Here is a 56438-nt window from a genome sequence, read left to right as displayed (position 1 = left end):
GTCTGCGCTTTATCCCACGATCCAGGACGGTCTGGACGGCGTTGCATTTGTCGATGCCTGCGCGCGGTCGTCACGCCGCAACGCAGCGTGGATCACGCTTTAGGCGAGGCGGGCAGGTGCAATCTGCACCCCGAAAGCCGCAGCAATATCGCCGATCTGGAATGGCTTTTCGACCAGTGTAAAGTCGCAGATTTCACCGATTTCGTCACGGTTGTAGCCCGACGCAAAGACAACCTTGACGCCCTTGCGGGACAGGTCGAGGCCCAGTTCGATACTGCGTTCGCCGTTGCCGAGGTTCATGTCGAGCAAGGCAAAGTCGAAAGTATGTGACCCGCATTTCGCATGGGCCGATGCGAGGTTGTGTGCGATCTGCACATCGAACCCGAGTTGGTTTTCCAATCCATCTGACACATCGAGGGCCACGATGACCTCGTCTTCGACATATAGGATTTTAGGACGTGTAGGTGTCGAAGACGCTGTCATTCGGAATCTCGATAAGTGAATCTTTCGGAATGGTAAAAACGCACCGCAGCCCCGATTGTTCCCAGAAAAATTCAACTTTTCCATCAAGGCTGCCCTCAATCGTCGATAGAATCAATTGGCTGCCGAAACCGGAGACCTCGCTCTGGTCTGCGGGCGGGCCTCCCTTTTCCTGCCAGCTGAAGATAAAGTCATCGGATTCACCATCATCCTGCCGCACCCATGACAATGAGACCTGACCGTCTTCTTTTGAAAAACTGCCGTATTTGGCGGCATTGGTCGCAAGTTCGTGGATCGCCATGCCAAGTGACAATGCGGCGCGGGCGTTGACGACGATGTCGGGGCCTTTCAGTCGGACGCGTTCGGCACCGTATACGTCCACCAGTTCGGGGCGCAGGATATCCTGCAGTTTCGCTGATGACCAGTTCGACTGGGTCAGCAGTTTGTGCGTCTGGGCAAGGGCCTGAATTCGCTGGGAAAGCGCCTCAAAGATCGCCTTGTCAGCGGTCGCATCGCGTTTGGCCCGCGACACTAGTGCCAGCACATTGGCCAGCATGTTTTTGACGCGATGCTGCAATTCCTGCATCACACGGCGCAGCTCGAACTGGATCTGAACCAATTCGGTGCTGTCGCGGACATTGATACCAATGCCGATCAACTTGTCGCCCTGACTGACGGGGTACCAATCTGTTTCAAACACCCGGTTGTCATCCGGGCGCGTCGGCACGGCCCCCCTCATCTGGTAGTTTTCGACCTTTTTGCCGGTTTCGATCACCTGTTGTGCCAGACGACGTGCGATTTCGGACATGCCGCCCGACATTTCACCCAGCGATCTGCCGATCATCTCTTCGACCGGAATACCAAGGATTTCGGACAGTCGCGTATTGGCTCTGATGTAATTGAGATCGGTGTCCAGCAAGGCCATCGCAAGCGGGCTTGCGGTGTACAGACCCTCGATTTCCTCTAACCGGTCGGCCGCGATCAGGCGCGCCTCTTCGGCGTCCCTGGCCAAACTGCGCAGTTCGGTGACGTCAAACAGGGACACAACGACTCCGCCCACTGAGTGGCCACTTTGGGCATAGGGAACGAAACGCGCCCGGAACGATTTTCCGCGACGTGTCTCGTATTCCTTTTCCAACAGCTCTTGGCTTTCCATCACCCTTTCGCAGTCAGTGACGATCTGCTCCATGTCCACATCGGACGCGATATCGTCGATCCGGCGACCGATATCGTTTTTCTGGAATCGGAACACCTCGCAGGCTTCGGGGGTAAAGCTGCGCAGCTTGAGGTCGGCGTCCAGAAAAACAGTCCCGATCTTGGTGCTGCGGATGAAATTCGCGAGGTCCGTGTTGGCATCCCGAACTTCTGTAATCTTGTTGTTCAATTCGTCGTTGGTGGTTGTCAGTTCCTCGTTCGCGGACTGCAACTCTTCGTTCATGGACATCATTTCTTCGTTCGAGCTTTTCAGCTCTTCGTTTGATGTCTCCAGCTCTTCGACGGTGGACCTGATCTGAAGCCTTGCCTCGTCCAACTCGCTTTCGAGGTCCTGCACATATTTGGCTGTCGCCTCTGACAGGTTTTCGGGACTGGGAAGCTTGGTCCCCTCGGGCAGGGTCAGGTCCTGGAACAGGATCAGGTCCTGACCGCCTGTCATGCGCTGCCGGGTAATACGGATGAATCGCGGATTGCCATCCAGAACGCCCGTGAAATCCCAATCGGCGGTCTCGCCGGTTCCAAGCTGGCGGTTCAACAGTCGACGCAGGTTGTTTTCCAGTTCCGGCCGGATCAGCTTCATCAGGTCCAGCTGCGGACGGCCGGCCTTCATTTTCAGATAGGCCGTCGCCGGATCAGATGCGTATTGCAGATCACGTGCGTTGCTGACGACGATATAAGCAGGAGACATCAGGTCGATGACCTGGTCGGCATAGGCCATTGCAGGCTTAGTTTGCCTGTTTCCTGCGCCATGCATCGCGTTCTGCGGTTCGTTTTCCGGCTCGGGGGCGGGTGTCTGGCTAAGGTCCAGGCGTGCCGCGGGGCCGGGCTGCCGACGGTAGATGCGGTTCTGTCGGGACAGGTCGGCAAAGGCCTCTGGACCGTTGATGGGCGATTCGGATGTGCCCAGCACCAGGATACCACCTTCGCGCAGGGCATAGTGAAACACCCGGATCGCTTTTTCTTGTAGTGATTTGTCGAAATAGATCAGGACGTTACGGCAGGTGACCATGTCGATCTGACTAAAGGGCGGGTCCTTCACAATGCTTTGGTTCGAAAACCGCACCATCGCACGCAGCCTGTCATTGACCGTGTAGCCGTCACTGCGCCATTTGAAATACTTGTGAAGGTATTCTGCCGGAACTTCGTCGGCGATGGTGTTCAGGTATTGACCACGCCGGGCCGTTTCCAGCGCGTCCTCGTCAATATCCGTGCCAAAGATCATCACACGGGGCCACACATCAAGACGTTCCATCGCTTCTGACAACAGCATCGCGATGCTGTAGGCCTCTTGTCCGGTGGAACAGCCCGGCACCCAGATCCGCAGTTCATCCGTGTTGCTGCGGCCTTCCATCAGTTCGGGGATGACCTTGTTGCGCAGATCGTCGAACACGGAATCGTCGCGGAAAAAGCTGGTGACGTTGATCAATACGTCCTTGAACAGGCGACTGACCTCTTCTGGATCGTTGATCAGAACCTTGAGGTATTCGTTCGGATGGCTCAGGCCCAGAACAGACATGCGCACTGCGATCCGCCGCAATAACGTGCCGGGTTTATAGCCGGAAAAGTCGTGACCCGTGCGATAGCGGACATGCCGCATGGCGCGGCTGATGAATTCGCGGTCGGTCAGGGCGTCCTCTGGGATGCCGCCGCGACAGTCAAAGTAATCGTTCAGGACCGCAAACATTTCCGCAACAGGCAGGACGATATCGGCCACCCCGGTTTCGATCGCACTGCGCGGCATGCCGTCGTATTTCGCCTCGGACAGGGCCTGCACGAACACCAGACCGCCGGCCTCCTTGATCGCGCGGGCACCCAGACTGCCGTCGCTGCCTGTGCCGGACAGGATGATGCCCACGGCGCGTTCGCCGGAATTTTGCGCCAGTGACACGAGAAACGCGTCGATCGGGCGCCTGCGGCCACGCGGAAGATCGTAATTTTCCGTATGAAGTTTTCCATCGATGATCGTCAGGGATTGGCCTGGTGCGATCAGGTAAATGTTCCCCGCTTCGACGGCCATGCCGTTGCCCGCTTCCTTGACCGGGGTTTTGGTCCGTTTGGTCAGCAATTCAACCAAGAGACTGTCGTGGTCAGGGTCGAGGTGTTGAACGATGACGATTGCCAGGCTGTGGCTGGGAGGCAGGTTGTCCAAAAATCCCTGAAGCGCCTCAAGCCCACCCGCAGAGGCCCCGATTCCGACGACCACAGGCCCTTTTGGGGGCGTGATAGGCAAAGAAAACGTGTCGATCATCAGGTCATCCGGTTCATGTTGTCATCGTCTCATGTCATGAGTAACGATCAAGTCAAATCTGTCGGGGGGTCCACATGCCGTATCTCAATCTGGAACAGGTCGCAAAACGATTCGACCCACTCCCTGTCGCTTTGACAATAGCTGACCCCGGTCAGACAGACTTGCCTTTGATCTATTCGAACTCTGCATTTAGTGCGCTGACCGGATATGCCCAGCACGAGGTTTTGAACAGGAATTGCAGGTTCTTGCAGGGCGATCTGGACAATACATCGGCGCGACGCACGGTCCGTGATGCCTTGGCGGCGGCCAAGCCTGCGCAGGCCACGTTCGACAACCTGCGCAAGGACGGATCGTCGCTGACAACGTTGTTGTATCTCGAGCCTCTGCACGATCGTGCCGGCAATCTTGTTTATGTGGTCGGGTCACAGTTCGAGCTGCACCCCAAGGTCAGCGCCGCCGAGGTGGATCGGCATTCCAACCAGTTCGTGGACGGGATCGGTGACCTGCTGGCATTGAACGAAAACCTGCGCGCCGTGACGCAACGTTCATTGGCGCGGTCGGCATTGGCGACGGTCAAGCTGTGGCTTGAGACCTAGAGGGTATAGTCCGGCAGTGACGAAAACGCCTCTTTGAGGGCCAGTGACCACCCTTCTGAAATGCGATGATACAGTTCATCGTCCGTTTCCACGCGTTTGCGGTGGGTCGGTTTGAAATCACCGGTTTCGTAGCAGAGAATGTCGAATGGCAGACCGACTGACAGGTTCGATTTCACCGTTGAATCGAAACTGACCATCAGCAGCTTGACTGCATCCGCAAACGACATTTTCGGATCAAACCCGCGCACAAGGATGGGTTTGCCGTATTTCGTCTCGCCAATCTGGAAAAACGGGGTTTCTTCGGTGACTTCGACGAAATTGCCTTCGGGGTAGACCATGAACAGTGTTGGCTCGCCACCCTTGATCTGGCCGCCGACAATGACGGTGGCGCGGAACTTTTCCTCGCCGCCTACGGAGTTGGAATAGGAAATGACCTCTTTCAACGTGGCACCGACCAGTCGCGCGACCTGGAACATGGTTGGTTCGCGCAGGATCGACGGGTCCCTGTCGGCCGCTGTCTTGGACCGTTCGTCCAGCAGCGAAATCAACGATTGCGTCGTGGCCAGATTGCCGGCTGTCATGAGCGTGATCAGGCGGTCGCCCTCGACCTCCCAAGTGAACAGTTTGCGGGTCGATGAAAAATTGTCGACGCCCGCATTCGTGCGGGTGTCTGACATGAAAACAAGGCCTTGGTTCAGTCGCAGGCCGACGCAGTAGGTCATTTGATCAGGTCCAGATTGGGTCTGGCTGTGCTTTTACTGCTGCACTTGCAAAGTCACAATCAGCGATTCGACGCCAGCACCGCGGCGCATGCCCTTGACGGGGGCCGCATCGCGTGCGTCCCGGCCGACTGCCAGCCGCGCATAGCGGTCATCCGGGCTGATCCGGTTGCTGACGTCGAAACCGACCCAACCCAGATCGGGCAGGTAAACCTCGGCCCAGGCGTGGCTGGCGGTCTGGTCATCCGTTTGGTTCAACTTGAGATAGCCGGACACATAGCGCGCCGGCAGGTCTGCTGCGCGGGCCACTGCAATCAGGATATGGGCATGGTCCTGACACACGCCGCAGCCACCTGCGAGGGCCTCGGTCGCGGTCGTATCCGTATAGGTCTGCCCTGTTTCGTAAGGCACGGCATCCAATATGTCAGCGCAGATGGCATGCAGCGCGGGGATCGAATTGTCCGCCGCCAGTCTGTCGGCCAAGGCACGGATTGCATCGTCGGCCTCGGTTGCGCGGGTGGTCGTTTTGAAATGCCACAGCGGTGCAGTGCCGTGCACGGGGCCAAGCACACCTGCGGTATCGTGGGTTTCGATCACGCCGCGCGCCGTTACGGCCAGTTCGGTCGCGCCGCGTGTCACATTCACCAGGTTCGTGTGGTTGCCGTAGTGATCGTCGTAGGTCAGCTCGATCTGGCCGCCCTCGACGATGATTCCCCAGGATTTCACGCGCTGCATCGCGTTATCCTGCGGACGCAGATGCAGGCGTTGCAGCGCATATGACACCGGACGATCATAGGTGTAGCGGGTCGTATGTGTGATGTGCAGGTCCAAGTGGCGATCCTATCCGTAGAACTTGTAGTCCTGCTCGATCATCTGACCCAACGCATTGTTGTCCCGGATGAATCCGGTGATGAATTCGTGCAAACCCTCTTCGAAGATGGATGCGATATCACGGTTTTTCAGTCCTTGCACCATTTGACTGGCATGGTCCTGACAGCTGTGGCGCTCACCGTATTCCGCGCAGAGGTGTTCGAGGTTGGCGCAAGTCTGTTCCAGACTGAAGATCAGGCTGCGCGGCAACCGCCGGTCAAGGATCAGGAAACGCGCCACCGATGTCGCCGTCATGTCGTCCTCGTCCAGCCAGCGAAAGGCACGATGCGCGCTGACGGACCGCAGGATCGTTTCCCACTGCACGTTGTCCAGCGACGATCCCACGAAACTGGTGCTGGGCAGCAGCGTGTAATATTTCACATCGATGATGCGGGCCGTGTTGTCGGCGCGTTCGATAAATGTGCCCAGCCGGGCAAAATCATAGATGTCGTTTCGCAGCATGGTTCCATGCAGCGCGCCGCGAACCAGTGCAGATTGCTGGCGGATGATATCCAGAACCTTTGGCAGTTCTGTTTCCACGACCGGTTCGGCCAGCAGGTCCTTCATTGTCATCCAGTTGTCGTTTACCGCGGACCATACTTCGGTGGTGAGTGCGGTGCGCACCAGTCTGGCGTTGTCCCGCGCGGATTTCACGACAGACAGGACCGATGATGCGTTGTCCGGGTCGCGCAACAGATAGTTGATGACGTCCGCGCTCTCGAATCCTTGGTATTTCTGGGAAAATGACCCGGCAGCACCGGCCGTCGTTGCCACCGATTTCCAGCCTGTGGCCTGGTCCTGGCTGCGGGTCAGCGCAATACGAAACCCGGCCTCGATCAGGCGGGCAGTATTTTCGGCGCGTTCAAGGTTGCGGAACATCCAGTACAGGCCGCCTGCGGTCTTGCCCAGCATATCAGTCCTCCAGAACCCAGGTATCTTTGGTCCCGCCGCCCTGCGAGGAATTGACGACCAGCGACCCTTCCTTGAGGGCGACACGGGTCAGGCCCCCGGGGGTGATGTCGATCCCCTTGGGGCTGACCAGCGCAAAGGGACGCAAATCGACATGACGCGGTGCCAACCCCTGATCGACAAAGATCGGCACCGTGGACAGCGACAGCGTCGGCTGCGCGATGTAGTTGCCGGGACGTGCGCGCAGTTTGGCGGCAAAGTCCTCCAGCTCTTGTTTGCTGGCGGCAGGGCCGACCAGCATCCCGTAGCCGCCCGAACCGTGCACTTCCTTGACGACGAGGTCCGCAAGGTTGTCCAGCACATAGGCCAGGCTGTCGGGTTCTGAACACCGCCAGGTATCGACGTTTTTCAAGATCGCCTTTTCGCCGGTATAGAATTCGACCAGTTCGGGCATGTAGCTGTAAATCGCCTTGTCGTCGGCAACACCGGTGCCGGGTGCGTTGGCAATCGTGATGTTGCCCGCACGGTAGACATCCATGATGCCGGGCACACCCAGCATCGAATCGGGGTTAAAGCTGAGAGGATCAAGATATTCATCGTCGACCCTGCGATACAATACGTCGATGCGTTCATAGCCGCGCGTCGTCCGCATTTTCAGAAAACCGTCAACCACCCGCAGGTCATGCCCTTCGACCAGTTGCGCCCCCATCTGGTCGGCGAGAAAGCTGTGTTCGAAATAGGCGGAATTGTAGATCCCCGGGGTCAGGACCGCGACACGCGGCTTGCCCACGCAGGACGGGGGTGCGCAGGCGGCAAGCGACCGGCGCAGGTTCTTGGGGTAGTCGCTGACGGGCTGAACCTTGATCTTGGCAAACAGCTCGGGGAACATTTGCAACATCGTTTCGCGGTTTTCCAGCATGTAGCTGACACCGGACGGCGTGCGGGCATTATCCTCGAGCACAAAGAAATCGTCTTCTCCGGTGCGTACGATATCCGTGCCGACGATATGGGTGTAGACGTTCCCGGGGGGCGACATGCCGATCATCTGGGGCAAGAACGCCTCGTTATTGGCAATCAGTTCGCGCGGCATGCGGCCAGAGCGCAGGATTTCCTGCCGGTTATAGATGTCATGCAGAAACGCATTGATCGCGGTGACGCGCTGCTCGATCCCGCGGGACAGTTTTTTCCACTCACGGCCGGAAATGATGCGTGGCACCAGATCGAACGGAATCAGCCGTTCCTGGGCTGCGTCCTCGCCATAAACATTGAACGTGATGCCGGTGCGCCGAAAAAACGCTTCTGCTTCTTCGTGTTTCGCCCGCAGACGTTCGGCGTCTTGCTGGTCGAACCAGGTGCGATAGCTGGCATAAGGCGCGCGCACGGTGTCGGCTGCGTCACGCATTTCATCGAAGTGGTGGTGTTCTTGTTCCATACACTGACGGTAGCGCAATGTCGGGCAGCCGCAATGGCTTGCGACACGGTTCAGACTTCTGACACCAAAACTGCCTGATGATTAAGCAACACATTCCCGAAACTTGTCAGAAAGGATACATCGGCTGCATCGCGGCCCACGCCTGTGACAACCATCCGGTCAGCTGTCGTCATTCCGCTAGGGTCCACGAGGTGCCATGCGCCGTCCAGAAATACCTCTGCGACAGCGTGAAAATCGGGAGGTGTCACATCGGGACTGTAGACGCTGGCGATCCGCGCAGGGATCGCGCTGCACCGGCACAGGGAAATCAGCAGATGCGCATGGTCACGACAGACCCCACGACGATCATCAAAGGTATCTTGCGCCGTCGTCTGTGCGGTGCTTGCGGAATTGTCGTAGGCAATGTTGGTACGGATCCAGTCCGCCATCGCGACCACGCGTGCCCCGCCGGTCAAGTGACCGAAGCTGTCCAGCAAATCCTCAAAGCCAGAGGCGGCGCAGTATCGCGATGCCATCAAATACTTGATATCCGGCGCGTTCAGTTGGAACAGCGGTGTGGCGGGCAGGGTGGCAAGATCGGCCACCGGACGAGATACCGTGACACTGGCTGCGTAATGCAGGACCAGTCGTTCGCCAATGTTCATCCAGACGCGGTTCCCGATACCTTCTTCGCCGGGCGTGTCGCGCCAGTTGCAATGGTCCGGGACTGAGAAATCCTCGGATGTCACGATCTGATAGGGGTCGGTCATGGCGCGCAGCTGCAACAGAAGTGTCATCTGTTCCGGCACGGCATAGTCGAGAGTTACGCGAATGTCGCAGTTCAAGATCGCACCTGATGGCGAAGGGGAAGGTAACAACTACCTACCCCGTTCGTGGCGATCAGCAAGGTTCAGATATACAGAACGTCGCGGAACACGTGTTGCACGATGCCGTCACGCTTGATTCCCAGTGCGGCGAGTTCGTCATCAGTCATCGCCTCGAGCGCGTTTACATGCGCCATCCGGCTGTTGCGTTCGGCATAGACCACCATGTGGTCAAGAACGGATGCAAAGATGGCTTTGACGCGTTCACCGACTGCGTGGGCGGCGCCGAAGGTCAGGTTTGTTGCGGTCATGTTGTGTCCTTTCGGGGGTTGCGACCATGACTGGCCGCGCATTTTCCTCCCTAAAGGTCAAATAAGCTGACCCTCTTTGCCGGGCAACGTACAGCGCTGCAACCCCGCTACCCGCAGGACGAATAGCGGATCAGCCCAGCTTCGGGCCACGCTTTGCCAGCCGTTTTGCATTTGCACGGGTTTTGCTGCGCAGCGGCTGAATGGCGGCTTTCATGATCTCGTGCGGCTGCTGACCGGTTATCATCGCAGTGCCGGCCCGAGTCATGGACTGGAACGCAGCCTCGGTTTTCTCGGACATCATCCTGTCGTTTTCACGGTCGGTGACCGACCAGAAACCGCCCCATCCCATGACGCGCATGGCCATCACAGCCTGCGATTCCGCCAGCATCATGCCAACCTCGGCGTTCAGCTGCATCAGGTCGAACAACGTGGTTTGACGTTTCATGGTACTCTCCGACGGCGGTCGCCACACCGACCTTATGCTGCGATGCAGCGTAATGCGAGGATGAACATGGTTATACCCGATGTGCGCAGTGTCATCATTATGATTGCAGGGGCAGACGCCATGTGAAACGGGTCTGGGCTGAAATCAGCTGGTTGCGGCGGTTTGCCTCTTTTGCCGCGATGCAGTGCTGGTTATCTGCGCATCATGCGAGGCCGAAGGGTCGCGCAGAATACAGGAGATCTACGACATGACACCACTGACCCGTCTGACGTTCGGCATGACCTTGGCGCTGTTGCCCGGTTTTGCATTTGGGCATGACTACCGCGTGGGCGATCTGCTGATCGAACATCCCTTTGCGCGCAGTGCACCTGCGACGGCGATGGCAAGTGCGGGCTACATGACCATTCTGAACACCGGCGCAGAAAGCGACACCCTGGTCGCCGTCGAGGGTCCGTTCCCGCGTGTCGAAATTCATAACGTCGTGACGGGGGATGACGGGATTGCACGCATGCAAGAGCAGGAGGCGGGAATCGAAATCGCCCCCGGTGATACGCTTGCGCTGGCACCCGGTGGTTATCACGTCATGTTCATGGGGCTGGAAGGCGACGCGCTGGAAGTCGGCGAAGAAGTCCCGGCAACCCTCGTGTTCGAGCGTGCGGGCAGGGTCGACGTGGTATTCAACGTCGAGGATATCGACGCCATGTCCGGAATGGATCATGGCAACATGGATCACGGGTCAATGGATCACGGGGCGATGGGCAACAACTGATCCTGTCTGCGGATCAGTCGCTGCTTTGCGCAATCAGGCCGAATTTGCGAAGTTTGACATAAAGTGACTGCCGCGACAGGCCCAGCATTTCTGCTGCGGCCACGCGGTTGTTGCCGGTCAGTTCGATGGCCGTTTCGATGCACATCTTTTCCACGACATTCGTGGTTTCGGCCACGATGTCGCGCAGCGTAGAGCTGCCGACCAATTCCACGACAGAGCTCAGTCCGCTGTCGTCGTCGGACCGGTGTGACCCATCTGCTTGCGGTGTTTCCCGTACAACGAAAGCAAAGACCGTCGCATCTGCGGCCTTGAGGGTCGTGACGCTCATCTCGACGTCGCGGGGGCTGCCATAGTCGCTGGCGATCCGCGTCGCATAGGACCGCAGGGTGCCCACACGCGCGGCGTTCTGTGACATGACGCTGAAATCGACCATGCCCCGCTGGAGAAAGTCCATGAATGGCTTGCCGCGCAAATTCAGGTCATGGGCTGCGCCGATCATGTTCAGGAAACCTTCGTTCGCCGACAGAATAGCACCGTCCTCGTTGGTGAAAACAACGCCGTCCTGGCCCTTGTCGTAGACCCCGCGCAGCATCTGCGCGGTCCGGTCCGTTTCGGCGTTCAGCGCGGTGCTGGACCGTATCCGGCACAACAGGATGCGTTCGCCGGCGGACCGGAACAAGGTGGGCCGCAGTGTCAGCATCTCGCCACGGGCGCCACGCACCTCGATCGTGCCATCGCCATCGGCCAGTGCCTGCGTTGTCAGACGGTCCATCAGGTTCGATTTCGCACGCTGTTCGAACAGATCGGCAAAGGACCTGCCGATCATCTCCTCGCGCTTTGATCCGATCAATGCCGACAGTTTGGAATTGGTATCACCGATCGTACCTGTCTGGACGGACACCATCGCCACGCCATCGGCCGAGCTGTCCATCATGACCCTGAACCGCGTTTCAAAATCACGCTGCGTTTCATAATCGCGCTCCAGCGCCAGCTGGGCGCTGACCAGCTGTTGCTGCATCTCTGCGACAGGGCGTAGGTCGTGGCCCAGAATCAGCACGATCCCGCCTTCGCCGATTCGGTGAAAGCTGTATTTGATCGGCAGGCCTGTGCGGTTGTCCGGAATCTTGTGGTTGACCTCGATCGGGCGAACGTGATCGTCGCCGTCGACAAAGGCCCCGAGCCGTTTGGTGAACTTGTCCTGACTGTCCAGCATCAGCAGGTCAGTCAGGTTGCGACCCTCGATATTCTGAAACAGCCCATCGTCCTCGAAATTGCGATTCAAGAGAACGGATACGATCGTGCCGCTTTCGGTCATGACCAGACCAACGTCCGAGACCGATGTCAGAATACCCCCAAGGATATCCGGCCCGATCATCGGAATATCGCCGCTGTTCCAGTATTTGATGCCGCCCGATGTCATGCCGGTCCGATCTGAAGGCGATTGCCGACCTAGGGGTTCACGAATTTTCTTGCTGTGAGAATCCTGAGATCGCATAGCGTTAGTGCCTTCTCGAGGTCGGAGGTCGCAAAGTCAGCACCGATCAGGCGCGCGATATCCGTTTCTGTGCAGAGGAGAGGGCCACCCACCACAATGGGAATCCCACTGTTAAAGACCCGAACCTCTTTTACCAGTTGCGCGAGGGTTTCAACCCCGTCGCAATGTGAGGCGGTCAAAAAGACAGCATCAGGTGCGGTTTTGCCAAAGATTTCGCAGACCGTCCCGGGCGTTGTTTCAAGCGACAGCGCAACGGAAATGCCTTGGCGTCGCATCTGGTGGGCCAACAGCATCGGACCGAATGTGTGCGCCATGTCGACGCCCGAAACCAGCATGACACGCGGCGCATCGGGTCGTTTCGCAAGCCCTGCGTCTATGCCCTTGTCCATTTGCCGCAAGAGAGATTGCAGGCGCGCGGTTCCGATCGTGACGTCCGTCCAGCTGATCCGGTCCTCTGCCCAGAGCGCGCCAAGTCGGCGGACCGCGTCGGCAATGAAATTGTCTGTCAGCGCAGCATGACCGATCCCGTGGGCCACGGCGTTCTGCAACACCTCTGCCGGATCCTCGATCCTCGTCGAGAGTGCGGCCGCGCAGAATGCTGCGACCAGGCCCGCCTCGGGCTTGTTCGGATCGACTTGACCCTCTTGCAAGAGCCGAGCTGAGGGTCGTCGCGACATCGGGGTCTACCGTCCTTGGCTGCCATGGTCCGAGTGGTGTCCGTGCATTGCAGCCATTGTCGAAATTCGAAAGAGAATTGTCAAAGAAAATTGACAGAATTGCTGCGCTGGCCGGAAAATTCTTTCCAAGTACCATAAAAAACTGGTTATAGGTCAGTTTTTGCGCTGTGTAACCCGGATGATGAATGCCGCTAAATGTGTAAGGCACGGTTGACACATGGCCAGAATCGCACCTAATCTAGATCCATGAAGTGTCAGGAGGGCATGACGTGTTGACGACCTTGCAGTCCCGCGATGGCCGCCTTGCACCACATGGGGTGGCGGTGCCGCTCTATTCCGCACAAGAGCGGGCCCGGCGTGATGCGACACGTTGGACGCTGGTGCAGGGCATTCTTGCACCCGTGCAATTCGTGGTTTTCCTGGTCTCTCTTGGTTTGGTCCTGCGCTATCTTGTGACCGGCGATGGTTACGCACTGGCGACCATGTCCATCATCATCAAAACCGGGGTTCTGGCCCTGATCATGGTCACCGGGGCGATCTGGGAAAAGGTTGTCTTTGGTCAGTACCTCTTTGCGCCGTCGTTCTTTTACGAGGATCTCGTCAGCTTTGGCGTGATCGCCCTGCACAGCGTCTATGTCTGGGGGCTGGTCACGGGCGCGCTGGACCCGGTGACACTGATGTGGGTCACCCTCGCAGCCTACGCTGCCTATGTCATCAATGCGGGCCAATTTGTCCTGAAACTGCGCCGCGCGCGACTGGATGTGTCCGCATGAACGATCTGACCCCGACACCCGGCGGTGGCTGCCGCAGCGCGCCCGTGCTGAAACAGCGCGGCCAGCGAGAGGTCTTTTGCGGGCTGACCGGGATCATCTGGTTGCACCGCAAGATGCAGGACGCCTTCTTCCTTGTCGTCGGTTCGCGCACCTGTGCGCACCTTTTGCAATCCGCCGCTGGCGTGATGATCTTTGCCGAGCCCCGTTTTGGCACCGCCATCCTCGAAGAACAGGACCTGGCGGGCATGAAGGACGCGCACACCGAACTTGATCGCGAGGTCGCCCGCCTGCTGGACCGCCGCCCCGACATCCGTCAACTCTTTCTTGTCGGGTCCTGCCCGTCAGAGGTCATCAAGATTGACCTCGCCCGCGCCGCAGAGCGCCTGACACAGGTCCACGCCCCGCACGTACGGGTGCTGAACTACTCTGGTTCTGGGATTGAGACGACATTCACCGAAGGCGAAGACGCCTGCCTCGCCTCCATGGTGCCGGTGCTCAAGGATACGCCCGCGCGCGAATTGCTGCTGGTTGGCGCATTGCCCGATGTGGTCGAGGATCAGATGCTGTCGCTGCTGGGTCAGATGGGCATCGACAACATCCGCCTGCTGCCCGCCCGCCGCATCGATGAAACGACAGCCGTCGGTGCCAACACCGTATTTGCGCTGACGCAGCCCTTCCTGGGCGAAACCCATGCCGCGCTGATGCGCCGTGGTGCCCGTCATATCCCCGCCCCGATGCCATTCGGTGAAGAGGGCACAACAGCCTGGTTGCGTGCTGTCGCTGCCGAATTTGGTGTCGATGACGCCACATTCGACGCTGTGACGGCTGCGCCCCGCGCCCGCGCCCGCAAGGCCATTGCCCAGGCGGCAGAACATCTGAACGGCAAGTCGATCTTCTTTTTCCCCGATAGCCAGCTGGAAATTCCGTTGGCCCGCTTTCTGACCCGCGAATGTGGCATGACCGCAGTCGAGGTCGGCAGCCCCTACATCCATGACGCGATCCACGGCCCCGACCTTGATCTGCTGCCCGCCGGGCCGCAAATCTCCGAAGGCCAGGACGTCGATCTGCAACTCGACCGTGTCCGCGCGGCACGTCCCGACCTGACGGTTTGCGGCCTTGGCCTCGCCAACCCGCTGGAGGCCGAGGGGCTTACGACCAAATGGGCCATCGAACTCGTCTTCACGCCGGTACATTTTTACGAACAGGCGGGCGATCTTGCCGGTTTGTTCAGCCGCCCGATCCGCCGCAAGTCTGTCCTCCGCGTGGAGGCTGCAGAATGACCTGGTTGATCGCTGTTTTCAAAATATCCTCGGGGGTCCGGGGGCAGACAGCCCCCGGCGGTCGGTCATGAAACTGACCGTCTGGACATACGAGGGCCCGCCGCACGTCGGTGCCATGCGCGTCGCCACCGCGATGAAGGGCCTGCACTACGTGCTGCACGCCCCGCAGGGCGACACCTATGCCGACCTGCTGTTCACGATGATCGAACGCCGCAATCATCGCCCGCCGGTCAGCTATACAACGTTTCAGGCGCGCGATCTGGGGTCCGATACGGCGACCCTGTTCAAGACCGCTTGTCAGGATGCCGTGGACCGTTTCGATCCGCAGGCCATCATCGTTGGGGCGTCGTGCACGGCGGAACTGATTCAAGACGATCCCGCCGGGTTGGCCGAAACGATGGATCTCAAAATCCCCGTCATCGCGCTGGAACTGCCCAGCTATTCGCGCAAGGAAAACTTTGGCGCGGACGAAACGTTCTATCAGATCGTGCGCGGCTTGGCTGCGCCGCAGGACCGCTCCGCGCGGATCACCTGCAACCTGCTTGGCCCCACGGCGCTGGGTTTTCGCAACCGCGACGATGTCGAGGAACTGACCGGCCTGCTGTCCGATCTGGGCGTCGATGTGAATGTCGTGGCCCCGCTGGGTGCGACACCCGCTGATATCGCCCGACTGCCCGCGGCGCATTTCAACGTGTTGATGTATCCCGAAACCGGCGAGGCTGCGGCCCGCTGGTTGGAAAAAACCTACGGCCAACCTTTTACGAAAACAGTCCCCATCGGCGTCGCCGCCACCCGCGATTTCATCGCAGAGGTGCAGGCGATCACTGGACTGACGGCAACGGCCGACGAATCCCGTCTGCGCCTGCCTTGGTGGTCTGCCTCGGTGGACAGTACCTACCTGACCGGCAAGCGCGTGTTCCTGTTCGGCGACGGCACCCATGTCTGCGCGATGGCCCGCATGGCCCGCGACGAGATGGGGTTCGAGGTTGCTGGACTGGGGTGCTACAACCGCGAACAGGCCCGCGCCGTGCGCGCCGTGGCCCGCGACATGGGCGTCGAGGCTCTGATTACCGATGATTACCTCGAGGTCGAACAGGCCATCGAGGCGCTTGCACCCGAAATGATCATGGGCACCCAGATGGAACGCCATATCGGCAAGCGGTTGGGTATCCCATGCGCCGTGATCTCTGCCCCGGTCCACGTGCAGGATTATCCCGCACGCTATTCCCCGGTGATGGGGTTCGAAGGTGCAAACGTGATTTTCGACACACTTGTGCATCCGCTGGTCATGGGCCTGGAGGAGCACCTGCTGACGATGTTCCGCGATGATTTCGAATTCCATGATGCAGCTGGTCCAAGCCATCACGGTGGCCATGCGCCTGTTGCGATGTCGGATGCCTCCGGCGGGAGTATTTCCGGCAAGATGATGCCGGATGAAGCACCCAGCGTTGCAGAGGGCAGCAACGTCATCTGGCTGTCGGACGCCGAACGTGAGCTGAAGAAAATTCCATTCTTTGTGCGGGGCAAGGCGCGGCGCAATACCGAGGCCTTTGCCGCGCAAAAGGGATTGCAGCAGATCAGCCTTGATACGCTCTATGAAGCAAAGGCGCATTATGCTCGATAGTGTCGTCCTGCCCGAATTTCGGTTTGTCATTCTGACGCTGGATAGCCATGCGGCGGGGCCGGCGCTGCGCGCGGCCCCGCGCCTGACGCGCGATTTTCCGGGGTTGAGCATCGAAATCCTTGCGGCAGGTGAATGGGGCGAAAACCCCGCCGCGCTGGACGCCGCACGCGCTGCGATTGCGACGGCCGATATTGTCGTGACCAACCTGCTGTTCCTCGAGGAACATACCCGTGCGATCCTGCCATCGCTGATCGCACGCCGCGACGGCTGTGCCGCCATGGTGAACATGATCGCCGATGGCGAGATCGTGCGGCTGACCAAGATGGGTGAGCTGGATATGCAGCGTCCAGCGACCGGTATGGCCGCGCTGATGAAGAAGCTGCGCCCGCAGGCCAAGGCGAACCGGTCCGGCGAAAGCCAGATGAAGACCCTGCGCCGCCTGCCCAAGATCCTGCGCCTGATCCCGGGCAAATCACAGGACCTGCGCAATTGGTTCTTGTCGATGCAGTATTGGCTGGGCGGGTCCGACGACAACATCGAACAGATGATCCGCATGCTGGTGTCGCGCTACGGTAATCACGCCGGCTGGTCGCGGATCAAGGCGCTGCCGCCTGTCGAATATCCCGAGGTCGGCGTCTATCACCCTGACCTGCCTGCCACGGGCATCAGCATTGACGCAACTGATCTGCCGCAACCCGCACAGCCGATCGCGACTGTCGGCATCCTGATGCTGCGGTCCTATATTCTGTCATCCGATTGCGCGCATTACGACGCGGTGATCCGGTCATTCCAGGCGCGCGGCATGGCTGTCGTTCCGGCCTTTGCAGGTGGTCTGGACGCAACGCCGGCAATCCAGCGGTATTTCCAGGGTAAGGTCGATGCGATGGTATCGCTGACCGGTTTCAGCCTTGTCGGTGGGCCAGCCTATAACGACAGCGATGCTGCTGTTGGCCTGCTGCGTGACCTCGACGTGCCCTATATCGCGGCGCAACCCTTGGAATTTCAGACGCTTGCGCAATGGGGTGCCAGCGCGCAGGGGCTTGGCGCTGTGGAAACCACGATGCTGGTGGCGCTGCCTGAAATCGATGGGGCGACCTCGCCAACGGTCTTTGGGGGGCGTCACGGGGCAGAGGCTTGTACTGGCTGCGCGCGTGCTTGCGCAGGCCAGCCCGGTGACAAATCCATGGCCCCCTGCCCGGAGCGGATCGCGGTCCTGACCGAGAAAACAGCGCGTCTGGCGACGCTGCGGCGCAAGCGGAATGCGGACAAAACCGTCGGGATCGTGCTGTTTGGTTTTCCGCCGAATGCAGGGGCTGTCGGCACGGCCGCCTATCTGAGCGTGTTCGAAAGCCTGTTCAACACGCTGACGCGGATGAAATCGGATGGCTACGATGTTGACGTGCCCGCCGACGTCGATGCCTTGCGTCACATCGTGCTCAAGGGGAATGCCGCGCAATATGGCCAAGATGCCAACGTCGCTGCCTATGTGGATGCCGATACGATTGTGGGACAAACGCCTTGGTTGGACGAGATTGAATCTGTCTGGGGCCCAGCCCCCGGCAAGGTGCAGTCAGACGGTCGCGGCGTTTTCATTCTGGGTCATCAGTTCGGCAAGGTGTTCGTCGGTGTGCAGCCTACGTTCGGTTACGAAGGCGACCCGATGCGCCTGTTGTTCGAACGCGGCTTTGCGCCCACCCATGCCTTTGCCCAGTTTTATCTGTGGATGCGCAATACGCTGCGCGCGGATGTGGTGCTGCATTTCGGAATGCACGGCGCGCTGGAATTCATGCCGGGCAAACAGAACGGCATGGGGGCCAGCGACTGGCCGGACCGTCTGATCGGCGAAATGCCGAATGTTTATCTCTATGCAGCGAACAACCCGTCGGAGGCATCGCTGGCCAAACGCCGCAGCAACGCTGTGATCGTGACGCATCTGACCCCGCCCATTGCGGCCGCTGGCCTGTACAAGGGCCTGCTCGACCTCAAGGACAGCCTGCAACGCTATCGTGCGATGGCGGTTGATGATAACCAGCGCGACGATCTGGCGTTGATGATCACGGAACAGGCGCAGGGCCTGGACCTGAACGCTGACGACCTTGATGGATTGTGGCTGACGGTCATGGAGGCCGAGGGGTCGCTTATCCCTGACGGTCTGCATGTCGTGGGCCAGGTCATGACGCCCGAGGCCCGCGCCGAGATGGCGCAGCTGCTGAGTGATCCTGCCGATGCTGCAAGGGCTGAGGCACTGCTGGCCGAGGATCACGAATTGCCCGCGCTGATGCGTGCGCTGTCCGCCTGCTATATTGCACCGGTGCCCGGCGGTGATCTGATGCGCAACCCGGCGATCCTGCCGACAGGGCGCAATATCCATGCCTTTGACCCGTTCCGCATGCCGACGGCCTTTGCCATGGCTGACGGGGCGAAGCAGGCGCAGGCACTGCTGGACACCTATGACGGTATGCCACGTTCGATCGCATTGGTCTTGTGGGGATCCGATAGTATCAAATCCGACGGCGGCCCCATTGCCCAGGCGCTGGCGCTGATCGGGGCCAAGCCACGGTTCGACAACTTTGGCCGGCTCGCAGGGGCGGACCTGATCCCGCTGGCAGAACTGGGCCGTGCGCGCATCGACGTCATCATGACGCTGTCGGGGATTTTTCGCGATCTGCTGCCGTTGCAGACCAAGCTGCTGGCACAGGCCGCACTTCTGGCCGCACAGGCAGACGAGCCGCTGGACCAGAACCATGTCCGTGCCCATGCACTGGCCCACATGGACAAGACAGGCTGCGACCTGAAACAGGCTGCATTGCGCGTGTTTTCCAATGCCGAAGGTGCCTATGGATCCAACGTCAACCAGCTGGTCGACAGCTCTGCCTTTGGCGACGAGGACGAGCTGGCCGACGCCTATGAGGCGCGCAAGAGTTTCGCCTATGGCACCGACGGCAAGGCCGCACAGCACGCCGATCTGTTGCAGGCGTCGCTGGCGCGCGTCGATCTGGCGTACCAGAACCTTGAATCAGTCGAGCTGGGCGTGACGTCAGTCGATCATTATTTCGACACGCTGGGCGGCATCGCCCGCGCCGTGAAACGCGCCAAGGGCGGTGTCGATACACCGGTGTACATCGGTGACCAGACGCGCGGTCTGAACACGGTGCGTACGCTGTCAGAACAGGTCGCACTGGAAACCCGCACCCGCAGCCTGAACCCGAAATTCTTTGAAGGCTTGCTCAAGCATGGGTCGGAGGGGGTGCGCCAGATCGAGGCGCATGTGACCAATACAATGGGCTGGTCTGCGACCACAGGCGCTGTCGACCCTTGGGTCTATCAGCGGCTGAGTGAGACCTTTGTCTTGGACGCCGACATGCGTGAACGTCTGGCCGCACTGAACCCGCAGGCCAGCGTGCGCATGGCCAACCGTCTGCTGGAAGCATCGGACCGGGCCTATTGGGCACCGGACGCCGCCACGCTGGACGCGCTGCAAAGTGCGGCCGACGCGCTGGAAGACCGCATGGAAGGGGTCGCTGCCGAATGATGATCCGTTTCGCATATGTCACGCTCGGACCGGGGCGCTGCCCCGGACCCCGGGATATTTTTGACCAGAAGAAGGGGACATGCGCCCCGACAGAAAGGAGGCTCTCATGAGCCCCAGAGACGAGATTCCGAACCTGCGTGGCCAAGACGGCGAAGGGTCTGTTCAGGTGCATCAGCCCGAGGACGCACAGATCGAGGGTGCAAAGGTTTTTGCCGTTTACGGCAAGGGCGGCATCGGCAAGTCGACGACATCCTCCAACCTGTCGGCGGCGTTTTCCAAGCTGGGCAAGCGGGTCCTGCAGATCGGGTGCGACCCCAAGCATGACAGCACGTTCACGCTGACCGGCACCTTGGTGCCGACGGTGATCGATATCCTCAAGGATGTGGATTTCCATGCCGAAGAGCTGCGGCCAGAGGATTTCGTGTTCGAAGGTTACAACGGTGTGAAATGCGTCGAGGCCGGCGGCCCGCCCGCCGGCACCGGCTGCGGTGGTTATGTCGTTGGCCAGACGGTGAAGCTGTTGAAACAGCATCACATGCTGGAAGACACCGACGTCGTGATTTTCGATGTGCTGGGCGATGTGGTCTGCGGTGGTTTCGCCGCCCCCTTGCAGCATGCCGACCGGGCGTTGATCGTCACGGCCAATGATTTCGACAGCATCTATGCGATGAACCGGATCATCGCCGCAGTGCAGGCGAAATCGACGAACTACAAGGTGCGTCTGGCCGGTTGCGTCGCCAACCGCAGCAAGGATACCGACGAGGTTGATCGCTATTGCGATGTCGTCGGGTTCAACCGGCTGGCGCACATGCCTGACATGGATGCCATTCGTCGGTCGCGGCTGAAGAAAAAGACGCTGTTCGAGATGCCCGATGACGAGGACGTCGTGCAGGTGCGCAAGGAATACATCCGGCTCGCGGAAACCTTGTGGAACGGCACGCTGCCAATGGCGCCGGAATGTCTGCCGGACCGTGAAATCTTTGAACTGCTGGGATTTGATTGATGGCCTACGTCCAGACCCGCGACCGCGTCGAAGATTACTTCGACCGCAGTGCCACCAAGGTGTGGGAACGCCTGACATCGGATGCACCGGTGTCGGGGATCCGTGCGACCGTGCGCGCAGGCCGCGACCGGATGCGCGATGTGCTGCTGTCGCAGTTCCCCGCTGATGTGACGGGTGCGCGGGTGCTGGATGCCGGTTGCGGGACGGGGGCCGCCGCGGTGGCCCTGGCCGAACGCGGTGCGCAGGTGACGGCGGTCGATATTTCGCCCGCGTTGATCGACATTGCGAAACGCCGCGCGCCTGACGCGGTGGCCGACCGGATTACCTGGATGGCAGGCGACCTGTCTGATGCCAAGGGACCGTTCGATTTCGCCGTCGCGATGGATTCGTTGATCTATTATTCCGCCGATGATGTGGCCCGTGTGTTGGAAACGCTGCCTGTCACACAGACCTTTGCCTTTACCCTCGCACCGCGCACACCGCTGCTGATGGCGATGTTCCGCATCGGCAAGCTGTTTCCGCGCGCCGACCGCAGCCCGACAATGGTTCCGCAACGTGCGCGCGATATCCGCGCGGCGTTGGGGTCCGGTACACTGAACGAGGTCGAGCGCGTCAATTCCGGGTTCTACATCTCGACTGCGTTCACATACCAAGGGGATGCCAAATGATCCTGAAATCCGCTGGTCTGAAATCCCTCACGCTGAAAATGCTGCCGTTTTCGGATGCCGCCAGCGAAGGGTTGCCGCTGGGCCAGTTGCTGCGCCTGTCGCTGTTCCAGATCAGCGTCGGCATGGCGAGTGTCATGCTGCTGGGGACGTTGAACCGGGTGATGATCGTGGAACTGGGCATCGGGTCGCTGCTGGTCGCGGCGATGATCGCCATTCCCGTGTTGGTCGCACCGTTCCGCGCGATGGTGGGGTTCAAGTCGGACAACTATCGGTCTGCCATCGGGTGGAAACGCATCCCCTATCTGTGGTTCGGCACCCTGTGGCAGTTCGGCGGCCTTGCCATCATGCCGATGGCCCTTCTGGTACTGGCCGGCGATCGTGCAATTGATGCGGATTGGGCGGGTTATGTCGGTGCTGGCCTTGCGTTTCTGCTGACGGGTATCGGGATGCACATGACGCAGACCGCGGGTCTGGCACTGGCCGCCGACCGCGCGGACGAGGAGACACGGCCCAAGGTCGTAGCGCTGCTTTATGTCATGTTCCTTGTGGGGATGCTGATTTCGGCCGTGATCATCGGTGCGCTCTTGCGGGATTATTCACAGTTGCGCCTGGTACAGGTCGTGCAGGGCACGGCCGTCGTGACGTTGCTGTTGAACGTGACTGCCCTGTGGAAACAGGAACGCATGTCGCCCATGACCCGCGCCGAACGGGCCGCCCCCAAACCCACGTTCAAGGAAGCGTGGACGGATCTCACGTCAGGCGGCGACGCAGGGCGTCTGCTGGCCGTCGTGTTCATCGGCACCATGGCGTTCAGCATGCAGGATGTCCTGTTGGAACCTTACGGCGGTGAAATCCTCGGGTTGTCTGTTTCGTCGACCACGCTGTTGACCGCGGGTTGGGCCACGGGTGCACTGGTGGCATTTGCCATGGCATCACGCTGGTTGGGCCGTGGTCTGGACCCGATGCGCATGTGCGCGCGGGGCATCCTCGTGGGTCTGGTGGCATTTTGTGCTGTGATCTTTTCCGCACCGATGGATAGCCCGATGCTGTTCTTTGCGGGTGCCGGTCTGATCGGATTTGGTGGCGGATTGTTCGGGGTTGCCACCCTGACGGCCGCCATGACGCTGCCGACGCTGGGTGCGTCCGGTCGCGGTTTGGCCCTTGGTGCCTGGGGGGCTGCGCAGGCCACCGGTGCAGGGCTGTCGATATTCATCGGGGGCGCGATCCGCGACCTTGTTAATCATGCCGCCGGGACCGGCATGCTCTCGCAGGCGCTCGCCACGCCGACCACCGGGTATTCGGTCGTGTATCACACCGAAATCGCCCTTTTGTTCCTCACCCTTGTCGTTCTTGGCCCGCTGTTCCGCGCCAAGGCGATGACACCCTCGGAAACCGGCAGGCTGCAGCTGTCCGATTTTCCGACCTGACCAAAGGACTACCACCATGCTTGGCAACACAATTATTGGAAACGTCGATCTGGCGAGCGTCGCAATCTGGGCCTTTTGGGTCTTTTTCGCGGGTCTGATTTTCTACATCCAGCGCGAGAACATGCGCGAAGGTTACCCGATGCGGGACGACAGCGATCAGGTCCCCGCCAACGAGAGCCTGTTTCCGCTGCCTGCGCCGAAAACGTTCCACTTGCGCAATGATCGCGGTACGGTCACCGTGCCCAGCCTGGCGTTCGAAGAGGCGAACCTGCGCACCGATCTGGCCATAGCGCCATCTTCCAAGGCGACGGGCAGCCCATGGATTCCCACGGGTGATCCGATGGTCGACGGCGTCGGTCCCGCGGCATGGGCACCGCGTCGGGATATTCCCGAGCTGGACGCCCACGGTCACGCCAAGATCCAGCCGATGTCCACGCTGCCTGATTTCCGCATCTCCTTTGGCAATGACCCGCGCGGTATGCCTGTCGTCGGTGGCGACAACAAGGTTGCGGGCGTGGTGGTCGACATCTGGGTCGACGTGCCAGAGCAGTTGATCCGCTATCTGGAGGTCGAACTGACCGGCGGCGGTCGTCGCCTTGTGCAGATGACGATGTGCCGGGTGCACAGCAACCGGATTCGTGTCCGCGCGCTCTATGCGCACAACTGGGACGGCATCCCGACGATCAAGGGGACCGATCAGGTCACCCTGCTCGAGGAAGAAAAGATCATGGCCTACATCGCGGGCGGCACGCTCTACGCGACCGAACGTCGGACAGAAAACGTTCTGCCGTAACGACGACCGGCCCCGCCTCGCCAGCGGGGCCGCACCAACCACAGGGAACACGACATGCAACATGACGATTTCAAATTCGAACCGATCCGGGGCCTGCCAGAGGCGCTTCCCAAGGATGAAGTGATCCTGTGGCAGGGACGGCCGATGGCCCGCCGTCTGGCGGTCGAGGCGTTCAAGGTAAAATGGATCATGGGTTATTTTGTTGCGCTTGCCGTCTGGCGCACCACGGTGTCCACGACCGAGGTGCCACTGGGATCAGCGATCCTTTATGGGTCGCCATTCATCATCCTTGGGCTTGTGGTCTGCGCGATCCTCTATGGCCTGGCCTGGGTCCAGAGCCGCGCCACCGTTTACACACTGACGAACAAGCGTGTTGCCATGCGGATCGGGGCGGCGCTGACCATGACCCTGAACCTGCCCTATGTCGAAATCGAGGGCGCGGAGCTGGACAAGCGCCGCAAGGGGGCTGGCACACTGACGTTCCTTTTGCCCGCCGATACGCGGCTGTCCTACCTGATGACCTGGCCGCATGTGCGCCCCGGACGCATCACACGTGTTCAGCCGGCTTTGCGCTGCATCAAAGACGCCGAAACGGTAGCCGGTATATTTGTCGAAGCAGCGCAGACGCGACTGAGCCAACCAACCGTCGCGCGCACGACGGGCGACCTGTCTGTAATGGCGGCGGAGTGAGTTATGACTGAATCAACCTTCAAGGCACCGACTGATGTCGAAATGGTGCCGCGTCTGCTTGTTGTTGCGATGTTTGGCCTGATGCTGATCACGCTGTCGATCGCGTTTTTCGCGCGGACAACGGATGCGCCGCTGGTCGGCGTCGTGCCGGCCTCGCCCATCGTGCAAAGCGTCGATGTGGCCCTGATCGGCGACCGCAACGGTGCCTACAGCGTGATCGGCACGGACGGCACCGTTCTGGCGGTTTCGGACCGCGACAAGGCCGGTTTCATCGGTGTGATCGGCCGCGTCGTCGCCCGCAAGCGTGATACCACGGGCCTGCCGCTGGATGCGCCGGTCCAGGTCGTGCGCCGCGCCGACGGTATCGTCGCGATCATCGACCCGCTGACGCAGATGGACGTTCCCCTGATGGGGTACGGCCAGGACAACGTGGCGGCCTTTGCCAGGCTGCTGGACTGAAACCAATGCCCACGGCCTCGCCAGCCGAACGGGTCAGATGTGAAAGGGAACACACATGGGATGGATAACGAAGGAAACAGAGACAGCACCTTGCACGGTGACGATCTCTCATCGGTTCGAAGAGTTGAGTGCGCACGTGCGTTTCGACAACGGCACCACGGTCAACCCCGGTGATACCGTGCAGGTGCAAGGGCCCGAGATCCTCGCGGCCTTTGGCGAGTTGGTCGAGGAAAAGCGCACCGCGGTCATCACCCGCGCGAGCAAGCTGGAACAACTGTGGACCCGCGCAACGGGCGATTTCGAATTTATGGAGCTGTGCGAGTTCAGCTTCTCCGAGGAGGTTCTGTCATGAACATGCACTCATCCGACGCGACCACGGCCGAAGAAGCCATTGCCGCCCAAGAGGCGCTGCCGCCTCTGACAAACGAGGACGCGACCCGTGTCGCCATGCAGAACACGCTGCTGACCCCGCGTTTTTACACCACCGATTTCGACGAGATGGACGCGATCGACGTGACACCTGTGCGCGCCGAATGGGACGTGCTGATCGCGCAGATGAAGGCAGACCCCAACAAGGGCCATTTCAAGAAAACAGCCGATTGGGATACTGTCGATTGGGACGGGATGGAGCCCAAGCTGAAGGCCGAATTCATCGACTTTCTGATCTCGAGCTGCACGGCCGAATTTTCGGGCTGTGTGCTGTACAAGGAAATGAAACGGCGCGGGTCCAACGAGGACATCACGACCCTGTTTCAACTGATGGCACGGGACGAGGCGCGGCACGCGGGGTTCATCAACGACGCCCTGCGCGAGGCCGGCATCGCGGTGAACCTCGGGTTTCTGACGCAGTCCAAGAAATACACCTATTTCCGGCCCAAGTTCATCTACTACGCCACCTATCTGAGCGAGAAGATCGGCTACGCCCGCTACATCACGATTTTCCGCCACCTGGAGGCGCACCCCGAAAAGAGGTTTCACCCGATTTTCAAGTGGTTCCGCGAATGGTGCAATGACGAGTTTTCGCACGGCGAAGCGTTTGCTCTGCTGATGAAAACCGATCCTGCGCTGACGGAAAGCCGCGTGAACAAGATGTGGATCAAGTTTTTCCTGACGGCCGTGTTTGCGACCATGTGGGTGCGCGATCACCAGCGCCCGGAATTCCACAAGGCGCTGGGCGTCGATCCGGCGTGGTATGGCCAAGAGGTGTTCCGCAAAACCTCCGAAATCACCCGCCAGGTATTCCCGATGACGCTGGATATCGACCATCCGCGCTGGCAGCCGACCCTGAACCGCATTCAGGACGCCAATGTCCAGATTGCTGCGGGCGAACGCCAAGGCGGCTTGGGTGGCAAGCTCAAGGCGCTGGGCGGTCGGATCAAGGCGGGGGCAAATTTTGTCGCGCTGTTGACGATTCCGGTGCAGAAAAACGCGGTGCCTGACAGCCCCCGTCTGGAACCGGTCTATTGAGCGTGACCGCACATAGGGGCGCTGGTCCGAATTTTCGCGAAAATTCGGGGGGCGCCTGGTCATGACCGGACCGATCTGGCTTTCCGTCGGGCTGGCCGTGTTTCTCTGGTGGTTTTTCACCGGGGCAATTCTGCTGGTCGTGCGGTTGTCGGATCGTCTGGGCGGGCGCGCTCCGCTGTGGGCCACGCTCGCGGGCCTGCCGCTTTTGGGCGGCGGGGCATTGCTTGTGTCGTTGTCGCTGGACGATCCATCGGTGACGGGGATCTACGCAGGTTTTCTAGGGGCCTTGGCGATCTGGGGCTGGGTCGAGCTGGCGTTTCTGACCGGTGTCATCAGCGGTTGGCAACGTGACAATTGTCCGCCGGGGCTGGCGGGATGGGCGCGGTTCCAACGGGCATTCGCCACGGTCGGATATCACGAATTGGCGCTGGCCACGGGTGCGCTGACGTTGACGCTGGTCAGCACGGGTGCTGCAAATCAGCTGGCACTGGCCACATACCTCATTTTGTTTCTGGCGCGCATCACGGCCAAGCTGAACCTGTTTCTGGGCGTGCCCCGGATCAACTCGGATTTCGTGCCCGTCCCGCTGACCCACCTGAAAACCTATTTCCGCCGGGGCCCAGTTACATGGATGTTCCCGCTGGCGATCACCATTTTGACGGCCTTGCTGGCCGTCTGCACGGAACGACTGTGGGGGGCGCAGACCTATGCCACAACCACCGGATATGCGCTGCTGACCGCCCTTGCGGCGCTGGCACTGATTGAACACTGGCTGATGGTCATTCCATTGCCTGATGCAAAACTCTGGGCGTGGATGCTGCCCAGCAAGACCAAGACCGAAGGGGACGAAAATGGACTTTGACGCGCTTTTCAACGCGCAGCTGGATCAGCTGAAGCAGGACGGAAACTATCGGTATTTCGCCGATCTGGAACGCGCCTGTGGCAAATTCCCCAAGGCCGCCAGCCATTTCGAGGATGGCAAGCGCGACGTGACGGTGTGGTGTTCCAACGACTATCTCGGCATGGGGCAGCATCCCAAGGTCGTGGATGCCATGTGCGAGGCCGTGCGCCGCACCGGAACCGGGGCCGGTGGAACGCGCAACATTTCTGGCACAAACCACGACCACCTGCTGCTGGAGGCCGAACTGGCCGACCTGCATGGCAAGGAAGCGGCGCTTTTGTTCACCTCGGGCTACGTGTCGAACTGGGCCGCGCTGTCGACGCTGGGCAGCCGCCTCAAGGATTGCGTCATCCTGTCGGACGCCGGCAACCATGCCAGCATGATCGAGGGCATCCGCCATTCCCGCGCGACCAAGGTGATCTGGAAACACAACGACGTGGCCGACCTCGAGGCAAAGCTGGCCGCCCTGCCTGCTGATGTGCCCAAGATCGTCGCGTTCGAATCGGTCTATTCGATGGACGGTGATATCGCCCCGATCGAGGCGATCGTTGACGTGGCCGAAAAATACGGTGCCATGACCTATCTGGACGAGGTGCATGGCGTGGGACTTTATGGTGCACGCGGCGGCGGTGTCAGCGAACGTGACGGCGTTGCTGATCGGATCACGCTGATCGAGGGCACGCTGGGCAAGGCATTCGGCGTCGTCGGTGGCTACATCACAGGGTCTGCCGCGATGTGTGATTTCATTCGCAGTTTCGCCTCGGGCTTCATTTTCACGACGGCCTTGCCACCTGCGGTGGCTGCGGCGGCCCGCGCGTCCATCGTGCATCTGAAAAATTCGGATGCGGAACGGTTGCAGCAACGCCGCCAGGTTGCACGCCTGCGTGCGGAGCTGGACAAGGCGGGCATTCCCCATTTGGAAAACGACAGCCATATCGTGCCCGTGATGATCAAGGACCCGGTCAAATGCCGGATGTTGGCGGATTATCTGATGACGGAATGGAATATTTACGTCCAACCCATCAATTATCCCACCGTGCCCAAGGGGACAGAGCGTCTGCGTTTCACCCCGTCGCCCCTGCACACCGATGAGGACATCGAACATTTGATGATGGCGCTGCGGACCTTGTGGCGGCAATGTGCGATGTCACGGGCCGTTGCGTGATTCCGCCACAGGTGTGAATGGGTTCTGGACGGCACCAAAGAAGACGCTAGGTTCAAAAGACAGAATATGGGCATCCGCCCTTTCGATAGGAGGACTACAATGAAGACGTTCGCAATCGCAGCCGCGCTGACGGTACTTGCAGCACCCGCATTCGCCCAGAGCGAAGCCACTGCATTTCAAGGCGACGCTGCATCCGGCGAAGAGCAATTCAACCGCCAGTGCGTCGCATGCCACGTCGTGCAGGATCCCGAAACGGACGAAGTTCTGGCAGGCCGCAATGCACAGGTCGGACCGAACCTCTATGGAGTGGCTGGCCGTACCATGGGCACCGTCGAGGATTTCGCCTACAGCGATTCGCTGATCGAAATGGGCGAGGCAGGCCGGGTCTGGACCGAAGAGGCATTCGTCGGCTACGTGCAGGATCCGACCGGCTGGCTGCGTGAAGAGCTCGACAATCGTCGTGCACGTGGCAAGATGGCCTACCAGGTCCGCCAAGAGGAAGAGGCCTATGACCTCTATGCCTTCCTTGCGACCTTTGGCGATCAAGAGGCACAGGCCGCAGCACTCGAGGCCGCAGCCGAAGACAGCTGATCGTTAGCGACAGATTTTGAAATGGCCGCTGCACTGATGTGCAGCGGCCATTTTTATTGGAATATGACCCTGATGATGCGGGCGATGGAATCGGGGTCTTCTTCGTGTGCCAGATGGCCAAGCGGGCCCAGACTGCGGGTTTCGGCCTGAGGCATACGTGCAGACGCACGCAAACTGACGGATGGAGGCACCGCCGGATCGTTGTCACCGATCAGCAGCAGCACGGGTATATCTACTTGTGGCAATGCCTGCGACAGTGTCTCCAGGTTCCATTGGGCCATCTGCGCCAGCGTCCCGCTGACATGATCCGTGTCCGATGCCAGCGCAAGATACAGCCTTTGCCCTTCTGGCCCGATCTGTGATCCGGTGCCTTCCAGCAGGCGGCGCACACGGCCCTCGGTCGTTGTCGCGGCAAAGAGCGGGGCAGTGAACGGGGCGGCGGCCAGCGCCTTGGCCAGCACCGGAAACAGCCAGCCAGCGACCCCGTCAAAGGTCTGAAGGGCAGCATTGATCCCCAGGACGCCACGCGCTGGGCGCATCCCGTTCAGCACCAGTTGCAGCGCGATCGGGACCCCGGCAGAGTGTCCCACCAGCAAGTCAGGGGTCCAGCCTTCCTGCGCACAGAGTGCCGCGAGGTCGGTTGCTGTATCTGTCACGCTGGACCGGTCGCGCGCGCCGGTGGTGAAACCCTGTCCGGGCATGTCGATTGCGACAACGTGGAAGTCCGCAGCCAGCAGTGGGAATACGCCGCGCCAGCTTTGCGTGGCACCGCCTGACCCGTGCAGCAGTAGAACCGTCGGGCCGGTGCCGGCCTCTTGGACGTGCCAGCGATGTGGGCCGCTGACAATGCGGCGCGACACGTCGGCCATCGGCCAGTTGGGGGGCGGTGGCCAGCGCATCAGGCGGGCAAAGCTGCGTCGACAGCGCGGGCCAGACGATGTGAATCGGCACGTGGCAATGGCAGATATGGCGCGTCCAGCGTCTGGGCTAGCACGCGCAGCTGCGGGTTCGGGCGCTGTCCGGTGTCGATGATCAGCGCTTCGATCGCTTGGGCCCGGATCATGCGGGCGGCGGTCTGCGCGTCGGCGGCGGCCCGTGCGCGATCACCCGCACCGTCCCGCGCTATGTTGGCCTTGCCATCGGTCAGCAGGCAAATCGTTGGGGTCATGCCGCGCCTGCGTGCCTGAATCGCCAGTTCGCCTGCGCTGTCCAGACCCGCGGCCAGAGGCGTGCCGCCACCACCAGGCAGGGCGGCGAGACGCCGTTTGGTCTGCACCAGGCTGCGGGTCGGAGGCAGCAGGATCTCTGCGCCGGTTCCGCGAAAGCTGACCAGCGCGACGTGGTCGCGGCGTGCATAGGCCTGCGTCAGCAACAGCTCCACCGCGCCCTTTGCCTCTGCCAGACGCGCGAGTGCGGCAGACCCCGAGGCATCCACCGCAAAGATCAGCAGGCGATCAGTCTGTTCCTCGAATCTGCGGGTATGGACGTCGGTGGCGCGGATGTGCAGCCCGGCGCGGCCCGTTTCGTCCCGGCGGATGGTCTGCCATGGTGCGGCTGCCCGCAGCGTCGCCACAACGTCGATCCGTGCCGCCGTGTCAAGCCGTCCGGGGCGCGAAGGCAGCGGTCTGCCGCGTCGGTTGCTGCGTGTCTTTGCGCCTGACCCAGCCCCTTTGCCTGCGGTCGCGCGGGTCGCGCGTAGCCGGTCAAGCAGTCCGTCGGGGATCATCGCGCGAACGGCCTCCAGCAACAGCTCATCCGGAATATCCAGATCGGTCCCCTGACGGTCCTCGGTGTCCGGCACGTCATCCTGCGGGGCCTGGGGCGGGTCGTCCTCTTGGGGTGGCTGCGGCACCTGGGTTGCCCGGTGGCCAAAGACGAGGCCGCATGCGGTTGCAACGTGTTCCTCGGTGACAGTGGACATGCCGTCCAACCGGGCGAGTGCACGGGCGCAGCGCAGCGCCAGGCTGGGCGCGCGCATGCTGTCGATGCCGTAGGTCGCCGCAAGGGCGGTGATCTGTGCCGCGATGTCAGGGCCGAGCGCGGCATGCGCCGTCGGTTCGGGACCTTCGGGCAATGCCGTGATGTCGGACAAGGCGACGCCGGATAGGTCCACCCTGAACGCCGCGCGTTCGCACAATGCAGCGGGCGGTGCCTCGTCTTCGGTGCCTTCGTCCAGCAGGATAAGTGCGCGGGGCCGCGCATCCAGATGCGCGGCTAGCCTTGCCGCCAATTGCGGCTGGCAGCGTTCGGCCATGGTCAGGATCAGCGGTCCTGGCCGGTCGAGTACACCTGTTTGCGATTGCAGGTGCCCGGTTGCCAATGTGGTTGCCAAATCCAGTCCGCCAAACAGCGCGTCGTCGCCGATCGCAGGGTGCAGGCGCACGCCGTCAGGCAGCGGCAGCGCGTCGCGGACCGGGCCGGACCGTGCGCGCAAGTGCACGCCCCCCAATGCGGGGTCCAGCGCGACCAGCCGCAGGGCCAGCAGCGCATGATCCCATGCCTCAGCCAAGGACGTCGGCCACGACGCGCCCGACCCGCGCGCCTGATCCTGCCTCGTCCAGTGGATCGCGGCGCAGGCGGTGGCGCAGGGCCATCGCAGACACATGCTTGATATGGCTGCGGGTCAATGCGGTGTCGTTTCGCCAGGCGGCATAGGCGCGCGCGGCCTTGAGCAGGGTCAGTTCACCGCGCAGGCCATCAGACCCCAGCGCGAGGCACAGTTCGGCCACGTCACGCAGGGCGCTGTCCGGCGTTTTCAGCTTCTTCAATGCGCCCCGGGCCGTCAGGATGCGGTCGCGCACGCCCGCATCCTCTGCCTGCCAGCGCAGCATGAATGCCGCGTTGTCGTTGTCATAGGCGTCACGGCGGCGGACGACCTCGATCCGGGTGTCGATGTCCTTGGGGCTGGCAACCTCGACCGACAGACCGAACCGGTCCAGCAGTTGCGGGCGCAATTCGCCTTCTTCGGGGTTGCCGGACCCGACCAGGACGAACCGCGCGGGATGGCTGATCGAGAGACCGTCACGTTCCACCAGATTGCGGCCTGATTGCGCCACGTCCAGCAAAAGGTCGACGATGTGATCCTCCAGCAGGTTGACCTCGTCGATATAGAGATAGCCCCGATTCGCACGTGCCAGCAGGCCGGGCTGGAACGCGCGTTCACCCGCGCCCAGCGCCCGTTCGATATCCAGCGCGCCAGTCACGCGGTCCTCTGACGCGCCCAGCGGCAGGTCCACGACAGGGGTCGGCACCTCGACCAGATCCTCACCAGCGCCGCGCGCCCAATCGGGCACATCGGCCTTTGATGCGGAATTGACGGGGCATCCCTGCACGACCTTGATCGGCGGCAGCAATGCGGCCAGCGCGCGCACGGCGGTGGATTTGCCCGTCCCGCGATCACCGAAAACCAGCACGCCGCCGATGGATGGGTCGATCGCCGTCAGGATCATCGACAGTTTCATTTCGTCCTGACCGACGATGGCGGAAAACGGGAAGGGGGCGGTCATAGCGAGCCTTTCAAATTCAGCGGGGCGGTGCCGCCCCAGGTGCCGCGGTCCGACAAGACGGTGAACCGGGCATAGAGTTCTTCGGAAAACCATCCTTCTTGGCGCACGGCGCGAATGGCTTCTGCGTGCGGACCAGTGCGTGCGAATGCGTTCATGCTATCAAGCGAGGGCCAGACGGAAAATGTGACCTGATGCAGCATCGGGATTTCACCGATCCCGATCTTGAACGTCACATTCGGGTCGCCGCCGATCAGGTCGTCCAGTCGTGGCACGCGTCCCCAGAAGCGGCGCAGGACGCTGGGTTTGATCGTCGCCCTTGTGAGCGCCGCAAGTGGTCCGTCGGTCGCGGGGCCAGTGGTGAACGGCGCGACGCCCGACCAGGCACCACGCGCTGATGTGGTGCGCAGCAGGACTGTATAATCCTCACTTGCGCGGTCGGCGTAGCGGGCAAAGACCGGCGCTGTCCGCGTCTGTTCGCGCGCCGTCGCCTCGTCGTTCCATGTGGCAAGGATGGCGATGGTGTCGGGGTTCAACGTCGGACTGAAACCGTGCCCGACGCCTGCACCGCACAATTTGTGAAATCCGATACCTGGTGTGCGGCGCAACGGTCCACGCGCCAGTGCCATCTGCGTCATGGCCCAGAATCGGGTCCGCGCGCCGGTAAAGCGATACAGGGAAAGGCTGACGGTCTGGGTCACGGCTCACTCGGGTTGTGTCAACTAAGTCTGACAGTCTGGCGTTGAAATGCAATAAGGTTTTCGATTTTTGCCGATCTGAAAGATATGATTGTCAACTTTGATTTACAGATGTAGCATTTATTCATGTTTGATCTCAACTCTTCTTCGGAAACGGCGCAGCGCGCGATTGTTGTCGGTGCGGGCCTTGGTGGCCTTGCGGCGGCAATGCGGCTGGGGGCCAAGGGCTATGTCGTGACGGTCGTGGACCGCCTTGACCGGGTCGGGGGGCGGGGGTCATCCGTCACGCAAGACGGCCACCGCTTTGACCTTGGGCCAACCATCGTCACGGTGCCGCATGTCTATGAAAAGCTTTGGGCCGCTTGCGGGCGCGATTTTCATCGCGACGTGACGCTGAAGCCGCTCGATCCGTTCTATACGATCCGTTGGCCTGATGGATCGCGGTTCCGGGTGAACGGCGACACGGACGACATGGCCGCCGAGGTTGCCCGGCTGTCGCCGCGCGACGTCAAGGGCTACCACCGTTTTCTGCGCGACAGTCACGCCCGCTACAAGCTCGGGTTCGAGGGGATGGTCGCCAAGCCGATGCACCGTGTCTGGGACACGATCAAGGTTCTGCCGCAGTTCGCATGGCTCCGCGCCGATCGTTCGATTCACGCCATGGCAAAATCGCGGGTCAAGGATGATCGCCTGCGCATGGCATTGTCGTTTCATCCGCTGTTCATCGGTGGTGATCCGAACAACGTGACATCGATGTATGCGCTCGTCAGTTATCTGGAAAAGGAATATGGCGTTCACTACGCGATGGGCGGTGTGCAGGCGATGGCCGACGCCATGGCAAAGGTAATACGCGAACAGGGCGGTGCGATCCGGCTGGGCACAGAGGTTGACCGCGTTGATGTAGCGAATGGTGCCGCAAAAGGCATCACGCTCAAGGGTGGCGAACGGCTGGCCGCGCCCTTGGTGGTCAGCAATGCTGACGCAGGCCATACCTACAGCACGCTGATGAAAGACGCGCCGCGCAGCCGTTGGACCGCGAAAAAGGTGCAGAACCGCCGCTGGTCCATGGGTTTGTTCGTCTGGTATTTCGGGACCAAGGGCACCGCCGGCATGTGGCCCGACGCGGGGCATCACACGATCCTGTCCGGGCCGCGTTACGGCCCGCTGCTCAAGGATATCTTTATCAAGGGCAAGCTGGCTGACGACATGTCTCTTTATGTCCACAGGCCGTCCGTGACCGATCCGTCGGTCGCACCTGCGGGCGATGATACCTTTTACGCGTTGTCGCCCGTGCCGCATCTGGGGCACGCCAATCCGGTCGACTGGCAGGCAGAAAAGCTGCGCTACCGCGACAAGGTGGCAGATGTGCTGGATGGTCTGATCCCGGGTTTTCGTGACCACATCACGACTGACCTGATCTACACGCCCGAGGATTTCCGCGATCGTTATCTGTCGCCCAACGGGTCCGGTTTTTCGCTGGAACCACGCATTCTGCAATCTGCATACTTTCGCCCTCATAACGTGAGCGAAGAGGCCAAGGGCCTGTTCCTCGTCGGGGCAGGCACACATCCGGGCGCAGGCGTGCCCGGTGTCGTGTCCAGCGCCGAGGTGCTGGGCAAGCTGGTGCCCGATGCGCCGATGCCCGTTATCCACAAAATGGCCGCCGAATGATCCGCCCCGATGATCTGGCCCACTGCCGCGAGGTGATCCGTACGGGCTCTCTTTCGTTTCACGCGGCCTCGAAACTGCTGCCTGCAAATGTGCGGGACCCGGCCTTGGCGCTTTACGCCTTTTGCCGCCTCGCGGATGACGAAGTGGACGAAGGCAACAACAAGACCGCTGCCGTGCTGCGCCTGCGGGACCGGCTGGACCTTGCCTATGCAGGCACGCCGCTGGACGCACCAGAGGACCGTGCCTTTGCCGCGATCATCGCGGAATACGACATGCCACGCGCGCTGCCTGATGCCCTGCTCGAAGGTTTGGCCTGGGACGCGCAGGAACGACGCTATGCAACGCTGTCGGACGTGCGGGCCTATTCGGCGCGGGTGGCCAGTGCTGTGGGTGCCATGATGTGCGTTCTGATGCGGGTGCGCTGTGCCGATACGCTGGCGCGGGCCTGTGATCTGGGCGTTGCGATGCAATTGACCAACATCGCCCGCGACGTAGGCGAGGATGCCCGTGCGGGCCGCATCTACCTGCCGACCGATTGGCTGGCGGGCCACGGCATGGATGCTGACGCCTTTTTGGCTGATCCGCACCCCACGCCACAGGTGCGCGCCATGACAAAGGCGCTGCTGCGCGAGGCGGATCACCTCTATCGTCGGTCCGAAGCTGGGATCAGCGGTCTGCCGCGCCAGGCACGTTTGGGAATCTGGGCCGCGCGACTGATCTATGCCGGGATCGGCGATCAGGTCACACGCCAAGGCTATGATTCCATCGGGCATCGCGCGCATACCTCGCGCGCCCAGAAACTGGTGTGGATCGGTCAGGCTGGGGTGCGTGCGCTGGGGGCAGGGGTCATGCCGCGGTCTGCCCTGATTTATGCCGACCCGCTGCCAGAGGTCACGTTCTTGGTTGATGCAGCCCGTCAAGGCCAGCCAGCGCGGCGTCGCATGACATCCGTGCTGAATACGCTGGCCGATTTGTCGGCCCGTGAAATGAGTCATGGAAACGGCGGTCAAAGCGCATAGGTAAGGGTCATTGCAGCCCGAAAGGTGCCCACCATGACCACGTTCTTGTTTTTCGTTTTCCTTGCCGCCACGTTCGCGGCCGGCACCACCGGGGCGATGTTTCCGACCGGTGAATGGTATCAGAAACTGAACAAACCTGCCTGGACCCCGCCGAACTGGGCCTTTCCGGTGATGTGGACCAGCATCTATCTGTTGATCGCGTTCGCGGGTGCGCGGGTTGCGATGATTCCCGGTGCCGGTCTGGCGATGGCGTTCTGGGCCGCGCAGATCGCGTTCAACACGCTGTGGACACCGGTATTTTTCGGCCTGCGGCACTGGCGCGCCTCGCTGATCATCATGGCTGGCCTGTGGCTGTCGGTGTTTGGGGCGACCGTGACGCATCTGATGCTGGATCTCTGGGCGGGTCTTGCATTCGTGCCGTACCTTTTGTGGGTGACCGTTGCCGGGGCGCTGAACCTGACGGTCGTGCGCCTGAACCCGGATCAGAAACCGCTGGAAATTCACAAGCTCTAGGGCTTTTGCAGCCGCGCGGGCGGGGTATGCCGTATCCCGTCACCCGCTTGAAATATTGTGCTGCTAGGCGTGGTGCGCTTGAATGGACCAAACCAACGGCGGAGGCCCTTCCATGACACGACCCTTGCCCTTGCGGACCCCAGACGTGCCAGACGCAGCGGCATTTACCGATCCAGCCGCGGCTGTGGCGCGTCTGTGCGACTTATACGACGCCGCTGCCGGATTTCTGACCGACGCCTTTCAGCACATGCTGAACACGGGTGCCGCCGATCACAGCTATCGCGCGTTTTATCCGGAGGTGCGCCTGACGACGACCAGTCACGCCCGGATGGACAGCAGGCTGGCCTATGGTCACGTGGCGGAACCTGGCAGCTACGCCACGACCATCACCCGGCCAGACCTGTTTCGGCACTATCTCGAACAGCAACTTGGTCTGCTGATAAAAAACCACGATGTTGCCGTCACGGTTGGTGCATCATCAACGCCGATGCCCGTGCATTTTGCCGTCGCCCGCGACGAGAGCATTACCGTGCCGCAGGATGGTGCCGCCGATTTTCAGTTGCGCGACGTCTTTGACGTGCCTGATCTGGCGGTGACGCACGACGATATCGTGAACGGTGGCGGATTTTTGTATCCCGATGGCGCCCGCCCGCTCGCACCATTTACAGCGCAGCGGATCGATTATTCGCTCGCACGCCTGTCGCATTACACGGCGACGGACGCGGGGCATTTTCAGAATCACGTCCTCTTCACCAACTATCAGTTCTATGTCGAGGAATTCGAGGCCTACGCCCGACTGATGCTGGCCGATCCGAACAGCGGCTACACCGCCTTTGTCGGGCCGGGAAATGCGATCATTATCGATCCCGATACGCCACTACCCTCAACCGCCAAAACCCCGCAGATGCCGACCTACCACCTCAAGCGCAAACATGGCGCAGGCATCACGCTGGTGAACATCGGCGTTGGGCCGTCAAACGCGAAAACAGCGACGGACCATATCGCCGTGTTGCGTCCGCACGCCTGGTTGATGGTCGGCCATTGCGCTGGATTGCGTAATTCGCAGCGATTGGGCGATTTCGTCCTGGCCCATGCCTATCTGCGCGAGGATCACGTGCTGGACGACGATCTGCCGGTCTGGGTGCCCATCCCGGCGCTGGCTGAAATCCAGATCGCGCTGGAAGACGCCGTCGAAGAAGTCACCAAGCTAGAAGGCTATGAGCTGAAACGCATCATGCGGACCGGCACGGTCGCCACGATCGACAACCGCAACTGGGAACTACGCGACCATTCCGGCCCGGTACAGCGGCTGTCGCAGTCGCGCGCCGTGGCACTAGATATGGAAAGCGCTACGATCGCGGCCAACGGTTTTCGGTTCCGCGTGCCCTATGGCACGCTTTTGTGCGTCAGTGACAAACCGCTGCACGGAGAGCTGAAATTGCCGGGCATGGCGTCTGATTTCTATCGCGGGCAGGTCGCAAATCACCTGATGATCGGTATCCGGGCGATGGAAAAACTGCGCGATATGCCGCTGGAACGCATTCATAGCCGTAAATTGCGGTCGTTCGAAGAGACCGCATTCCTGTAAAAGTGCCGAAAACCCTTAAAAATATGCCCAAAGTATGCTTTTGGGGCTTGCCAGCCCGCACTATTCGTTGTGGTCTACCACAACATTACGTGAATTGATGCGAAATGCCCCCAACAAGAGGGGGTTCAACCGGAGGAAAACCATCATGGCAACCAAACCGCTGACCAAGGCACAGCTCGTGACCAAGCTGTCCGAGAAGCTGGACACAGACAAGAAGACGGCAACAGCTGCTCTCGAGGCCGTGACCGATATCATCACCGAAGAAGTTTCTGCTGGCGGTGCCGTGACCCTGCCGGGCGTTGGCAAGATCTACTGCCGCGAGCGTCCGGAGCGGATGGTGCGCAACCCCGCCACCGGCGAGCAGATGAAGAAAGAGGCCGACAAGGTCGTCAAGATGACGATCGCAAAGGCACTCAAGGACAGCGTGAACGGCTGATCTTGCATCTTGTGTGGATGTCGGAGAGGGTCGCCTTTGGGCGGCCCTTTTTGTTTGGATTGTAGCGATGGATATCAAGGCGTTGGTGATGGGAGTAGCCTTTGCCGCGATGTGGTCGTCGGCCTTTACCTCGGCCCGGATCATCGTGGAATACGCACCACCGCTGACCGCCCTCGCGGCCCGGTTCCTGATGTCCGGTATCGTGGCTGTCGGCATTGCGCTGGCTATGGGCCAGCGGATGCGCCTGACCCGGCAGCAATGGCGCGGTGTCATCATCTTTGGTGTCTGCCAGAACGCGCTTTATCTGGGTATGAATTTCGTCGCCATGCAAACGGTCGAGGCGTCGCTGGCATCGATCATGGCCTCGACGATGCCACTGCTGGTGGCGCTGGCCGGATGGTTGATCTTTGGTAGGCGTTTGCCTGTGTTGGGTGTGGCTGGCCTGTTGGCCGGATTTGCGGGTGTTGCGATCATCATGTCGGCGCGACTGGGTGCAGGCAGCGATCCGTTCGGCATGATGCTGTGTGCCCTGGCTGCGGTGTCGATCACCGTGGCGACGCTGGCGGTCGCGGGCGCATCATCGGGTGGCAACCTGATGATGATCGTCGGTTTGCAAATGTTTGTCGGGTTCATCTGCTGTGCAATCCCTGCCGCCCTGTTCGAGACACCGGTCATCGACATGAACTGGCGTCTGGGGCTTGCCTTTGGCTATACCGTGCTGGTGCCGGGCGTGCTGGCGACACTGGTCTGGTTCGCGCTGGTGGGGCGCATCGGCGCGGTCAAGGCGTCGACATTCCATTTCCTGAACCCATTTCTGGGCGTGGTCATCGCCGCCATCCTGCTGGGAGAAAAGATCGGCCCTGCCGATGTGCTGGGGGTCGCCGTGATCGCGGCGGGCATCCTTGCCGTTCAGATCAGCAAACAGGCGACAGTGCCGCCGCCGGTCTAGGCTGCGGCGCGCGCAGCTGGCAGGATGTCCTGATCCAGCAGGCGCATCAGGTCGCCGAAATAGCCGTCGCTGCGGGCAGGCCGCATGGGGTCCGACGTGATGGCCACGGTCAGATTGAGGCTGGGAACGACGCAGATGATCTGACCGCCATAGCCCCGCGCCAGCGCATAGCGGTCGCCCCCCGATTCCCCCAGGAACCAACCGTAGCCATAGGCCAGGCCAGAAAACTGCGACCGTGTGCGTGGCTGGAACGACCGATCGACCCAGTCGGTGCTCAGCACCTGATTGCCATTCCATGTCCCGCCTATACGATACATCTCACCGAACCGCACCATTGCGGGCAGGGTCAGGCCCATCTCGTTCCCGCCCAGATAGCGGCCCTGCGGATCGCGGGTCCATGCAGGCACCTCGATCCCCAATGGGTCACCTAGACGGCGCTGGGCGAGGGTCAGCAGGCTTTGTTCTGAGACTTGCGACAGGACGGCGCCCAGAATGTGAAAGCTGCCGGTGGAATATTGCATGCTGCTGCCGGGCGTCGCGACAAAGGGGCGTTGCAGCGCATCCGCGACCCAGTCGCGACTGGCGATCCAGCCGCCATAGTTCCCGCCAGATGTGCGTTCCAGACCCGCCTGCATGGTCACGAGGTTGCCCACCGTGATCTGCCCCACGCCGTCGGCGGCACCTGTGGGGATCAGCCCCGGCGCGATGTCAGCCAATGTGGCGTCCAGGCTCGCGATCTCGCCCCGATCAAGGGCTGCACCGGTCAGGGCCGCGACGATGGTCTTCGACACCGACTTGATCGGCACGATACGCCCGACGGCGGGGCCGCGAAACGCCTGCGACAGCACCTGCCTGCCTTCCTGATGGATTGCCATGGCATGCAGCTGGTCATAGCTGGCCGCGCGGTCCAGCACAGCCTGCCAAGGCTGTGTCTGCGCGCGCAGTGGCAAGGCTGTCAGGGCAGCGGCTCCGGCTATCAAAGTGCGGCGTGTCAGTGTCATGGCGTTCCCCTTGCGCGATTGGCAAACAGCTAGGCCAACCGCGACAAAACACCAGACAAACGGTCGTGAGGTGTCAGCCGATCCGCCCGCGCACGCCGCCCGTCTGGCCGCGATCCAGCAGGATGTGGTCAAGAATCACGCAGGCCATCATCGCTTCTCCGACAGGGACGGCGCGGATGCCCACACAGGGGTCGTGACGACCCTTTGTCACCACCTCGGTCGGCTGGCCATCCATGGTGATCGACTGGCGCGGCGACAGGATGGACGACGTAGGCTTGACCGCAAACCGCACGACGACATCCTGACCCGTGCTGATACCGCCCAGAATCCCGCCCGCATGGTTCGATGAATAGACCGGCTGGCCGTCATTCCCCATAAAGATTTCGTCGGCGTTGGTGCGGCCGGTCAGCGCGGCTGCGGCCATGCCCTCGCCGATTTCGACGCCTTTGACGGCGTTGATGCTCATCATTGCGGCGGCGAGGTCGGTGTCGAGTTTCGCATAGATCGGCGCACCGATGCCCGCCGGCACGCCGCGGGCAACCACCTCGATGATCGCGCCGACGGAATTGTGGTCGTCCTTGCGCAGCCAGGTCAGGTAGTCTTGCCATTCGGCAGCGGCCTGCGCGTCAGGACACCAGAAATCGTTCTGTGCGATCTGGTCCCAGTCGAACCGGTCGCGGTCGATCTTCTTTTCGCCCATCTGCACCATGTAGCCTGTGACCTGCACGCCTGGTGCCGCCGCGCCGATGGCTGCGCGTGCCACGCCGCCTGCGGCCACACGCGCGGCTGTTTCACGGGCGGATGACCGTCCACCGCCACGCGGATCGCGCAGGCCGTATTTCTGGTGATAAGTGATGTCGGCATGTCCCGGGCGGAATGTGTTCAGGATATCGCCGTAATCCTTAGACCGCTGGTCCGTGTTTCGGATCATCAGCTGAATGGGCGTGCCGGTGGTCTGCCCTTCGTAGACGCCGGACAGGATTTCGACGGCGTCGGGTTCGTTCCGCTGGGTAGTGTTGCGGTTCTGGCCGGGGCGGCGTTTGTCCAGCCATTGCTGGATCATCGCGGCATCCAGCGGCACGCCCGGCGGGCATCCATCAATCGTCGCACCCAATGCAGGACCATGGCTTTCGCCCCAGGTGGTGAACCGAAAGAGATGACCAAAGGTGTTGAATGACATGCGCAACGCTCCGTTTCTGATCGCCGCGATAGCCCAAGGCGCAGGCTGTGTCCAACTGGTGCAGCGACGACACCGTGTTTTGCGTCAAATCGGTGTCGGTGCAAGCCATGCCGTGATCCATGCGTCAGAACGCCCGGTGCTGACGCGGGGATGCGGCGGGCCCCTTTTCATTTGATGCAGGCGGCGCTAGCTGTTGGGTACCTCGGGGGGCCATATGGCTGAGATGCGCAAGCGGACCCGTTGAACCTGAACCGGTTAAGACCGGCGGAGGGAAGGTCCGGCATAACGTCGTCCCCAAATCCGCCCGTCGTTTTGGAGGATGACATGAAAACCACCTTTGCAAGCGTCGCGGCCCTGATCTGTGCAAGCCCTGCCTTGGCCCAGACACCGACCCTGAACGTTTATACTTACGACAGTTTCACATCCGAATGGGGCCCTGGCCCGGCCATCGAAAAGGCGTTCGAGGCAGAGTGCGGCTGTGATCTGGTCTTTACGGGGGCGGGCGACGGGGCGGCCCTGCTCGCCCGGCTGCAACTGGAGGGTGCGCGCACGGATGCGGATGTCGTTTTGGGCCTCGATACGAACCTGACCGCTGCCGCTGCAGCAACCGGCCTGTTCGCACCGCATGGTGTGACGGCAGATTTCGCACTGCCGATCACATGGGACGACGACACGTTCCTGCCTTTTGACTGGGGCTACCTCGCGTTTGTGGCGCAGGCCGACACGCCGTCGGTCGCGTCATTTCAGGAACTGGCCGACAGCGACCTGAGCATCGTTGTCCAGGATCCGCGGTCATCGACGCCGGGACTGGGCCTGTTGATGTGGGTGCAGGCGGTCCATGGCGACCAGGCCGGTGCGATCTGGGAAGGGTTGTCCGACAACATCGTCACCGTCACGCCGGGCTGGACAGAGGCCTACAACCTGTTCCTCGAAGGCGAGGCGGACGCAGTGCTGTCCTATACGACCTCGCCTGCCTATCACCTGATCGCAGAAGAGGACGCCACGAAAACATCCTGGGCGTTTGACGGTGGCAACTATCTGCAGGTCGAAGTCGCGGCCAAGGTCGCGAACACCGATCAGTCAGCACTGGCCGATCAGTTCATGGCGTTCATCGCCACGCCCGCGTTCCAAGAGGTGATACCGACAACAAACTGGATGTATCCGGCCACTGACGTGGCGCTGCCGGACGGATTCGAGACGCTGACCGTGCCGGAAACCGGGCTGCTGTTGTCGTCGCAGGACGCGGCCGCAATTCGGGATACGGCGTTGGAGACATGGCGCAACGCGCTGTCGCAGTGATGCGCAGCCTGCCAGCGCGCCTGTCGGTCGCGCTGGTCCTTGTGCTGACGCTGGGGACGCTGGTGGCCGTCGCGACGCGCGCGCAGGTCGGCAGTGGTCTTGCTGCGGCCGATTGGGCGGCAATCCGGTTCACCCTGTGGCAGGCGATGGCATCGGCCGGGGTGTCGGTGCTGCTGGCCATTCCCGTGGCGCGCGCGCTGGCCCGGCGTCAGTTCAGGGGCCGGTCGGCACTGGTCATGTTGCTGGGCGCGCCGTTCCTGCTGCCGGTCATCGTGGCCGTGCTGGGGCTACTTGCGGTGTTTGGTCGTGGGGGTCTCGCGAACGACGCGCTTGGCCTGATCGGTGTTGCACCTGTCAGTATCTATGGTGCGGGTGGTGTCATCCTTGCGCATGTGTTTTTCAACCTGCCATTGGCCGTCCGGCTGATCCTGCAGGGCTGGCTGGACATCCCGTCCGAGCGTTTCCGGCTGGCGGCGCAACTGAATGCGCCGATGTGGCGCGTGCTGGAATGGCCGATGCTGCAACGCGTCCTGCCGGGGGCCGCACTGGTGATTTTCCTGATCTGCTTGACCAGCTTCGCGGTGGCGTTGATCCTTGGCGGCGGGCCGCGGGCCACGACCGTGGAACTGGCAATCTATCAGGCGATACGCTTTGATTTCGATCTGGGGCGTGCCGCGCTGCTAGCCGCCGTGCAATTCGCGCTCTGCGCTGTCGCGGCTGCAATTGCCTGGCGCATCACGCCTCTGGACGGTCTGGGCGGTGGGCTGGATCGCACGGTTGCCCGATGGGATCGCAGTCCGCTGGACTGGGTCTGGCTGGTGGCCGTGACGCTATTTCTGGTGACGCCGTTGGTGATGATCGTGCTGCGCGGCCTGCCGGGACTAAGCCAATTGCCGGACAGCATATGGGCTGCAGCAGGCCGTTCCGTCGCTGTCGCGGCGGGGTCTACCATCCTGAGCGTTCTGATGGCGCTCTCCCTGGCGTTCCGGGGCGGGCGGATCGCCAATCTGGTCGGCGTGCTGCCGCTTGCATCCAGCGCGCTGGTCATGGGGACAGGGCTGTTCGTGATCGTTTATGCCTTTGTCAGCCCAACTGCCGTGGCGTTGCCGGTGACGATGCTGGTGAACGCGGTGCTGGCGTTGCCTTTCGGTCTGCGGGTGCTTGGCCCTGCGGTGCGTGACGTGCGTGCCAACTATGATCGCCTGTCACAAAGTCTGGGTCTGTCGGGCTGGGCGGCGCTGCGTATCGTGATGCTGCCGCGCCTGCGGCGACCCTTGGGGTTTGCCGCCGGACTGGCTGCAGCTCTCTCGATGGGGGATCTGGGTGTGATCGCCCTCTTTGCCACCGATGCGCAGGAAACGCTGCCGCTGGCAATGTACCGTCTGATGGGGGCCTACCAGATGGAGGCCGCGGCAAGTGCTGCGCTGCTGTTGCTGGGGCTGTCGCTGACGGCATTCTGGATTTGCGACCGGGGAGGGCGCGTCGATGCTGACCTTTGACAACGTGAGCCTGCGCGTAGGTGAATTTACGCTGACTGCGGATGCGCATGTCGGGCCGGGCCTGACTGCGGTGATCGGACCGTCTGGAGGCGGCAAATCGACCTTGCTGTCCGCGATTGCGGGTTTTCTGGACCCCGATGCCGGGCAGATTTCCTGGGACGGTCGCGATCTGTCGGGTCGCGCACCGGGGGACCGTCCGGTGACGATGCTGTTTCAGGACAACAACCTGTTTCCGCATCTGACTGTTGCCCAGAATGTCGGTCTGGCGTTGGGCCCGCGTCTGCGGATGTCAGCGGCAGAGACCCGTCGCATTGATGACGTTCTGGTACGAGTTAGTCTGGGTGATCTTGGTCATCGCAAGCCGGCAGCACTGTCCGGTGGACAGCAAAGCCGTGCGGCACTGGCGCGTGTCTTGCTGGCTGACCGGCCGGTGGTGCTGCTGGACGAGGCATTCGCAGCACTGGGACCGGCCCTGCGGGCCGAGATGCTGGAACTGGTGCAAGGCACGCTTGTCCAGGCGGGGCGTACCGTGCTGATGGTTACCCATGATCCGTCGGATGCCCGTGCATGGGCCGATCAGGTCGTTCTGGTCGCCGATGGTGTGGTGCAGCCCCCCCAGTCGACCGCCGCGTTGTTTGCAGATCCGCCTGCCGCGCTGCGGGCCTATCTGGGCACATGAAAAAGGCCCGCCAGATTGGCGGGCCTTTGATTTGTCATGATCGGGAAACGATCAGGCTTCGTCTTTGTACTTGGGCTTGTGCGGTGCCCAAAGTTTCTTGTTGGTGAGGTACAGTAGTACCGCCAACAGCGACAGAAAGAGAACGCCCGTCATACCGGCCTGCTTGCGGGCCGTCATCTTGGGTTCTGCGGTCCACATCAGGAATGCAGCCACGTCTTGCGCGCTTTGTTCCAGAGTGGCTTCGGTGCCGTCGTCATAGTCCAGATCGTCGCCATACAGCGGCGGTGCCATCGCGATCCAGCTGCCGGGCACGGTGTGATGGCCGTGATCGTCCTTGCACGCCTCGGGAAAGCCGCCGTTGGCAAAGGCTACATTATAGTAGCCATCCATCGGCGTTTCCATTTCCAGCGCGCATTCCGGCTCTTCTTCGTAGCCGGTCAGCAGCGATGCGATGTATTCAGCGCCACCCATGCCGTTGATCAGCTGGCTGATGCCGGTCCCGTAGGGGCCGTGGAAACCAGCACGCGATTTTGCCATCAGCGACAGATCGGGGGCGTTGGCCAACGACGATTCGGGATAGCGATCCGCCGGTGTTGCCGGGCGGAAGTCACCAAAGCCGTCATCAAGTGCCTGGTCGAATACTTCGAAGTTTTCGGCGTAGGCGCGCATCTGCTCTTCGGGCAGGGCAGGGCCTTTTTCGTCCGAAAGCGTGCGGAACGCGACCAGTTCGAGACCATGACAGGCCGAGCAGATTTCAGTGTAGACCTTGAGGCCCCGCTGAAGCTGGTTGGTGTCATACGAGCCGAACGGACCCTCGAACGGGAAGGCGTAGTCGGTGATTTCGACCTCGACGCTCGCGGCGTGGGCGGCCCCGGCGCCAAGCGCCAAGGCCATCATCGTTGTCAGTGAAAGTTTGCGAAACATTGTCATAGATCCTTTGTCTTTCACTCTGCCGGGTTCACGATGGTTTTCGTGCCACCGGTCTTGGAGGCATAGTGCGCTGCATAATCGGCCTCGATCGTTTCGGGCAGGGGCAGCGGTTTTTCCAGAACGCCCAGCAGCGGCAGGATCACCAGGAAGTAGGCAAACCAGTAGGTCGAGGCGATCAGCGAAATCCAGTCATACGGGAATTCCGCGGCCTGTGCACCGACCCACATCAGCACGATGAAGTCGACGACCAGCAGGGCAAACCACCACTTGAACATCGGGCGATAGCGGCCCGAACGCACGGTCGATGTGTCCAGCCAGGGGGCCAGCGCCATCACGGCGATCGCACCGAACATCGCCAGAACACCAAAGAATTTGGCGTCGATGATGCCGAAGGTCAGGAAGTTCACGATCTGAACGACCCACACGTCTGCGGTAAAGGCCCGCAGGATCGCGTAGAACGGCAGGAAATACCATTCCGGCACGATGTGCGACGGCGTGGCCAGCGGGTTCGCCGGGATGTAGTTGTCCGGGTGGCCCAGGTAGTTCGGCATGAAACCGACGATTGCCATGAACACCGCGAGGATGATCGCCAGCGCGAACAGATCCTTGATCACGAAATAGGGCCAGAACGGCAGCGTGTCCTTGGCAGCGTCTTCCTTGGACGTGCGGCGGACCTCAACACCCGTGGGGTTGTTGTTGCCGGTCGTGTGGAACGCCCAGATGTGCACGATCGTCAGGCCCAGCAGGATGAAGGGCATCAGGTAATGCAAAGAGAAGAAGCGGTTCAGCGCAGGCTGACCGACGGCGGACGCACCCAGCAACCATGTTTGCAGTGCTTCACCGACAAAGGGCACGGCACCGAACAGACCGGTGATCACGGCCGTGCCGTGGAACGACATCTGGCCCCAGGGCAGAACGTAACCCATGAACGCGGTGCCCATCATCAGCAGATACATCAGCATGCCGATGATCCACGTCACCTCGCGCGGTGCCTTGTAGTTGCCGTAGTAGAGGCTGCGGAAAATGTGCAGATACACGGCGATAAAGAACAGCGATGCGCCGTTGGAGTGGAAATAGCGGATCATGTGACCGCCGTTCACGTTGCGCATGATGTGTTCGACGGATTCGAACGCCATGTCGACGTGCGGCACATAGTGCATGACCAGCACGATGCCGGTCACGATCTGCAGGACCAGCGTGAATGTCAGGACGATGCCCCAGATCCACATCCAGTTCAGGTTCTTTGGCGTCGGGATCATCAGCGTATCATAGGCGATGCCGAGGATGGGAAGACGCTTGTGAAGCCACTTTTCACCGTTCGATGACGGCTCGTAGTGGTCGTGCGGGATGCCAGCCATGCTGTTTCTCCTTTAACCGAGTTCGATGGTCGTGGGGTCGACGAATGCGGCGACCGGCACGGGCAAGTTGGTGGGCGCAGGCCCGCGGCGGATGCGGCCTGCGGTGTCGTAGTGGCTGCCGTGGCACGGGCAGAACCAGCCGCCGAAATCACCCTGTTCACCCAGTGGCACACAGCCAAGGTGGGTACAGACGCCCATCTGCACCAGCCATGCGCCCTCGGGCGCGTCGGAACCTTCGGGGTTGGGCAGCGCGCGGTTCTGGTCGATTGCTTCGGAACCGACGGCCAGGTTGGCGTTTTCAGCGGATTGATCCGGCAGATCAGCCAGGTCCACAGCGCGCGCGGCGTCGATTTCGGACTGCGTGCGGTAGCGGATGAAAACAGGCTTGCCCTGCCACAGTACGGTCAGCTGGCTACCTTCGGTGACGCCGGACACATCGACACGGATCGACGCGAGTGCCTGCACATCGGCGGATGGGTTCATTTGGTTAACCAGGGGCCAGACGGCTGCGCCCGTGATCACCACGCCGGCACCGGCCGTCGCATAATATAGAAAATCGCGGCGTGTGCCCTGGTGTTCGTCTGCATGTGACAAAGGGATATCTCCGGTTGTAGTGAACGGGGTGAACCGCTCTGCGAAAGACAATAGGCGGACTACGCCGCTTAATTCGGCGCTGTTTAGCTTGCACGACCCGGCCCGTCCAGCGGACATTCCAGCGCAGGGGTTGCAGTTTCGCGGCGCACGCCTAAGGAAAGCTTTCGCCGTACGCTTAATAATAGTGCCGCTGACCACTTTATCCAAACATGCTGGCTGCGGCGCATTGCTGCGGGTCAGGCCGTCGCAGCGGTGTCGATCATGGTCGAGCGCCCGCTGAATGTGGCATGCCAACCGGCCAGCGCGTCCCGTCCGGCACGCCATTTGCGCGAATCATGCCGCAGATCCAGGTATCCCAATGCGCAGGCCATCGCGATCTGGCCCATGTCCAGCGGGCCGGACAAATGGCTGATCCAGCGGTCCTCGACGGCGTCCAACGCACGGGTGACCTTGGCCCATTGTGCGTCGGTCCATTCAGGCCATTGTTTGTCGTCCGGTCGCATCCGGCCTTCGTAGGTAATCGCCAGAGCGGCCTCCATGATGCCGTCAGCCGTCGCCTCGAGGATCAGCGTGTCCCACAGGCGGGCATGCGGATAAAGGCCGGCGTTCCCGTGGTCATCGAGAAAACGGGTAATGACGCGACTGTCATAAAGTGCCGGTCCGTGAAGGCGTAGCAGCGCCGGAATCTTGCCTATGGGATTGGCGGCGGCTACGGCCGCATCGGTGGCAAAAGGCGTGGTGCTGACATTGACCTCCTGGACCGCGTCCAAAAGGTTCGCCTCGCGCAGCAGGACGCGGCATTTGCGGGCAAAGGGCGAAGCAGGTGAATACAGCAGTTGCATGAAGGTCCTCCGGGTTTGGCACAACACTGCACCCGGTCATGGCTAACTGTCGAGGGGTCAGGCTGTCAGGTGCGTCTTGTCCGCGCCGCTGATCACCGCATCAACGATCTGGCCGGTGGGTTGATCTGCGTCGAAATGCACCTCTGCGAATTGTGCGGTGCGACCCATGCGGGGGCTTTCCATCAGGACGGCGTGGCGCTGCCCGATCTGACCTTGCAGGTGGCGGGTCACGGCGGCGTCACCTGCCGCACGCAGGCGTGCAGCCCGATCCTTGATCGCGGGGCCACGGACCTGCGGCATCCGGGCGGCAGGCGTGCCGGGGCGTGGCGAATAGGGAAACACGTGCAGCCACGTCAGTGCGCATTCCTCGACCAGCGCGAGAGAGTTCTCGAAGGCTGCTTCGGTTTCGGTTGGAAACCCCGCAATGATATCTGCGCCAAAGGTCATGTCGGGCCGCAGGCGGCGTGCGTCTTGGGCGAAACGGATTGCGTCATCGCGTGAATGACGCCGTTTCATGCGTTTCAGGATCAAATCGTCGCCATGCTGGAGCGACAGATGCAGGTGGGGCATCAAGCGCGTTTCGGTGGCAATCGCCTGCATCAATGCCTCGTCCACCTCGATCGAATCGATCGACGAAATGCGCAAGCGCGGTAGATTCGGCACCAGTTTGAGGATGCGCAGGACCAGATCGCCCAGCCGCGGTGTCGCCGGCAGGTCGGCACCCCAGCTGGTCAGGTCGACACCGGTCAGCACCACCTCTTGAAATCCGCGGTCCACCAGACGCTTGATCTGGTCGACCACGACGCCAGCGGGGACCGATCGCGAATTCCCGCGGCCAAATGGAATGATGCAGAAGGTGCAGCGGTGATCGCAACCGTTCTGGACCTGGACATAGGCACGGCTGCGCGTGCCGAATCCGTCGATCAAATGGCCTGCGGTTTCGGTCACGGACATGATGTCGTCGACCTGCACCGGTTCGGTGCTGCCGATCAGGTCCGGGGCCATTCCGGCCCAGGTGGACGGGTCCATTTTTTCAGTGTTGCCGATGACGCGATCAACCTCGGCCATATTGGCAAAGGTTTCGGGTTCGGTTTGTGCGGCACAGCCAGTCACGATCAGGGTAGCATCCGGGTGCGCACGGCGCAGCTTGCGAATGTCCTGCCGCGCCTTGCGCACGGCCTCTGCGGTCACGGCGCAGGTATTGACGACGACGGCATTGGTGACGCCCGCTGCTTCGGCCAATTCGGTCATGGCGGCGGTTTCATAGGCGTTCAACCGGCACCCGTGGTTGGAGAAGATCGGTGCGTCAGCCATGCCAAACCCCGTCGAATACATGGGCGGTCGGACCGGTCATCCACACACCGTCGGCGCGCCAGTCAACCATCAGCGTGCCGCCGTCCAGGTCGATGCGCACGCTGCGCCCCGTCAGGCCGCGCCGCGCGGCCGCCACGGCCACGGCACAGGATGACGAACCGGACGCAAGCGTCACACCGGCACCACGTTCCCAGACCCGCATGCGCAGATGGTCCGTCCCCACGACCTGCGCGAATTGCACGTTGGTCCGTTGGGGGAACAACGGATGATGTTCCGTTTCGGCACCCCGCGCCGCGAGGTCGATCGCCGACACGTCATCCACGAAAAAACTGCAATGCGGATTGCCCATGCCGGTCGCCACCGGATCGCCTGCAATCGGCAGGTGCAGGGTATCCGTGTCATGCGCCAGAGGGATGTCCGCCCAGTCCAATAGCGGGGCGCCCATGTTGACGGACACGCCGTCTGACGAGCGTTCGGCGCGCAAGGTTCCGCGATCTGTCGTGATGGTCACGGTGTCTTGCCCGGACAGCGCCATGTGCCAGGCTGCAATACAGCGCGTTGCGTTGCCGCAGGCTGCCGAGGTGCTGCCGTCGCTGTTCCAGAATGTCAGATGCAAATCACCTGCGTCGCTATCTGCGATTTCGGCCAGCTGATCAAAACCGATTCCGCGATGCCGATCCGCCATCGCAATTGCGAGGCGAGCATCGACGGCATGACCTGCACGCGCGTCGATCACGACGAAATCGTTGCCCAGGCCGTGCATCTTCATGAAGGGGATCGGTTGTGTCATGGGCGGGCCTATACGCCTGACCGAGAACTTTATCCAGCCCGTGCCGCTTTGGGGGGTTGACCATCTCGTGTTGCCATTCTAGTTCGCACCCCGTGGTCAGAGCCTGTAGCTCAGTTGGTAGAGCAACTGACTTTTAATCAGTAGGTCCAGGGTTCGAACCCCTGCGGGCTCACCACGAAAACCTCCTTGGAAGTCGGATAGCGCAGCGCGCTTGGTGCCGCCATTCTGGTGGGCGATCTGCTTTGCGTCATATCGCCTGTTCGGTTGGCAATTCGCGGTCAGTATTCCCGCGAATCGCAGGCATCCGCCTACGCGCTCTTGCGGATGATCAGCCTTCCCAGAAAGGCATGCAGCTTCTTGGTGCGCTTCTTGCCTTCGAGGACTTCGACCAGCGCGTTTGCCATATCCGTCAATGGCTGGCGGTAGGTCGTGATTTCGTACTGCGGGCTGGACGCCTGCGGCACATCGTCGAATCCCGTGATCGCGATATCCTCGGGCACGCGCAGTCCCAGTTCATAGCGGATCGCATCGCATGCCCCCAACGCCAGGGCGTCGTTTTCACAAACCAGCACATCCGGCAAATCTGCCTGTTTTGCACCTTTGAACCGTTGCACCACGAGATCGTAGGCCAGCTTGGGGTCATAGCGGTCGACAGAGGCGAACTTGGGGCGATTGCCGGTGGTCTTTTCCCATTGCGACAAGAAGATTTCCTTGCGCTGAAGGTGTGCGGACTGCGTCTGCGGGCCTGCAATGAAAAACGGGTTGCGATAGCCCGCCGCAAAAACATGTTCCGTAATGGCCGTCATCGCCGCGCGGTCGTCGCAGCAGACCGAAATCGTGTTTTCGTTTTTCGACATGCGCGCGAAGACAATCAGTTTCTTGACCCGCTTTGCACCGATCGCGGTCTCAAGGCTTTGGTCGTTAAAGCTGACCCCGATGAGGATTGCCGCATCGACACGCCGTTGGCTGGCGTTAAGCAGTGCTGCAGATGCGTCCTCCTCATCGCTGGTATTGACCAACAGCGTATCATAGCCGTTCTTGCGCAGGATGCGCGTCAGCCGTTCCATCATCACCAGCTTGTGCGGGTTGGCAAAATCATCGACGAGCAACGCCACCAGATTGGTGCGGTCGGTGGCAAGGCTTGTTGCCAGCAGATCCGGGACATAGCCCAGCGTTTCAGCGGCTTTCATGACCTTTTCGCGGGATTTTGCGGAAATAGACGCGTCTTTCTTGAAGGCGCGGTTCACGGTCCAGCGCGACACGCCAACCAGTGCGGCGACGTCGTCAGCCGTGACAGAGCCTTCTTGATCCTTCATTTCCGAAACGGCTCCTTTGTCTTTGCGCATGTTCAGCGACTGTGAACGCTCATCGTCATTCTTTCAATTGTAGATGGTTTTTGCACGCGCGTGCAAAAATTTCTTGCACGCGGGTGCAAAATTAGTTTTGAATGACGCAAGGGAATCGGGAGGATCTCAGAATGCGGGTAGGTTTGCTCGGTGCGGGACGCATCGGGAATGTTCATGCACAGGCAATTTCGGCGCACCATGACAGCGCGTTGGTCGCTGTATCGGATGCGTTTGACGACAATGCACAGGCGCTTGCCGCGACCTATGGTTGCGCCGTCCGCAGCTCGGACGAAATCATCGCAGACAGCAACATCGACGCAGTGCTGATCGCGACGTCCACGGATACGCATTCCGACCTGATCGAGGCCGCCGCCGCCGCAGGAAAGGCAGTGTTGTGTGAAAAACCGGTCGACCTCAGCCTCGCGCGTGCGACTGCCTGCCTAGAGAATGTCGGCGATCGCGCCGCCAAGATCATGATCGGTTTCAATCGCCGGTTTGACCCCAGTTTCAATGCGCTCAAGTCTGCCATCATAGCGGGCGAAATCGGCAAGACCGAGCTTTTGTCGCTGACATCCTTTGATCCCGCGCCGCCACCCGTCAGCTACATCAAGGTTTCCGGCGGCTTGTTCCGCGATATGATGATCCACGATTTCGACATGGCGAATTTCATCATGGGTGCGACACCGGTGACGGTATCTGCAGCAGGCACATCCATCGTCGATCCTGCCATCGGTGAGGCCGGCGATGTCGACACGGCAGTGGTGACGCTGACCTATGCTGACGGTCGGATCGCCGTGATCAAGAATTCGCGCCGCGCGGTCTATGGTTACGATCAGCGGATCGAGGTTCTGGGGTCCGAAGGCCTGTTGCAGGCGCAGAACATGCTGGAAAACACCGTGGTCAAATCCACGGCGTCCGGGGTGAGCAGCGCCAAGCCAACCTATTTTTTCCTCGAACGCTACATGCCGGCCTACAAGGCCGAATGGGCGGCCTTTGTCGCGGCCGTCAAGGGCGACACCGACATGCCCGTCAACCTGATCGACGGCGTTGCGGCCCTGGCGATGGCAGAGGCGGCAACGCGGTCCGCACAGACGGGTCGCCCGGTCGATATGGCGGAGATCACAGGGAATTCGGGCCGCGGGGAGGCGGCCTGAAACGAGGCGCGCGTCCACATCGGGCGATGCGACATGCGCAGGCAAAGCGCGTGAACAAGAGGCCGGGCTGACCGGTACGAATGGAAATCCAAGGGAGGAAAACCAAATGAAAACATTCATGAAAGGCGCAATCGCTGCTGGTGCAGTTGCTGTCGCCGCACCCGCGATGGCCCAGGATATCGCTGTCGTTGTCCACGGCCAGGCCAACGATGCGTTCTGGTCCGTGGTCAAGGCGGGCGTGGATCAGGCCGCAGCCGACACCGGCGCGAACGTGTCCTACAATTCGCCCGAAACCTTTGACATGGTTCTGATGTCGCAGCTGATCGACGCGGCCGTGAACGAAGAGCCGGACGGGTTGGTCATTTCGTTCCCCGATCCCGATGCGCTTGGGCCGTCGGTTGAACGTGCGATTGCCGCAGGCATCCCGGTCATCACCATCAACGCCGGTGGCGCACAGGCCAAGGAACTGGGTGCGGCGATGCACGTCGGTCAGGACGAATTTGACGCAGGCGTTGCAGCCGGCATGGCGCTGGCCGAGATGGGCGGCACCAACGCACTCTGCGTCAACCAGGAAGTCGGCAACATTTCTCTGGATCAGCGCTGCGCCGGTTTCGAAGAGGGTTTTGGCGGTAGCGTGACAGTCCTGCCGACCACCAATGATCCCGCCGAGATCGAGTCCAAGGTGTCCGCTGCGCTGGCATCTGACGACACGATCGACACCGTCATGGCGCTGGGCGCATCGACCGCGGGCGAACCTTCGGTTGCCGCCGTCAAGGCATCGGGCCGTGACGTGAACGTGGCGACCTTTGATATGTCCGCAGGCTTCCTCCAGTCGGTCGTGGACGGTGACGCGGCATTCGCACTGGACCAGCAGCAGTATCTGCAAGGCTACATGGGCGTCGCGATCATGGCGTTGCAGGCCAAGTTCGGCCTGATGCCTGGTGGCGACATCGCCTCTGGTCCGAATCTGGTCACCGCCGACAAGGCCGGTCAGGTGATCGAACTGTCCGCACAGGGCCTGCGCTAAGCGCCGTCGTCATGAAACAGAAGGCGGCGCACCTCTGCGCCGCCTTCGATAAATCCGGAAGAGGGCGTCATGAGCGACACTACACCAAATCAAGCAACGGATGAGCGGATCAAGGCAGAGTCCCTGGTTTCGCGTCTGATGAAAAGGCCCGAACTGGGCGCAATCGCAGGCGTCGTACTGGTCGCCATCTTCTTTGTGATTACCGCGGATTCCGCGATGTTCACGGCTTCTGGCATCATCAACTTTCTGACACCGGCGGCACAGTTGGGTATTTTGGCAATCGGCGCCGCCCTGCTGATGATCGGTGGCGAATTTGATCTGTCGATCGGGTCGATGGTCGCATTTGCCGGTCTGTTCTTTGGTGTCTGCGTCATGGTCTGGGGGCTGCCGTTGATCGTCGCAATCCCGATCACTTTCGCTTTCGCTGCCTTTGTCGGTGCGATCAACGGATTTATCGTGATCCGGTCCGGTCTGCCGTCATTCATCGTGACGCTGGCGTTTCTCTTTATCCTGCGCGGCCTGTCGCTGGTGGGCCTGAAATGGGCCTCTGGCGGGTCGACGCAGCTGCGCGGCGTGCGTGATGCCACCGAAAACGACTGGCTTGCACCTGTGTTTTCCGGCGATGCATTTCCGGGATTTTTCGCATGGCTGGCTGAACGCGGACTGGTCGAAACATTCAGTAACGGCACGCCCAAGGTGACGGGTATCCCGGTCGAGATCCTGTGGTTCGTCGTGCTGGCGCTGGTCGCGACCTATGTCCTGTTGCGCACCCCTGCCGGAAACTGGATCTTTGCTGCGGGTGGCGACACGACGGCTGCGTCCAATTCGGGTGTCCCGGTGAACCGCATCAAGATTTCATTGTTCATGGTGACGGCGTGCTGCGCTGCGCTGGTGGCAATCATCACCGTGATTGACGCAGGATCGACCGACGCGCGGCGCGGTTTTCAAAAGGAATTCGAGGCGATCATCGCCGCTGTGATCGGGGGCTGTCTGCTGACGGGCGGCTATGGGTCGGCAATCGGTGCATTCTTTGGATCCATCATCTTTGGAATGGTGGTCATCGGCCTGACCTACACGAATTTCGACCAGGACTGGTTCCAGGTATTCCTGGGCGGAATGCTGCTGATCGCGGTTCTGTTCAACAATGCCATTCGCAAGCGCGTCACGGGAGAGCGTTGATATGACCGATGACAGTAAATTCCATCATGGTGCAGTCGACGACAAGGTCGCACCGATCGTCCAGATGCAGGACATCCAGAAACACTTTGGCAACATCATCGCCTTGGCCGGCGTCAGTTTCGACATCCGGCCCGGAGAGTGTCACTGCCTGCTGGGTGACAACGGCGCGGGCAAGTCGACATTCATCAAGACAATGTCGGGCGTCCACCAGCCCACACACGGCAAGATCCTGTTCGAGGGCAAGCCGATGAGCTTTGCCACGCCGCGCGATTCAATGGAGGCCGGAATCGCCACGGTGTTCCAGGACCTTGCGATGATCCCGCTGATGTCGGTGGCGCGCAACTTCTTCATGGGACGTGAACCCACCAAGGGACGTGGTCTGTTCAAGCGGTTCGACGTCGAAATGGCCAACGACATCACCATGACCGAAATGCGCAAGATGGGCATCAACCTGCGCGGACCCGATCAGGCGGTTGGCACGCTGTCGGGTGGCGAACGCCAGACGGTTGCAATTGCCCGTGCGGTTT

55 protein-coding genes, 1 tRNA gene and 1 riboswitch (2 of these 57 only partly in view) are annotated in these 56438 nt (G+C 61.2%); of the genes, 32 read left to right on the top strand and 24 right to left on the bottom strand.

Annotation, left to right across the window (positions count from 1 at the left end):
• A protein-coding gene (locus LGQ03_RS07080) for a Gfo/Idh/MocA family protein (protein WP_226747831.1) crosses the window boundary here: on the top strand, nt 1-103 show its final stretch. It extends 1019 nt beyond the left edge of the window; the window shows 103 of its 1122 coding nt (coding positions 1020-1122); its start codon lies beyond the left edge, outside the window; the stop codon is at nt 101-103.
• Here LGQ03_RS07080 and LGQ03_RS07075 read toward each other — a convergent pair.
• Nucleotides 100-483, bottom strand: a complete 384-nt coding sequence (locus LGQ03_RS07075; RefSeq protein ID WP_177172626.1) for a response regulator — start codon at nt 481-483, stop codon at nt 100-102. The genes LGQ03_RS07080 and LGQ03_RS07075 overlap by 4 nt on opposite strands.
• On the bottom strand, nt 452-3943 hold the full coding sequence (locus LGQ03_RS07070; RefSeq protein ID WP_226747830.1) for a chemotaxis protein CheB: 3492 nt from the start codon (nt 3941-3943) through the stop codon (nt 452-454). The genes LGQ03_RS07075 and LGQ03_RS07070 overlap by 32 nt, the downstream gene beginning before the upstream one ends.
• A gap of 74 nt (nt 3944-4017) precedes the next feature.
• Here LGQ03_RS07070 and LGQ03_RS07065 point away from each other — a divergent pair, with 74 nt between their 5' ends.
• Nucleotides 4018-4539, top strand: a complete 522-nt coding sequence (locus LGQ03_RS07065; protein ID WP_226747829.1) for a PAS domain-containing protein — start codon at nt 4018-4020, stop codon at nt 4537-4539.
• Here the strand turns inward: LGQ03_RS07065 and LGQ03_RS07060 are convergent.
• The 7 genes from LGQ03_RS07060 to LGQ03_RS07030 all read right to left on the bottom strand — a co-directional run bounded on the left by LGQ03_RS07060 (nt 4536) and on the right by LGQ03_RS07030 (nt 10028).
• The gene (locus LGQ03_RS07060) at nt 4536-5261 is read right to left on the bottom strand and encodes a peptidase (protein ID WP_226747828.1); all 726 of its coding nucleotides are present in this window, start codon (nt 5259-5261) and stop codon (nt 4536-4538) included. The genes LGQ03_RS07065 and LGQ03_RS07060 overlap by 4 nt on opposite strands.
• A 33-nt stretch (nt 5262-5294) precedes the next feature.
• Entirely contained in the window at nt 5295-6089 is a 795-nt protein-coding gene (locus LGQ03_RS07055; RefSeq protein ID WP_226747827.1) for a transglutaminase family protein, read from the bottom strand.
• Nucleotides 6090-6098: 9 nt separating this feature from the next.
• Nucleotides 6099-7040 (bottom strand): alpha-E domain-containing protein, encoded by a 942-nt coding sequence (locus LGQ03_RS07050; RefSeq protein ID WP_056030304.1) that lies wholly within the window; start codon nt 7038-7040, stop codon nt 6099-6101.
• 1 nt (nt 7041) lies between these two features.
• Complete coding sequence (locus LGQ03_RS07045) at nt 7042-8469, bottom strand: circularly permuted type 2 ATP-grasp protein (RefSeq protein ID WP_226747826.1); 1428 nt, start codon at nt 8467-8469, stop codon at nt 7042-7044.
• A 50-nt stretch (nt 8470-8519) separates the two neighbouring features.
• Nucleotides 8520-9293, bottom strand: a complete 774-nt coding sequence (locus tag LGQ03_RS07040; RefSeq protein ID WP_226747825.1) for a transglutaminase-like domain-containing protein — start codon at nt 9291-9293, stop codon at nt 8520-8522.
• Nucleotides 9294-9358: 65 nt separating this feature from the next.
• A complete protein-coding gene (locus LGQ03_RS07035; RefSeq protein ID WP_226747824.1) occupies nt 9359-9583 on the bottom strand; it encodes a DUF1127 domain-containing protein in 225 nt (74 codons plus the stop codon).
• A gap of 130 nt (nt 9584-9713) precedes the next feature.
• Entirely contained in the window at nt 9714-10028 is a 315-nt protein-coding gene (locus LGQ03_RS07030; RefSeq protein ID WP_226747823.1) for an antifreeze protein, read from the bottom strand.
• 247 nt (nt 10029-10275) lie between these two features.
• On the opposite strand from LGQ03_RS07030, the gene LGQ03_RS07025 reads away from it, so the two are divergent.
• Nucleotides 10276-10797 (top strand): copper chaperone PCu(A)C, encoded by a 522-nt coding sequence (locus LGQ03_RS07025; protein ID WP_226747822.1) that lies wholly within the window; start codon nt 10276-10278, stop codon nt 10795-10797.
• Between the two features lie 13 nt (nt 10798-10810).
• On the opposite strand, the gene ppsR is transcribed toward LGQ03_RS07025, so the two are convergent.
• Together ppsR and LGQ03_RS07015 are read right to left on the bottom strand one after the other, a co-directional pair.
• Nucleotides 10811-12217, bottom strand: a complete 1407-nt coding sequence (gene ppsR / locus LGQ03_RS07020) for a transcriptional regulator PpsR (protein ID WP_226747821.1) — start codon at nt 12215-12217, stop codon at nt 10811-10813.
• Nucleotides 12218-12246: 29 nt separating this feature from the next.
• Nucleotides 12247-12969 carry a cobalamin B12-binding domain-containing protein gene (locus tag LGQ03_RS07015; RefSeq protein ID WP_090158277.1) on the bottom strand — a complete coding sequence of 241 codons (723 nt, stop codon included), beginning with the start codon at nt 12967-12969 and terminating at the stop codon, nt 12247-12249.
• A gap of 269 nt (nt 12970-13238) precedes the next feature.
• Here LGQ03_RS07015 and bchF point away from each other — a divergent pair, with 269 nt between their 5' ends.
• From bchF to LGQ03_RS06940, 15 genes are all read left to right on the top strand, one after another.
• Nucleotides 13239-13742 (top strand): 2-vinyl bacteriochlorophyllide hydratase, encoded by a 504-nt coding sequence (gene bchF, locus LGQ03_RS07010; RefSeq protein WP_226747820.1) that lies wholly within the window; start codon nt 13239-13241, stop codon nt 13740-13742.
• On the top strand, nt 13739-15022 hold the full coding sequence (locus LGQ03_RS07005) for a ferredoxin:protochlorophyllide reductase (ATP-dependent) subunit N (protein ID WP_226747819.1): 1284 nt from the start codon (nt 13739-13741) through the stop codon (nt 15020-15022). The genes bchF and LGQ03_RS07005 overlap by 4 nt, the downstream gene beginning before the upstream one ends.
• 67 nt (nt 15023-15089) lie before the next feature.
• Nucleotides 15090-16646, top strand: a complete 1557-nt coding sequence (gene bchB / locus LGQ03_RS07000) for a ferredoxin:protochlorophyllide reductase (ATP-dependent) subunit B (RefSeq protein ID WP_226747818.1) — start codon at nt 15090-15092, stop codon at nt 16644-16646.
• Nucleotides 16636-20178, top strand: a complete 3543-nt coding sequence (locus tag LGQ03_RS06995) for a cobaltochelatase subunit CobN (protein WP_226747817.1) — start codon at nt 16636-16638, stop codon at nt 20176-20178. Before bchB ends, LGQ03_RS06995 begins: the two co-directional genes overlap by 11 nt.
• Before the next feature lie 106 nt (nt 20179-20284).
• Nucleotides 20285-21181, top strand: coding sequence for a ferredoxin:protochlorophyllide reductase (ATP-dependent) iron-sulfur ATP-binding protein (gene bchL / locus LGQ03_RS06990; protein ID WP_226747816.1), 897 nt, complete (start codon nt 20285-20287; stop codon nt 21179-21181).
• On the top strand, nt 21181-21849 hold the full coding sequence (bchM, locus tag LGQ03_RS06985) for a magnesium protoporphyrin IX methyltransferase (RefSeq protein ID WP_226747815.1): 669 nt from the start codon (nt 21181-21183) through the stop codon (nt 21847-21849). The genes bchL and bchM overlap by 1 nt, the downstream gene beginning before the upstream one ends.
• Nucleotides 21846-23276, top strand: a complete 1431-nt coding sequence (locus LGQ03_RS06980; RefSeq protein ID WP_226747814.1) for a PucC family protein — start codon at nt 21846-21848, stop codon at nt 23274-23276. The genes bchM and LGQ03_RS06980 overlap by 4 nt, the downstream gene beginning before the upstream one ends.
• Before the next feature lie 16 nt (nt 23277-23292).
• A complete protein-coding gene (gene puhA / locus LGQ03_RS06975; protein ID WP_090158283.1) occupies nt 23293-24069 on the top strand; it encodes a photosynthetic reaction center subunit H in 777 nt (258 codons plus the stop codon).
• Nucleotides 24070-24123: 54 nt separating this feature from the next.
• Nucleotides 24124-24759: a photosynthetic complex putative assembly protein PuhB gene (gene puhB, locus LGQ03_RS06970; RefSeq protein WP_226747813.1), complete on the top strand. Its 636-nt coding sequence runs from the start codon at nt 24124-24126 to the stop codon at nt 24757-24759.
• Between the two features lie 3 nt (nt 24760-24762).
• Nucleotides 24763-25218 (top strand): photosynthetic complex assembly protein PuhC, encoded by a 456-nt coding sequence (puhC, locus tag LGQ03_RS06965; protein ID WP_226747812.1) that lies wholly within the window; start codon nt 24763-24765, stop codon nt 25216-25218.
• A gap of 55 nt (nt 25219-25273) precedes the next feature.
• The gene (locus LGQ03_RS06960; protein ID WP_056030354.1) at nt 25274-25570 is read left to right on the top strand and encodes a hypothetical protein; all 297 of its coding nucleotides are present in this window, start codon (nt 25274-25276) and stop codon (nt 25568-25570) included.
• Nucleotides 25567-26685 carry a magnesium-protoporphyrin IX monomethyl ester (oxidative) cyclase gene (gene acsF, locus LGQ03_RS06955; protein ID WP_226747811.1) on the top strand — a complete coding sequence of 373 codons (1119 nt, stop codon included), beginning with the start codon at nt 25567-25569 and terminating at the stop codon, nt 26683-26685. The genes LGQ03_RS06960 and acsF overlap by 4 nt, the downstream gene beginning before the upstream one ends.
• 61 nt (nt 26686-26746) lie before the next feature.
• On the top strand, nt 26747-27547 hold the full coding sequence (gene puhE / locus LGQ03_RS06950; protein WP_226747810.1) for a putative photosynthetic complex assembly protein PuhE: 801 nt from the start codon (nt 26747-26749) through the stop codon (nt 27545-27547).
• A complete protein-coding gene (hemA, locus tag LGQ03_RS06945; protein WP_090158288.1) occupies nt 27537-28751 on the top strand; it encodes a 5-aminolevulinate synthase in 1215 nt (404 codons plus the stop codon). The genes puhE and hemA overlap by 11 nt, the downstream gene beginning before the upstream one ends.
• Nucleotides 28752-28850: 99 nt before the next feature.
• On the top strand, nt 28851-29342 hold the full coding sequence (locus LGQ03_RS06940; RefSeq protein ID WP_090158289.1) for a c-type cytochrome: 492 nt from the start codon (nt 28851-28853) through the stop codon (nt 29340-29342).
• A 53-nt stretch (nt 29343-29395) separates the two neighbouring features.
• Here LGQ03_RS06940 and bchO read toward each other — a convergent pair whose 3' ends face one another.
• Genes bchO through crtA form a run of 4 tightly spaced genes read right to left on the bottom strand, consistent with a single transcriptional unit; the run spans nt 29396 to nt 33546 of the window.
• Nucleotides 29396-30241 carry an alpha/beta fold hydrolase BchO gene (bchO, locus tag LGQ03_RS06935; RefSeq protein ID WP_226747809.1) on the bottom strand — a complete coding sequence of 282 codons (846 nt, stop codon included), beginning with the start codon at nt 30239-30241 and terminating at the stop codon, nt 29396-29398.
• Nucleotides 30241-31851 carry a magnesium chelatase subunit D gene (locus LGQ03_RS06930; protein WP_226747808.1) on the bottom strand — a complete coding sequence of 537 codons (1611 nt, stop codon included), beginning with the start codon at nt 31849-31851 and terminating at the stop codon, nt 30241-30243. The genes bchO and LGQ03_RS06930 overlap by 1 nt, the downstream gene beginning before the upstream one ends.
• Entirely contained in the window at nt 31844-32848 is a 1005-nt protein-coding gene (bchI, locus tag LGQ03_RS06925) for a magnesium chelatase ATPase subunit I (protein WP_226747807.1), read from the bottom strand. The genes LGQ03_RS06930 and bchI overlap by 8 nt, the downstream gene beginning before the upstream one ends.
• Nucleotides 32845-33546, bottom strand: a complete 702-nt coding sequence (gene crtA, locus LGQ03_RS06920; RefSeq protein ID WP_319004466.1) for a spheroidene monooxygenase — start codon at nt 33544-33546, stop codon at nt 32845-32847. The genes bchI and crtA overlap by 4 nt, the downstream gene beginning before the upstream one ends.
• 123 nt (nt 33547-33669) lie before the next feature.
• On the opposite strand from crtA, the gene LGQ03_RS06915 reads away from it, so the two are divergent.
• The 6 genes from LGQ03_RS06915 (at nt 33670) to LGQ03_RS06890 (ending at nt 39719) form a co-directional block, all read left to right on the top strand.
• A complete protein-coding gene (locus tag LGQ03_RS06915; protein WP_226747806.1) occupies nt 33670-35214 on the top strand; it encodes a phytoene desaturase in 1545 nt (514 codons plus the stop codon).
• The gene (crtB, locus tag LGQ03_RS06910) at nt 35211-36233 is read left to right on the top strand and encodes a 15-cis-phytoene synthase (protein WP_090158295.1); all 1023 of its coding nucleotides are present in this window, start codon (nt 35211-35213) and stop codon (nt 36231-36233) included. Before LGQ03_RS06915 ends, crtB begins: the two co-directional genes overlap by 4 nt.
• 33 nt (nt 36234-36266) lie before the next feature.
• Nucleotides 36267-36746 carry a tryptophan-rich sensory protein TspO gene (gene tspO / locus LGQ03_RS06905; RefSeq protein WP_090158296.1) on the top strand — a complete coding sequence of 160 codons (480 nt, stop codon included), beginning with the start codon at nt 36267-36269 and terminating at the stop codon, nt 36744-36746.
• A 112-nt stretch (nt 36747-36858) separates the two neighbouring features.
• Nucleotides 36859-38334: an AMP nucleosidase gene (locus LGQ03_RS06900; protein ID WP_226747805.1), complete on the top strand. Its 1476-nt coding sequence runs from the start codon at nt 36859-36861 to the stop codon at nt 38332-38334.
• 145 nt (nt 38335-38479) lie between these two features.
• Nucleotides 38480-38770 (top strand): HU family DNA-binding protein, encoded by a 291-nt coding sequence (locus tag LGQ03_RS06895; protein WP_056030386.1) that lies wholly within the window; start codon nt 38480-38482, stop codon nt 38768-38770.
• A gap of 67 nt (nt 38771-38837) precedes the next feature.
• Nucleotides 38838-39719: a DMT family transporter gene (locus LGQ03_RS06890; RefSeq protein ID WP_226747804.1), complete on the top strand. Its 882-nt coding sequence runs from the start codon at nt 38838-38840 to the stop codon at nt 39717-39719.
• Here LGQ03_RS06890 and LGQ03_RS06885 read toward each other — a convergent pair.
• Both LGQ03_RS06885 and aroC read right to left on the bottom strand, forming a co-directional pair.
• Entirely contained in the window at nt 39716-40720 is a 1005-nt protein-coding gene (locus tag LGQ03_RS06885; RefSeq protein WP_226747803.1) for a serine hydrolase domain-containing protein, read from the bottom strand. The two genes, LGQ03_RS06890 and LGQ03_RS06885, sit on opposite strands and share 4 nt — an antisense overlap.
• Before the next feature lie 73 nt (nt 40721-40793).
• Complete coding sequence (gene aroC, locus LGQ03_RS06880; RefSeq protein ID WP_226747802.1) at nt 40794-41900, bottom strand: chorismate synthase; 1107 nt, start codon at nt 41898-41900, stop codon at nt 40794-40796.
• A 193-nt stretch (nt 41901-42093) separates the two neighbouring features.
• Nucleotides 42094-42190, top strand: a riboswitch (TPP riboswitch).
• A 34-nt stretch (nt 42191-42224) separates the two neighbouring features.
• Here aroC and thiB point away from each other — a divergent pair.
• Genes thiB through LGQ03_RS06865 form a run of 3 tightly spaced genes read left to right on the top strand, consistent with a single transcriptional unit; the run spans nt 42225 to nt 45377 of the window.
• Nucleotides 42225-43199: a thiamine ABC transporter substrate binding subunit gene (thiB, locus tag LGQ03_RS06875; RefSeq protein ID WP_226747801.1), complete on the top strand. Its 975-nt coding sequence runs from the start codon at nt 42225-42227 to the stop codon at nt 43197-43199.
• Nucleotides 43175-44698 carry an ABC transporter permease family protein gene (locus LGQ03_RS06870; protein WP_226747800.1) on the top strand — a complete coding sequence of 508 codons (1524 nt, stop codon included), beginning with the start codon at nt 43175-43177 and terminating at the stop codon, nt 44696-44698. Before thiB ends, LGQ03_RS06870 begins: the two co-directional genes overlap by 25 nt.
• Nucleotides 44685-45377: a thiamine ABC transporter ATP-binding protein gene (locus LGQ03_RS06865; RefSeq protein ID WP_226747799.1), complete on the top strand. Its 693-nt coding sequence runs from the start codon at nt 44685-44687 to the stop codon at nt 45375-45377. Before LGQ03_RS06870 ends, LGQ03_RS06865 begins: the two co-directional genes overlap by 14 nt.
• A 51-nt stretch (nt 45378-45428) precedes the next feature.
• Here the strand turns inward: LGQ03_RS06865 and LGQ03_RS06860 are convergent, their stop codons facing one another.
• The 6 genes from LGQ03_RS06860 to dapF all read right to left on the bottom strand — a co-directional run bounded on the left by LGQ03_RS06860 (nt 45429) and on the right by dapF (nt 51205).
• Nucleotides 45429-46307, bottom strand: a complete 879-nt coding sequence (locus tag LGQ03_RS06860) for a cytochrome c1 (RefSeq protein WP_319004465.1) — start codon at nt 46305-46307, stop codon at nt 45429-45431.
• A 14-nt stretch (nt 46308-46321) separates the two neighbouring features.
• Entirely contained in the window at nt 46322-47665 is a 1344-nt protein-coding gene (locus LGQ03_RS06855) for a cytochrome b (protein WP_056030409.1), read from the bottom strand.
• Between the two features lie 12 nt (nt 47666-47677).
• Entirely contained in the window at nt 47678-48259 is a 582-nt protein-coding gene (gene petA / locus LGQ03_RS06850; protein ID WP_226747797.1) for a ubiquinol-cytochrome c reductase iron-sulfur subunit, read from the bottom strand.
• A 236-nt stretch (nt 48260-48495) separates the two neighbouring features.
• On the bottom strand, nt 48496-49101 hold the full coding sequence (locus LGQ03_RS06845) for a glutathione S-transferase family protein (RefSeq protein ID WP_226747796.1): 606 nt from the start codon (nt 49099-49101) through the stop codon (nt 48496-48498).
• 57 nt (nt 49102-49158) lie between these two features.
• Nucleotides 49159-50415 (bottom strand): tRNA (N(6)-L-threonylcarbamoyladenosine(37)-C(2))-methylthiotransferase MtaB, encoded by a 1257-nt coding sequence (mtaB, locus tag LGQ03_RS06840; RefSeq protein ID WP_226747795.1) that lies wholly within the window; start codon nt 50413-50415, stop codon nt 49159-49161.
• Nucleotides 50408-51205, bottom strand: a complete 798-nt coding sequence (gene dapF, locus LGQ03_RS06835; protein WP_226747794.1) for a diaminopimelate epimerase — start codon at nt 51203-51205, stop codon at nt 50408-50410. Before dapF ends, mtaB begins: the two co-directional genes overlap by 8 nt.
• Before the next feature lie 99 nt (nt 51206-51304).
• On the opposite strand from dapF, the gene LGQ03_RS06830 reads away from it, so the two are divergent.
• Nucleotides 51305-51380, top strand: a tRNA-Lys gene (locus LGQ03_RS06830).
• A 133-nt stretch (nt 51381-51513) separates the two neighbouring features.
• Here the strand turns inward: LGQ03_RS06830 and LGQ03_RS06825 are convergent.
• Nucleotides 51514-52521, bottom strand: a complete 1008-nt coding sequence (locus tag LGQ03_RS06825; RefSeq protein WP_226747793.1) for a LacI family DNA-binding transcriptional regulator — start codon at nt 52519-52521, stop codon at nt 51514-51516.
• Between the two features lie 161 nt (nt 52522-52682).
• On the opposite strand from LGQ03_RS06825, the gene iolG reads away from it, so the two are divergent.
• From iolG to LGQ03_RS06805, 4 genes are all read left to right on the top strand, one after another.
• Entirely contained in the window at nt 52683-53705 is a 1023-nt protein-coding gene (gene iolG, locus LGQ03_RS06820) for an inositol 2-dehydrogenase (RefSeq protein ID WP_226747792.1), read from the top strand.
• A 106-nt stretch (nt 53706-53811) separates the two neighbouring features.
• Nucleotides 53812-54732, top strand: a complete 921-nt coding sequence (locus LGQ03_RS06815) for a substrate-binding domain-containing protein (protein WP_226747791.1) — start codon at nt 53812-53814, stop codon at nt 54730-54732.
• 69 nt (nt 54733-54801) lie between these two features.
• Complete coding sequence (locus tag LGQ03_RS06810; protein WP_226747790.1) at nt 54802-55911, top strand: ABC transporter permease; 1110 nt, start codon at nt 54802-54804, stop codon at nt 55909-55911.
• Nucleotide 55912: 1 nt separating this feature from the next.
• Nucleotides 55913-56438, top strand: the 5' portion of a protein-coding gene (locus LGQ03_RS06805; RefSeq protein WP_090158312.1) for an ATP-binding cassette domain-containing protein. 296 nt of this gene lie beyond the right edge of the window; only the first 526 of its 822 coding nucleotides appear in the window; it begins with the start codon at nt 55913-55915; the stop codon falls past the right edge of the window.

The organism is Loktanella gaetbuli (assembly GCF_020531945.1).
Taxonomy (GTDB): domain Bacteria; phylum Pseudomonadota; class Alphaproteobacteria; order Rhodobacterales; family Rhodobacteraceae; genus Loktanella; species Loktanella gaetbuli.
This window is presented reverse-complemented; position numbering and strand designations above follow the sequence as displayed.

Bases quoted from the DNA above. Each gene is read 5' to 3' on its own strand.
- LGQ03_RS07075 (WP_177172626.1), bottom strand. From the start codon at position 483: ATGACAGCGTCTTCGACACCTACACGTCCTAAAATCCTATATGTCGAA.
- LGQ03_RS07070 (WP_226747830.1), bottom strand. From the start codon at position 3,943: ATGATCGACACGTTTTCTTTGCCTATCACGCCCCCAAAAGGGCCTGTG.
- LGQ03_RS07065 (WP_226747829.1), top strand. From the start codon at position 4,018: ATGCCGTATCTCAATCTGGAACAGGTCGCAAAACGATTCGACCCACTC.
- LGQ03_RS07060 (WP_226747828.1), bottom strand. From the start codon at position 5,261: ATGACCTACTGCGTCGGCCTGCGACTGAACCAAGGCCTTGTTTTCATG.
- LGQ03_RS07050 (WP_056030304.1), bottom strand. From the start codon at position 7,040: ATGCTGGGCAAGACCGCAGGCGGCCTGTACTGGATGTTCCGCAACCTT.
- LGQ03_RS07045 (WP_226747826.1), bottom strand. From the start codon at position 8,469: ATGGAACAAGAACACCACCACTTCGATGAAATGCGTGACGCAGCCGAC.
- LGQ03_RS07035 (WP_226747824.1), bottom strand. From the start codon at position 9,583: ATGACCGCAACAAACCTGACCTTCGGCGCCGCCCACGCAGTCGGTGAA.
- LGQ03_RS07030 (WP_226747823.1), bottom strand. From the start codon at position 10,028: ATGAAACGTCAAACCACGTTGTTCGACCTGATGCAGCTGAACGCCGAG.
- LGQ03_RS07025 (WP_226747822.1), top strand. From the start codon at position 10,276: ATGACACCACTGACCCGTCTGACGTTCGGCATGACCTTGGCGCTGTTG.
- ppsR (WP_226747821.1), bottom strand. From the start codon at position 12,217: ATGACATCGGGCGGCATCAAATACTGGAACAGCGGCGATATTCCGATG.
- LGQ03_RS07015 (WP_090158277.1), bottom strand. From the start codon at position 12,969: ATGTCGCGACGACCCTCAGCTCGGCTCTTGCAAGAGGGTCAAGTCGAT.
- LGQ03_RS07005 (WP_226747819.1), top strand. From the start codon at position 13,739: ATGAACGATCTGACCCCGACACCCGGCGGTGGCTGCCGCAGCGCGCCC.
- bchB (WP_226747818.1), top strand. From the start codon at position 15,090: ATGAAACTGACCGTCTGGACATACGAGGGCCCGCCGCACGTCGGTGCC.
- LGQ03_RS06995 (WP_226747817.1), top strand. From the start codon at position 16,636: ATGCTCGATAGTGTCGTCCTGCCCGAATTTCGGTTTGTCATTCTGACG.
- bchL (WP_226747816.1), top strand. From the start codon at position 20,285: ATGAGCCCCAGAGACGAGATTCCGAACCTGCGTGGCCAAGACGGCGAA.
- bchM (WP_226747815.1), top strand. From the start codon at position 21,181: ATGGCCTACGTCCAGACCCGCGACCGCGTCGAAGATTACTTCGACCGC.
- LGQ03_RS06980 (WP_226747814.1), top strand. From the start codon at position 21,846: ATGATCCTGAAATCCGCTGGTCTGAAATCCCTCACGCTGAAAATGCTG.
- puhA (WP_090158283.1), top strand. From the start codon at position 23,293: ATGCTTGGCAACACAATTATTGGAAACGTCGATCTGGCGAGCGTCGCA.
- puhB (WP_226747813.1), top strand. From the start codon at position 24,124: ATGCAACATGACGATTTCAAATTCGAACCGATCCGGGGCCTGCCAGAG.
- puhC (WP_226747812.1), top strand. From the start codon at position 24,763: ATGACTGAATCAACCTTCAAGGCACCGACTGATGTCGAAATGGTGCCG.
- LGQ03_RS06960 (WP_056030354.1), top strand. From the start codon at position 25,274: ATGGGATGGATAACGAAGGAAACAGAGACAGCACCTTGCACGGTGACG.
- acsF (WP_226747811.1), top strand. From the start codon at position 25,567: ATGAACATGCACTCATCCGACGCGACCACGGCCGAAGAAGCCATTGCC.
- puhE (WP_226747810.1), top strand. From the start codon at position 26,747: ATGACCGGACCGATCTGGCTTTCCGTCGGGCTGGCCGTGTTTCTCTGG.
- hemA (WP_090158288.1), top strand. From the start codon at position 27,537: ATGGACTTTGACGCGCTTTTCAACGCGCAGCTGGATCAGCTGAAGCAG.
- LGQ03_RS06940 (WP_090158289.1), top strand. From the start codon at position 28,851: ATGAAGACGTTCGCAATCGCAGCCGCGCTGACGGTACTTGCAGCACCC.
- bchO (WP_226747809.1), bottom strand. From the start codon at position 30,241: ATGCGCTGGCCACCGCCCCCCAACTGGCCGATGGCCGACGTGTCGCGC.
- bchI (WP_226747807.1), bottom strand. From the start codon at position 32,848: ATGACCGCCCCCTTCCCGTTTTCCGCCATCGTCGGTCAGGACGAAATG.
- LGQ03_RS06915 (WP_226747806.1), top strand. From the start codon at position 33,670: ATGTTTGATCTCAACTCTTCTTCGGAAACGGCGCAGCGCGCGATTGTT.
- crtB (WP_090158295.1), top strand. From the start codon at position 35,211: ATGATCCGCCCCGATGATCTGGCCCACTGCCGCGAGGTGATCCGTACG.
- tspO (WP_090158296.1), top strand. From the start codon at position 36,267: ATGACCACGTTCTTGTTTTTCGTTTTCCTTGCCGCCACGTTCGCGGCC.
- LGQ03_RS06900 (WP_226747805.1), top strand. From the start codon at position 36,859: ATGACACGACCCTTGCCCTTGCGGACCCCAGACGTGCCAGACGCAGCG.
- LGQ03_RS06895 (WP_056030386.1), top strand. From the start codon at position 38,480: ATGGCAACCAAACCGCTGACCAAGGCACAGCTCGTGACCAAGCTGTCC.
- LGQ03_RS06890 (WP_226747804.1), top strand. From the start codon at position 38,838: ATGGATATCAAGGCGTTGGTGATGGGAGTAGCCTTTGCCGCGATGTGG.
- LGQ03_RS06885 (WP_226747803.1), bottom strand. From the start codon at position 40,720: ATGACACTGACACGCCGCACTTTGATAGCCGGAGCCGCTGCCCTGACA.
- aroC (WP_226747802.1), bottom strand. From the start codon at position 41,900: ATGTCATTCAACACCTTTGGTCATCTCTTTCGGTTCACCACCTGGGGC.
- thiB (WP_226747801.1), top strand. From the start codon at position 42,225: ATGAAAACCACCTTTGCAAGCGTCGCGGCCCTGATCTGTGCAAGCCCT.
- LGQ03_RS06870 (WP_226747800.1), top strand. From the start codon at position 43,175: ATGGCGCAACGCGCTGTCGCAGTGATGCGCAGCCTGCCAGCGCGCCTG.
- LGQ03_RS06865 (WP_226747799.1), top strand. From the start codon at position 44,685: ATGCTGACCTTTGACAACGTGAGCCTGCGCGTAGGTGAATTTACGCTG.
- LGQ03_RS06860 (WP_319004465.1), bottom strand. From the start codon at position 46,307: ATGACAATGTTTCGCAAACTTTCACTGACAACGATGATGGCCTTGGCG.
- LGQ03_RS06855 (WP_056030409.1), bottom strand. From the start codon at position 47,665: ATGGCTGGCATCCCGCACGACCACTACGAGCCGTCATCGAACGGTGAA.
- LGQ03_RS06845 (WP_226747796.1), bottom strand. From the start codon at position 49,101: ATGCAACTGCTGTATTCACCTGCTTCGCCCTTTGCCCGCAAATGCCGC.
- mtaB (WP_226747795.1), bottom strand. From the start codon at position 50,415: ATGGCTGACGCACCGATCTTCTCCAACCACGGGTGCCGGTTGAACGCC.
- dapF (WP_226747794.1), bottom strand. From the start codon at position 51,205: ATGACACAACCGATCCCCTTCATGAAGATGCACGGCCTGGGCAACGAT.
- LGQ03_RS06825 (WP_226747793.1), bottom strand. From the start codon at position 52,521: ATGAAGGATCAAGAAGGCTCTGTCACGGCTGACGACGTCGCCGCACTG.
- iolG (WP_226747792.1), top strand. From the start codon at position 52,683: ATGCGGGTAGGTTTGCTCGGTGCGGGACGCATCGGGAATGTTCATGCA.
- LGQ03_RS06815 (WP_226747791.1), top strand. From the start codon at position 53,812: ATGAAAACATTCATGAAAGGCGCAATCGCTGCTGGTGCAGTTGCTGTC.
- LGQ03_RS06810 (WP_226747790.1), top strand. From the start codon at position 54,802: ATGAGCGACACTACACCAAATCAAGCAACGGATGAGCGGATCAAGGCA.